Origin of the sequence: Streptomyces griseoruber (assembly GCF_001514205.1) — a bacterium.
Classification (GTDB): Bacteria; Actinomycetota; Actinomycetes; order Streptomycetales; family Streptomycetaceae; genus Streptomyces; species Streptomyces griseoruber.
In genome coordinates this window covers 1-55,723 of record NZ_KQ948782.1, presented here as the reverse complement: position 1 = coordinate 55,723, position 55,723 = coordinate 1, and the positions used below count along the sequence as shown (strand labels likewise).

Annotated in this window: 54 protein-coding genes and 3 pseudogenes; 33 read left to right on the top strand and 24 right to left on the bottom strand. The window is 72.5% G+C overall.

The features are described 5' to 3' along the window. Window positions 1-36: 36 nt before the first annotated feature. Window positions 37-309: a hypothetical protein gene (locus AQJ64_RS37900; protein ID WP_055637264.1), complete on the bottom strand. Its 273-nt coding sequence runs from the start codon at window positions 307-309 to the stop codon at window positions 37-39. A gap of 239 nt (window positions 310-548) precedes the next feature. On the opposite strand from AQJ64_RS37900, the gene AQJ64_RS37895 reads away from it, so the two are divergent. Beyond that, complete coding sequence (locus tag AQJ64_RS37895) at window positions 549-1,247, top strand: hypothetical protein (RefSeq protein WP_240512870.1); 699 nt, start codon at window positions 549-551, stop codon at window positions 1,245-1,247. Window positions 1,248-1,357: 110 nt separating this feature from the next. On the opposite strand, the gene AQJ64_RS37890 is transcribed toward AQJ64_RS37895, so the two are convergent. Then, entirely contained in the window at window positions 1,358-3,625 is a 2,268-nt protein-coding gene (locus AQJ64_RS37890; RefSeq protein WP_059203370.1) for a M4 family metallopeptidase, read from the bottom strand. A gap of 424 nt (window positions 3,626-4,049) precedes the next feature. Between AQJ64_RS37890 and AQJ64_RS37885 the strand changes: the two genes are divergently transcribed. Next, window positions 4,050-4,502: a hypothetical protein gene (locus AQJ64_RS37885; RefSeq protein WP_055633291.1), complete on the top strand. Its 453-nt coding sequence runs from the start codon at window positions 4,050-4,052 to the stop codon at window positions 4,500-4,502. 7 nt (window positions 4,503-4,509) lie between these two features. Here the strand turns inward: AQJ64_RS37885 and AQJ64_RS37880 are convergent, their stop codons facing one another. Beyond that, window positions 4,510-4,962, bottom strand: coding sequence for a flavodoxin family protein (locus AQJ64_RS37880; RefSeq protein ID WP_055633292.1), 453 nt, complete (start codon window positions 4,960-4,962; stop codon window positions 4,510-4,512). 219 nt (window positions 4,963-5,181) lie between these two features. Here AQJ64_RS37880 and AQJ64_RS37875 point away from each other — a divergent pair, with 219 nt between their 5' ends. The 10 genes from AQJ64_RS37875 to AQJ64_RS37830 all read left to right on the top strand — a co-directional run bounded on the left by AQJ64_RS37875 (window position 5,182) and on the right by AQJ64_RS37830 (window position 13,686). Further along, entirely contained in the window at window positions 5,182-5,556 is a 375-nt protein-coding gene (locus tag AQJ64_RS37875; protein WP_055633293.1) for a roadblock/LC7 domain-containing protein, read from the top strand. Window positions 5,557-5,770: 214 nt separating this feature from the next. Then, on the top strand, window positions 5,771-6,139 hold the full coding sequence (locus AQJ64_RS37870; protein WP_055633309.1) for an ArsR/SmtB family transcription factor: 369 nt from the start codon (window positions 5,771-5,773) through the stop codon (window positions 6,137-6,139). A gap of 107 nt (window positions 6,140-6,246) precedes the next feature. Further along, complete coding sequence (locus AQJ64_RS37865) at window positions 6,247-7,551, top strand: DUF3500 domain-containing protein (protein WP_063788697.1); 1,305 nt, start codon at window positions 6,247-6,249, stop codon at window positions 7,549-7,551. 200 nt (window positions 7,552-7,751) lie between these two features. Continuing rightward, complete coding sequence (locus AQJ64_RS37860; protein ID WP_055633294.1) at window positions 7,752-8,219, top strand: hypothetical protein; 468 nt, start codon at window positions 7,752-7,754, stop codon at window positions 8,217-8,219. 196 nt (window positions 8,220-8,415) lie between these two features. Continuing rightward, complete coding sequence (locus AQJ64_RS37855) at window positions 8,416-9,810, top strand: ATP-binding protein (RefSeq protein ID WP_055633295.1); 1,395 nt, start codon at window positions 8,416-8,418, stop codon at window positions 9,808-9,810. Then, a complete protein-coding gene (locus AQJ64_RS37850; RefSeq protein WP_055633296.1) occupies window positions 9,807-10,229 on the top strand; it encodes a roadblock/LC7 domain-containing protein in 423 nt (140 codons plus the stop codon). The genes AQJ64_RS37855 and AQJ64_RS37850 overlap by 4 nt, the downstream gene beginning before the upstream one ends. Continuing rightward, window positions 10,226-10,612: a DUF742 domain-containing protein gene (locus AQJ64_RS37845; RefSeq protein ID WP_055633297.1), complete on the top strand. Its 387-nt coding sequence runs from the start codon at window positions 10,226-10,228 to the stop codon at window positions 10,610-10,612. The genes AQJ64_RS37850 and AQJ64_RS37845 overlap by 4 nt, the downstream gene beginning before the upstream one ends. Beyond that, window positions 10,584-11,231 carry a GTP-binding protein gene (locus AQJ64_RS37840; RefSeq protein ID WP_055633298.1) on the top strand — a complete coding sequence of 216 codons (648 nt, stop codon included), beginning with the start codon at window positions 10,584-10,586 and terminating at the stop codon, window positions 11,229-11,231. The genes AQJ64_RS37845 and AQJ64_RS37840 overlap by 29 nt, the downstream gene beginning before the upstream one ends. Further along, entirely contained in the window at window positions 11,228-12,472 is a 1,245-nt protein-coding gene (locus AQJ64_RS37835) for a cytochrome P450 family protein (protein ID WP_055633299.1), read from the top strand. Before AQJ64_RS37840 ends, AQJ64_RS37835 begins: the two co-directional genes overlap by 4 nt. After that, window positions 12,469-13,686 carry a cytochrome P450 family protein gene (locus tag AQJ64_RS37830; RefSeq protein WP_055633300.1) on the top strand — a complete coding sequence of 406 codons (1,218 nt, stop codon included), beginning with the start codon at window positions 12,469-12,471 and terminating at the stop codon, window positions 13,684-13,686. The genes AQJ64_RS37835 and AQJ64_RS37830 overlap by 4 nt, the downstream gene beginning before the upstream one ends. 200 nt (window positions 13,687-13,886) lie before the next feature. On the opposite strand, the gene AQJ64_RS37825 is transcribed toward AQJ64_RS37830, so the two are convergent. Together AQJ64_RS37825 and AQJ64_RS37820 are read right to left on the bottom strand one after the other, a co-directional pair. After that, complete coding sequence (locus AQJ64_RS37825) at window positions 13,887-15,380, bottom strand: helix-turn-helix domain-containing protein (protein ID WP_055633301.1); 1,494 nt, start codon at window positions 15,378-15,380, stop codon at window positions 13,887-13,889. Between the two features lie 593 nt (window positions 15,381-15,973). Beyond that, on the bottom strand, window positions 15,974-16,447 hold the full coding sequence (locus tag AQJ64_RS37820; protein WP_055633303.1) for a MarR family winged helix-turn-helix transcriptional regulator: 474 nt from the start codon (window positions 16,445-16,447) through the stop codon (window positions 15,974-15,976). Window positions 16,448-16,533: 86 nt separating this feature from the next. Between AQJ64_RS37820 and AQJ64_RS37815 the strand changes: the two genes are divergently transcribed. Further along, window positions 16,534-17,127: a TetR/AcrR family transcriptional regulator gene (locus AQJ64_RS37815; protein WP_055633304.1), complete on the top strand. Its 594-nt coding sequence runs from the start codon at window positions 16,534-16,536 to the stop codon at window positions 17,125-17,127. 9 nt (window positions 17,128-17,136) lie between these two features. Beyond that, window positions 17,137-17,757 (top strand): L-threonylcarbamoyladenylate synthase, encoded by a 621-nt coding sequence (locus tag AQJ64_RS37810; RefSeq protein WP_055633305.1) that lies wholly within the window; start codon window positions 17,137-17,139, stop codon window positions 17,755-17,757. 73 nt (window positions 17,758-17,830) lie between these two features. Here the strand turns inward: AQJ64_RS37810 and AQJ64_RS37805 are convergent, their stop codons facing one another. Next, window positions 17,831-21,205, bottom strand: a complete 3,375-nt coding sequence (locus tag AQJ64_RS37805; RefSeq protein ID WP_079062188.1) for a S8 family serine peptidase — start codon at window positions 21,203-21,205, stop codon at window positions 17,831-17,833. Window positions 21,206-21,412: 207 nt separating this feature from the next. Here AQJ64_RS37805 and AQJ64_RS37800 point away from each other — a divergent pair, with 207 nt between their 5' ends. Together AQJ64_RS37800 and AQJ64_RS37795 are read left to right on the top strand one after the other, a co-directional pair. Further along, window positions 21,413-22,168 (top strand): dienelactone hydrolase family protein, encoded by a 756-nt coding sequence (locus AQJ64_RS37800; protein ID WP_055633306.1) that lies wholly within the window; start codon window positions 21,413-21,415, stop codon window positions 22,166-22,168. A 156-nt stretch (window positions 22,169-22,324) separates the two neighbouring features. Then, the gene (locus tag AQJ64_RS37795; protein WP_055633307.1) at window positions 22,325-23,509 is read left to right on the top strand and encodes a glycoside hydrolase family 64 protein; all 1,185 of its coding nucleotides are present in this window, start codon (window positions 22,325-22,327) and stop codon (window positions 23,507-23,509) included. Between the two features lie 61 nt (window positions 23,510-23,570). On the opposite strand, the gene AQJ64_RS37790 is transcribed toward AQJ64_RS37795, so the two are convergent. Then, a complete protein-coding gene (locus AQJ64_RS37790; protein ID WP_059203369.1) occupies window positions 23,571-25,970 on the bottom strand; it encodes a M4 family metallopeptidase in 2,400 nt (799 codons plus the stop codon). Window positions 25,971-26,332: 362 nt separating this feature from the next. Between AQJ64_RS37790 and AQJ64_RS37785 the strand changes: the two genes are divergently transcribed. Continuing rightward, window positions 26,333-27,145, top strand: coding sequence for an MHYT domain-containing protein (locus AQJ64_RS37785; RefSeq protein WP_055632636.1), 813 nt, complete (start codon window positions 26,333-26,335; stop codon window positions 27,143-27,145). Here AQJ64_RS37785 and AQJ64_RS51405 read toward each other — a convergent pair. Then, a complete protein-coding gene (locus AQJ64_RS51405; RefSeq protein ID WP_055632637.1) occupies window positions 27,120-27,344 on the bottom strand; it encodes a hypothetical protein in 225 nt (74 codons plus the stop codon). The genes AQJ64_RS37785 and AQJ64_RS51405 overlap by 26 nt on opposite strands. Before the next feature lie 162 nt (window positions 27,345-27,506). Here AQJ64_RS51405 and AQJ64_RS37775 point away from each other — a divergent pair, with 162 nt between their 5' ends. The 3 genes from AQJ64_RS37775 to AQJ64_RS37765 all read left to right on the top strand — a co-directional run bounded on the left by AQJ64_RS37775 (window position 27,507) and on the right by AQJ64_RS37765 (window position 30,677). Beyond that, window positions 27,507-29,036: a metallophosphoesterase family protein gene (locus tag AQJ64_RS37775; RefSeq protein ID WP_055632638.1), complete on the top strand. Its 1,530-nt coding sequence runs from the start codon at window positions 27,507-27,509 to the stop codon at window positions 29,034-29,036. Between the two features lie 67 nt (window positions 29,037-29,103). Continuing rightward, window positions 29,104-30,138: an LLM class flavin-dependent oxidoreductase gene (locus tag AQJ64_RS37770; RefSeq protein ID WP_055632643.1), complete on the top strand. Its 1,035-nt coding sequence runs from the start codon at window positions 29,104-29,106 to the stop codon at window positions 30,136-30,138. Window positions 30,139-30,143: 5 nt separating this feature from the next. Further along, window positions 30,144-30,677, top strand: coding sequence for a hypothetical protein (locus AQJ64_RS37765; RefSeq protein WP_157880866.1), 534 nt, complete (start codon window positions 30,144-30,146; stop codon window positions 30,675-30,677). 3 nt (window positions 30,678-30,680) lie between these two features. Here AQJ64_RS37765 and AQJ64_RS37760 read toward each other — a convergent pair whose 3' ends face one another. After that, window positions 30,681-31,649 (bottom strand): TauD/TfdA dioxygenase family protein, encoded by a 969-nt coding sequence (locus tag AQJ64_RS37760; protein ID WP_055632644.1) that lies wholly within the window; start codon window positions 31,647-31,649, stop codon window positions 30,681-30,683. Between the two features lie 152 nt (window positions 31,650-31,801). Here AQJ64_RS37760 and AQJ64_RS37755 point away from each other — a divergent pair, with 152 nt between their 5' ends. Continuing rightward, window positions 31,802-32,632 (top strand): aldo/keto reductase, encoded by an 831-nt coding sequence (locus AQJ64_RS37755; RefSeq protein ID WP_055632640.1) that lies wholly within the window; start codon window positions 31,802-31,804, stop codon window positions 32,630-32,632. 65 nt (window positions 32,633-32,697) lie between these two features. Here the strand turns inward: AQJ64_RS37755 and AQJ64_RS37750 are convergent, their stop codons facing one another. From AQJ64_RS37750 to AQJ64_RS47020, 4 genes and pseudogenes are all read right to left on the bottom strand, one after another. Further along, complete coding sequence (locus AQJ64_RS37750) at window positions 32,698-35,037, bottom strand: SpoIIE family protein phosphatase (RefSeq protein ID WP_055632645.1); 2,340 nt, start codon at window positions 35,035-35,037, stop codon at window positions 32,698-32,700. A gap of 82 nt (window positions 35,038-35,119) precedes the next feature. Further along, on the bottom strand, window positions 35,120-35,587 hold the full coding sequence (locus tag AQJ64_RS37745) for a peroxiredoxin (protein ID WP_055632641.1): 468 nt from the start codon (window positions 35,585-35,587) through the stop codon (window positions 35,120-35,122). Continuing rightward, complete coding sequence (locus AQJ64_RS37740) at window positions 35,584-35,964, bottom strand: DoxX family protein (protein ID WP_055632642.1); 381 nt, start codon at window positions 35,962-35,964, stop codon at window positions 35,584-35,586. The genes AQJ64_RS37745 and AQJ64_RS37740 overlap by 4 nt, the downstream gene beginning before the upstream one ends. 31 nt (window positions 35,965-35,995) lie before the next feature. Further along, window positions 35,996-36,631 (bottom strand): annotated as a pseudogene (locus AQJ64_RS47020) (AraC family transcriptional regulator); the annotation flags it as partial. A gap of 5 nt (window positions 36,632-36,636) precedes the next feature. Between AQJ64_RS47020 and AQJ64_RS37730 the strand changes: the two are divergent. Then, on the top strand, window positions 36,637-36,834 hold the full coding sequence (locus AQJ64_RS37730; RefSeq protein WP_055638508.1) for a hypothetical protein: 198 nt from the start codon (window positions 36,637-36,639) through the stop codon (window positions 36,832-36,834). On the opposite strand, the gene AQJ64_RS37725 is transcribed toward AQJ64_RS37730, so the two are convergent. The 4 genes and pseudogenes from AQJ64_RS37725 to AQJ64_RS49340 all read right to left on the bottom strand — a co-directional run. After that, window positions 36,824-37,336 carry a MarR family winged helix-turn-helix transcriptional regulator gene (locus tag AQJ64_RS37725; protein WP_055638509.1) on the bottom strand — a complete coding sequence of 171 codons (513 nt, stop codon included), beginning with the start codon at window positions 37,334-37,336 and terminating at the stop codon, window positions 36,824-36,826. The genes AQJ64_RS37730 and AQJ64_RS37725 overlap by 11 nt on opposite strands. A 214-nt stretch (window positions 37,337-37,550) precedes the next feature. Next, a pseudogene (locus AQJ64_RS37720) lies at window positions 37,551-37,799 on the bottom strand (cytochrome P450); the annotation flags it as partial. 157 nt (window positions 37,800-37,956) lie between these two features. After that, entirely contained in the window at window positions 37,957-38,682 is a 726-nt protein-coding gene (locus AQJ64_RS37715; RefSeq protein WP_055638511.1) for a response regulator transcription factor, read from the bottom strand. Between the two features lie 833 nt (window positions 38,683-39,515). Further along, a pseudogene (locus AQJ64_RS49340) lies at window positions 39,516-40,013 on the bottom strand (MarR family winged helix-turn-helix transcriptional regulator); the annotation flags it as partial. 430 nt (window positions 40,014-40,443) lie between these two features. On the opposite strand from AQJ64_RS49340, the gene AQJ64_RS37705 reads away from it, so the two are divergent. The 7 genes from AQJ64_RS37705 (at window position 40,444) to hemC (ending at window position 46,637) form a co-directional block, all read left to right on the top strand. Next, complete coding sequence (locus AQJ64_RS37705; protein WP_055639128.1) at window positions 40,444-41,487, top strand: zinc-dependent alcohol dehydrogenase; 1,044 nt, start codon at window positions 40,444-40,446, stop codon at window positions 41,485-41,487. 95 nt (window positions 41,488-41,582) lie between these two features. Then, window positions 41,583-42,734: a sensor histidine kinase gene (locus tag AQJ64_RS37700; protein WP_059203367.1), complete on the top strand. Its 1,152-nt coding sequence runs from the start codon at window positions 41,583-41,585 to the stop codon at window positions 42,732-42,734. 121 nt (window positions 42,735-42,855) lie between these two features. Continuing rightward, window positions 42,856-42,984 (top strand): ATP-binding protein, encoded by a 129-nt coding sequence (locus AQJ64_RS48630; protein ID WP_420876563.1) that lies wholly within the window; start codon window positions 42,856-42,858, stop codon window positions 42,982-42,984. Between the two features lie 175 nt (window positions 42,985-43,159). Next, complete coding sequence (locus AQJ64_RS37695; protein ID WP_055636719.1) at window positions 43,160-43,603, top strand: hypothetical protein; 444 nt, start codon at window positions 43,160-43,162, stop codon at window positions 43,601-43,603. A gap of 67 nt (window positions 43,604-43,670) precedes the next feature. Continuing rightward, window positions 43,671-44,654, top strand: coding sequence for an ATP-dependent DNA ligase (locus AQJ64_RS37690; RefSeq protein WP_478078903.1), 984 nt, complete (start codon window positions 43,671-43,673; stop codon window positions 44,652-44,654). 155 nt (window positions 44,655-44,809) lie between these two features. Then, the gene (locus tag AQJ64_RS37685; protein ID WP_055636721.1) at window positions 44,810-45,586 is read left to right on the top strand and encodes an NPP1 family protein; all 777 of its coding nucleotides are present in this window, start codon (window positions 44,810-44,812) and stop codon (window positions 45,584-45,586) included. A gap of 115 nt (window positions 45,587-45,701) precedes the next feature. Next, the gene (hemC, locus tag AQJ64_RS37680; RefSeq protein WP_055636722.1) at window positions 45,702-46,637 is read left to right on the top strand and encodes a hydroxymethylbilane synthase; all 936 of its coding nucleotides are present in this window, start codon (window positions 45,702-45,704) and stop codon (window positions 46,635-46,637) included. Between the two features lie 13 nt (window positions 46,638-46,650). Here hemC and AQJ64_RS37675 read toward each other — a convergent pair whose 3' ends face one another. The 4 genes from AQJ64_RS37675 to AQJ64_RS37660 form a co-directional block, all read right to left on the bottom strand. Further along, window positions 46,651-47,169, bottom strand: coding sequence for a hypothetical protein (locus tag AQJ64_RS37675; protein ID WP_055636723.1), 519 nt, complete (start codon window positions 47,167-47,169; stop codon window positions 46,651-46,653). A gap of 216 nt (window positions 47,170-47,385) precedes the next feature. Beyond that, complete coding sequence (locus tag AQJ64_RS37670) at window positions 47,386-48,246, bottom strand: ABC transporter permease (protein ID WP_055636724.1); 861 nt, start codon at window positions 48,244-48,246, stop codon at window positions 47,386-47,388. Beyond that, window positions 48,206-49,033, bottom strand: a complete 828-nt coding sequence (locus AQJ64_RS37665; protein WP_055636725.1) for an ABC transporter ATP-binding protein — start codon at window positions 49,031-49,033, stop codon at window positions 48,206-48,208. The genes AQJ64_RS37670 and AQJ64_RS37665 overlap by 41 nt, the downstream gene beginning before the upstream one ends. Before the next feature lie 31 nt (window positions 49,034-49,064). Beyond that, entirely contained in the window at window positions 49,065-49,520 is a 456-nt protein-coding gene (locus AQJ64_RS37660; protein ID WP_055636726.1) for a MarR family winged helix-turn-helix transcriptional regulator, read from the bottom strand. Between the two features lie 247 nt (window positions 49,521-49,767). Between AQJ64_RS37660 and AQJ64_RS37655 the strand changes: the two genes are divergently transcribed. Continuing rightward, complete coding sequence (locus AQJ64_RS37655; protein ID WP_055636727.1) at window positions 49,768-50,559, top strand: RNA polymerase sigma factor SigF; 792 nt, start codon at window positions 49,768-49,770, stop codon at window positions 50,557-50,559. A 4-nt stretch (window positions 50,560-50,563) separates the two neighbouring features. Here AQJ64_RS37655 and AQJ64_RS37650 read toward each other — a convergent pair whose 3' ends face one another. Further along, window positions 50,564-50,899, bottom strand: a complete 336-nt coding sequence (locus AQJ64_RS37650) for an ANTAR domain-containing protein (RefSeq protein ID WP_055636733.1) — start codon at window positions 50,897-50,899, stop codon at window positions 50,564-50,566. Window positions 50,900-51,005: 106 nt separating this feature from the next. Here AQJ64_RS37650 and AQJ64_RS37645 point away from each other — a divergent pair, with 106 nt between their 5' ends. After that, window positions 51,006-51,809, top strand: coding sequence for a VOC family protein (locus AQJ64_RS37645; protein WP_055636728.1), 804 nt, complete (start codon window positions 51,006-51,008; stop codon window positions 51,807-51,809). Between the two features lie 95 nt (window positions 51,810-51,904). On the opposite strand, the gene glgX is transcribed toward AQJ64_RS37645, so the two are convergent. Next, on the bottom strand, window positions 51,905-54,022 hold the full coding sequence (glgX, locus tag AQJ64_RS37640; RefSeq protein WP_055636734.1) for a glycogen debranching protein GlgX: 2,118 nt from the start codon (window positions 54,020-54,022) through the stop codon (window positions 51,905-51,907). 26 nt (window positions 54,023-54,048) lie between these two features. Then, on the bottom strand, window positions 54,049-54,561 hold the full coding sequence (locus AQJ64_RS37635; protein WP_055636729.1) for a hypothetical protein: 513 nt from the start codon (window positions 54,559-54,561) through the stop codon (window positions 54,049-54,051). Between the two features lie 226 nt (window positions 54,562-54,787). Here AQJ64_RS37635 and AQJ64_RS37630 point away from each other — a divergent pair, with 226 nt between their 5' ends. Beyond that, entirely contained in the window at window positions 54,788-55,087 is a 300-nt protein-coding gene (locus AQJ64_RS37630; RefSeq protein ID WP_055636730.1) for a DUF5133 domain-containing protein, read from the top strand. 158 nt (window positions 55,088-55,245) lie between these two features. Next, window positions 55,246-55,723 (top strand): maltotransferase domain-containing protein (locus AQJ64_RS37625; RefSeq protein WP_159060332.1); only part of this gene is annotated, 478 nt, incomplete at its 3' end.

Sequence of the window (55,723 nt, the reverse complement as noted above, 5' to 3'; positions counted from 1 at the left end):
GGGGGTGCGCGGCATACGACGGGACGGGGTCTCCCCTCAGGGGGTGCCGGGAGCGTCGCCGCGCCAGTCGAAGCGCGCGGCGTCGGTGGGGCGCCGCACGTACAGGGTCCGGCCGCCGGGGCCGTAGCGGCCTATCTCCGTGGGGAGTTCCACCTCGCCGGACTCGTGGTCGATGCGGTCCGTGACGTCGAGCAGCAGGCCGTCGAGCGGGCCGCCCACCAGCTCGGCGTACGCACGGTCCGGGCGGGGGCCCGCGTCGTCGTGGTCGGCGCCGTACACCCGGCCCCGCAAGAACTCAGCCTCGTCCATGACCAGCAGCTTGGCACGCGCCACTGACAACGCCCCACCGACGACGCCCCCGACCGGCACCCGGGCCGGCGTCCAGGTCCGTCCGGGCCGGGGCCGGAGCGGTGGGAGCCGTGAGAGCGGTCCTCGGCCAGGAACGCGGGGCGCACAGGGGCGCACGGAAGCGTTTTCCGCATCGGCGGCGTGTCGACGGGTAGCCCGCTCTCACTCGCACATCGGGGCGTACGGGCTGGGGGGCGACCGTGACGGCAGGCGGGCTGGAGCGATTACCGGAGGACGAGTCGGGGCGGGCCCGGCGGCGCCGCGCGGTGCGGGAGCTGCGTGCGGCGGGCCGTGACGGGCCCCGGTTACGGGAGGTCCTGCCCGCGCTGGCCCTGCTGATCGTGGCCGTGTGCGCGCTGGTCGTGGGGCTGGCGCTGGTCTTCCGATGGTGCGGCCCCTGGGCCTGTGTCCCGGTCCTGGTGGTGCCGGCGGTCGCCGGTGCGGCCCTGCGGCGCCGCTCACGGCCGTACGCCCGGCGGCGCGGGGGTCGCTACACCCCGGAGGAGCTGGCGGAGCTGGACATGCCGGCGCTGGTGGTGGCGGTGGCCCGGATGCTGCGGCGGGACGGCTGGCGGGTGCTGCCGCCGCCGCGCCACGACGCGCTGCATCTCGCCGCCCGGGACGACCGGGGGCGAGTGCTCGACGTGGCGTTCCGTCCGGTGGCGGAACCGCTGCCCGACGAGGACGAGGCCTGTTCCTGCCGGACGCGGGCGGCGGCACGCGGCTGGGCCGCTCCGGCGCTGCGGCTCGTGGTGCACCGGGGCACGTTCACCCACCGCGACGAGGTGTGGGCCGCGCGCCGGGGCCACACGTATCTGATCGACGGCCCCCGGTTGCTGCTGTGGGCCGGCGGCACTCCCCTGGCGCAGCTCGCGGCGGACGCCGCTCCCCAGCGGTGAGGGGCCCGACCCGGGCCGCCGCCCGGACCCTCGAGGGGCCGGGCGGCGGTGGTGGAGCGTTCCCCTGGCCTCAGGTCGGGTAACCCCTCGAGGTCAGGGGGGTATCGGGGTCAGGGCGTCAGCTGCCAGTTCTGGATGTAGCCCACGTCGATCGAGGCGCGGTCCTGGACGCGGAGCTTCCAGGTGCCGTTGAGCGGCTGGGCGGAGGCGTCGACGGTGAAGGTCTGGTCGACGTTGTCGGCGGAGCCGCCGCTGCGGTTGAGCAGCGAGTAGACCGTGCCGTTCGGGCCGACGAGGTCGACCGTCAGGTCACCGCGGTAGGTGTGGACGATGTTGACGTAGACCGAGGTGGTGGCGGAGGCGTTGCCGTCGCGGCCGGTGATGGTGACCGGGGACTCGACGGCGGCGCCGTTGTCGGGGATGTCGACCCGGGTGGCGTTGGCGTAGATGTACGCGATCCGCCAGCTGAAGGTGTCCGTGACGGACGCCCCCGTGCTGTCGGTGACCTTGAGGGTCACGTCACCGGTGCCCAGGGTGGTCGGCGTGCCCGAGATCAGACCGCTCGCGCTGATGCTCAGCCCGTCCGGCAGTCCGGTCGCCTCGTAGGTCAGGCCGGCGCCCGAGTTGGTGGTGTAGGCGTCCACCTGGAGGCTGACCGCCTGGCCGATGCCGCTGGTCTGGTCGGCGATCGGGGCGACGTTGACGCCGAGGGCGATCCGGCTGCCGACGTTGATGGCCGCCCAGGCGTCCGCGACGGCGAGGTAGGTCGGGCTGTAGGCGCCGAAGAGGTCGGCGGCGGCCGAGAGGGTGGCGGTGCGGGCACCGGCGTAGTTCGTCGACGAGGTCATGTATGTCGTCAGCGCCCGGTACCAGATGGCGGCGGCGTTGGTGATGCCGATGCCGGTCACGGCCTGGCCGTCGTAGGTCGGGCTGTCGTAGGAGACGCCGTTGATCGTCTTGGCGCCGCTGCCCTCGGAGAGCAGGTAGAAGAAGTGGTTCGCGGGGCCCGAGGAGTAGTGGACGTCGACGCTGCCCAGGGTGGAGCTCCAGCTGTCGCGGGAGGAGCCGTCCTTGGAGGGCTTGTCCATGTAGCGGAGCGGGGTGCCGTTGCCGTTGATGTCGATCTTCTCGCCGACGAGGTAGTCACCGGGGTCGGCCGGGAGGTTCTCGTAGAACTCGACGGCCGCGGCGAAGATGTCCGAGGTCGCCTCGTTCAGGCCGCCGGACTCCCCGGAGTAGGTGAGGTTGGCGGTGGCGGCGGTGACGCCGTGGCTCATCTCGTGGGCGGCCACGTCGAGGGCGGTCAGCGGGTGGGTGTTGCCCGAGCCGTCGCCGTACGTCATGCAGAAGCAGCTGTCCTGCCAGAAGGCGTTGACATAGCTGCTGCCGTAGTGGGCGCGGCTGTAGGCGGCGACCCCGTCGTTACGGATGCCGTTGCGGCCGTAAACCTCTTTGTAGTAGTCCCAGGTGGCGGCGGCACCGAAGGCCACGTCGACACCGGCGGTCTGGCGGTTGGACGGCAGACCGTTGCCCCAGACATCGTTGTCGTCCGTGAACAGTGTCCCGGTGCCCGAGGTGCCCTGGTTGAGGTCGTACGTCTTGTGCCCGGCGCGGTCGGGGTCGGTGAGCTGGTACGTCGATCCGGACAGGGTGGTGCCGAGCGGGACCGTGCCGACGTACTGGCCGGTGCCGGTGCCGGTGTGCACCTTCTCCGCGGCCTGGATCTGCTTGCCCGTGGTGGCGTCGGTGACGACCTGGAGTTCGCTCGGGGTGCCGTCCTCCTGGACGCCCTCGACGACGGTCTCCCAGGCCAGGACGGGCTTGCCGGTGCCGGCCCAGACGACCAGTCGGGGCGCGTTCTCGGTCTTCGAGCCCTTGACGTCGGCCTTCTTCGAGGCGGCGAGGGCTTTGCCGGTGGCGTTCGAGGCGGAGAGCTTCGGGGTGAGCGAGGACACCTTGAGGGTGGCACCGCTCGCCTTCGTCACGGTGGTGCGGCCGCTCCTGTCGTGCACGACCAGGTCACCGCCGCGGACGGGCAGCCCGGCGTAGGTGCGCTCGTAGCGGGTGTGGGTGGTGCCGTCGGCGTCCTTGATGACGTCCTTGGCGACCAGCTTCTCCTGGCCGCCGAGGCCGATCCGCTGGGCCGTCGTGCCGGCCGCGGTCTGCGCGCTCTTGATCAGCGAGGCGCGGCGGGCGGGAGACAGGGCGGTCGGTTCGGCACCGGCGCGGGGCGTGGCGGTGATCTTGCGGGGGCCCGGGTCGGGTGCCGCCGAGGCGGCGCCGGTCTGCACCCCGAGGGTCAGCAGGGTGCCGGCGGTGGTGAGGGCGATGAGTGAGGCGCGTCTGCGCCGGGGGGTGGCACGGTGTCGCCGGGGCAACGGGTTCTCCTTCGGTGCGACGGTCGGCCTCGGGTGGAGGCCGATGGGGGGCGGACCGACGGGATGGGCCGGTCCGGAGCGCTGCACGGCTGGCGGGTGGAAGGAGGTGGGGGGTGATGGAGTGGGGGGTGGACGGGCATGCACCTCATGAGGTGCATGTGAAGGAACGGTGAATGCCCGCAGCAGAGTGGCACTGGGTGCACAGCTTTGTCATGGGAATGCCAAAACTTCGGCCGGAAATGACCATGCCCGACTGGGGATTCGGCCCGGTGGACGCACATTTTCGGCCGCCCCGCCATCGGCGGGTCACGCCTACGGGTCGGCACTGCTCCGTTCGAGTGGTCGTCCTGCGCACATCGTCGTACCGTCGGTACCGAACTCCCCGGGACGCACCCGGCCCCGGGACGGGCGGGCGGGAGCCGACATGCGACACCTCACGAGGACAGCGGTGATGCTCTGTGCGGCGCTGGGACTGACCGCGGCGATCGGCACCGCCTCGGCCGCGCCGGGCGCGCCGTCGGCCGGGGCACGGCAGGTGGCCGTGCCGGTCCTGGTGGACTGCTTCTGGCACCCGCAGGTCCGGCCGAGCGCCTTCGTGCTGGCCTGCGGCGACGGCAACAGCAGGCTGACCTCGCTGCACTGGAACCACTGGGGCACGCGGTCGGCACGGGCGGGCGGGGTCAACGTCGTCAACGACTGCGTACCGTACTGCGCGGCCGGGCACTTCCACCCGTACGCCGTGAAGGTGAGGCTCGACCATCCCAAGCCGTGGAAGAAGCACCCTCAGGTGCGGCACTACAGCCGGATGACCCTCACCTACACCGGGGCCCGGCCGGACCACTTCCCGCGTGTGGTGACCTACCCGCTCTGGGACTGAGCCCGGCTCACTCCATCAGGCCCGCGGCCATCGTCGCGCCCAGCTCCCAGCAGGCCCGGAGATCGCCCTTGCCGGGTTCCCCGGTGACGGCGACCGGTTCGGCGGCGCGGCGCCAGCCGAGGCCGGTGGTGACGGTCTCGACGGCGCGTACGGCGCCGGTGACGTCGTTGCCGCCGTGGACGTAGTAGCCGAAGGGGCGGCCCCGGGTGGTGTCCAGGCAGGGGTAGTAGACCTGGTCGAAGAAGTGCTTGAGCGCGCCCGACATGTACCCGAGGTTCGCGGGCGTGCCGAGCAGGTAGCCGTCGGCCTCCAGGACGTCCGAGGCGGTGGCGGCGAGGGCGGCCCGCCGGACCACCCGTACGCCCTCGATCTCCGGGTCGGTCGCCCCTGAGACCACCGCCTCGAACATCGCCTGGCAGTGGGGGGACGGGGTGTGATGGACGATCAGCAAGGTGGCCACGCCACGGAAGCCTGCCCGCCGAGCCGACCCACCGCAAGCGAGGGGCACCCGGTCAACTCCCACATCCCGGCGGTCAAAAAGTCGCGTGGATCTTCGTGTTTCGAACGTCCTTGGGCCAGTCCCGGAGCACGCGGCCCTCGAGGCGGACGCGGTCCGTACGTTCGGAGGCACCAGCGGGACCGGAGGAGTGCGGGCCCGTGCAACCGGCAGGAGGACGCCATGGCGAATGTGGAGATCTCTCTCAAGGAGATGATGACCGCGGTGGAGGGCGCGATGGGAGCCGCCGTCGTGGACTACACGAGCGGGATGGCCCTCGGCACGATGGGCGGCGGCAAGGACCTCGACCTGGCCGTCGCCGCCGCGGGCAACACCGATGTGATCCGGGCCAAGGTCCGCACCATGGAACACCTGGGCCTGAAGGGCGAGATCGAGGACATCCTGATCACCCTGGGCAGCCAGTACCACCTGATCCGGCTCGTCAAGGGCCGTACGGGCAGCGGGCTGTTCATCTATCTCGTCCTGGACCGGGAGCGCTCCAACCTGGCGATGGCCCGCCACCAGCTCAAGCGCATCGAGAACGAGATCGAGGTGTAGACACCTCCACGGTCCTCGGCTTCGCACGCCCACGAATTGAAGATTTCTTCATCTCGACACATCCAGATCAGCGCATCACACGGGTGTGCGGAGCCCCCAACCAGGAGGATCGGGAGGGGATCCCGACGCAGGACCACGCGCGGCGGCGTACGACGCCGGGCCGCCGCGCGGGCGGGAACCATCCGGCGAACGCGGCAGGAGCGAGCGATTGACCATGCAGGTCCCCCTCTATCAGGCCAAGGCCGAGTTCTTCCGCATGCTCGGGCACCCGGTGCGCATCCGGGTCCTCGAACTGCTGCAGGGCGGCCCCGTCCCCGTACGGGACCTGCTCACCGAGATCGAGATCGAACCGTCCAGTCTGTCCCAGCAGCTGGCCGTGCTGCGCCGCTCCGGGATCGTGGTGTCGATACGGGAGGGGTCGACGGTGAGCTACGCGCTCGCGGGCGGCGACGTGGCCGAATTGCTGCGGGCGGCCCGCCGGATCCTCACCGAACTCCTCGCGGGCCAGAACGAGCTGCTGGCCGAGCTGCGCCAGGCCGATCCGCCGCTGCCGTTGCCGCAGGGCGGTGGCCGACGGGTGTGACGCCGGACGCGACGAAAGCCGCGACGGAGGGGCGTCGGGGGGAGCGTCACGGACGGTGTGCGGTCGTCTTCAGGTTCGCTTCAGCTGGGCCCTGGAGCCTCGACCGCATGCATGGACACGACCACGGACACCGACCCCGCACCCCCGAAGCCGAGCGCAGCCGCCGCTGGTTCATGAACAAGGCGCTGCTCGCCGGCGGAGTCGCCGCCGTGGCGACGATGACGGGATGCTCCTCGAACTCCTCCGGCACGGCGGCCTCCGCCTCGTACGGCGCCCCGGGCGGCGGGATGCCCTCGGGCATGCCCTCCGGAGGGCCCGGCGGCGGCGCCGGGGGCATGGGTCCCGGGGCGAGCGAGGTCAAGTACGCGGACTTCGTCGGGGTCACCACGGACGGCAAGGTCGTCGACGACCTGTACTCCATCCACTCGACCGACGTCTCCACCGACAAGGTGGTACAGGCCGCGCAGGCGTTCCTGGACGGGCTGACCAGCAAGGAGCGCAAGGCGTCCGTCTTCGACGTGGACGACGACGAGTGGCTGAAGTGGAGCAACGTCGACGGGTACGAGCGTCAGGGCGCCCGGATGGGAGACCTGACCGAGAAGCAGCGGAACCTCGGTTACGCCCTGCTCGGCGCCGCCCTGTCCGCCGACGGGCTCACCCGGTCCCGCAACATCATGAAGCTCAACGGCTACCTGGGCGAGTACAGCGGCGGCGGCAAGGAGACCCTCACCGAGGGCGCGTACTTCTTCACCTTCATGGGGACCCCGTCCACCACCGAGCCCTGGGGCTTCCAGTACGAGGGCCACCACCTGGCCATCAACTACTTCGTCCTCGGCGACCAGGTCGTGATGACACCGACCTTCATGGGCTCGGAGCCGACCTCCGCCACCTACAACGGCGAGAAGATCACCCTCTTCAGGACCGAGACCAGGGCCGGGCTGAAGCTGCTGCGGTCACTGACCGCCGCCCAGCGGAAGAAGGTCGTCTCCTCGGAGACCAAGGCCGGCGACAACTTCAAGGCCGGCGCCGGACAGGACAACGCCCAGATCGCCTACCAGGGGCTGGCGGCCAAGGACTGGACCGAGGCGCAGCGGAACAACCTCCTCGACCTCGTCCGCGTCTATGTCGGCAACCTGGACGACGGCCACGCCGAGGTGAAGATGACGGAGGTCGAGAAGCACCTCGACGACACCTACTTCTCCTGGATCGGCGAGATGGAGGATTCCTCCGCCTTCTACTACCGCGTGCACGGTCCGGTGGTCCTGATCGAGTACGACGCCCAGTCCCCGATCGCCTACGAGACCCAGAACCGCAACCCCAGCCAGCACCACATCCACACCATCATCCGCACCCCCAACGGCGGCGACTACGGCGTGGACCTGCTCAAGCTGCACCTGGAGAACGACCACTAGGGCGCGCCGCCACCCCTTCCCGAACACCGGCGCGAAAGTCGAACGAAACAGACCAAAACGCCACGGTCCGCCACCCCTTCCGCCAGGTAGAAATATCTACCAGCATGCATACGCCGAGTCGGCACAGTGCGGCCGACGGCTTTGCCCGGTGCCGCGCTGGTCCGTTGCCGGGTCCTGGGGACAGCACACGGAGCCGGACGATGAGCGATGTGATGTGGGAACGCGGCGTGGAGTGGCTCTCCGCCGCGGCGACGGACCCTCGGGTCTGCAAACGGGAGTGGGACCAGGGCGACGGGATCGCCCTGCTCCAGGCGGGCCGGTACTGGGACGTGCTGAGCGTCCCGGACCGGCTCGGTCTGCTCACGCTGGATCTGCTGTGGCAGCCGGCGCTGCCGGTGCCCGGGCCGACACTGGTGGACACGGCGGCCCACCGGGTGGGCTTCTTCCTGCCGCCCGACCCCGGCAGCCGGTGGATCGGGGCGGGGCTGCGGCACGCCCGCCGGGGTTCCTGGGTCGCGGTGCCTCCGCCGTACCGGCCGGCCCGGTTCCTGGAGTGGCTCGTGCCACCGGACGGGACCGGCGCCCTGCACGCGCCCGGCACGCTGGAACTGGCGCTGCGCCAGGCCAACGGCACGCTGGCCGTGCTGACCCCGCTCGGCGCGGACTAGCGCGTCGCCCGGAACGGGGCCGCTCCCGGGGTTTTCAACTCAGCGATGGGCAACGGCATTTCAGGCACTCGGCACAGAAGCGAACAGATGCCGGTCGCTTTCGGAGTGAACACTCGTCCAACCGTGCGAGATCGGCCCATGACGGTGTGTACTGTGCTGCGAGTACCCCGATGCGACCCTTCTGGAACCCGAATCGATGATCGAATTACCGGACCTGGTGGCCGGCGGTCTGGCCGTCGGCACACTGTCCGCGCTCGCCCTGGGCGGCGGCCTGCTGCGGGCCCGGCGGCAACGCGCCCGCGCGCACGCCGAGATAGCCGCCCTGCGCACCCGACTCGACGGCACCGTGCGGGCGTTCACGGCCGAGGTCGAACATCTGGCGGCCCAGCGCGTACCCGCCGCCGCCCGCCAGGTGGCTCATCGGCATCTCGACGTCCCGGGCCCGCTCCAGCCGTTGACGGTCGGCACCCCGCTCGGCATCGCCCTGGAGAACGTGCTGCTCGCGCTCCAGTCCGAGGTGCTCTCCCAGCGCACCCGGGTCGACGCCGCCGCGCAGGCCGGGATGCGCGGCGCCACCCGGGAGATCCAGGCGGCGCTGTACCGCCTCCAGGACGCCCTGCGCGTGCTGCAACAGCGCTACGACGACCCGGAGCTGGCCCAGACCCTGTTCCGGCTCGACCACGAGAACGAGCAGTCGCTGCGCCGCGCCCAGGTCACCGCGGTGGTCTGCGGGGCCTGGGTGGGGCTCGCCCGCGAGGAGTCCCACGTCGTGGACGCGGTGACGGGCGGCCAGGCCCGGCTCGCGGGCTATCAGCGGGTGCGGGTCCACAACCATCTGGAGCCCGGCACCGCCCTCGTCTCGCACGCCGTGGAGCCGGTCGCGATCATCGTCGCCGAACTGCTCGACAACGCGCTGCGGCACTCCTCCCCCGACACCGACGTCGTGGTCGGCCTGGAGCACGTCCACCACGGGGTGTGCGTCACCATCGACGACGCGGGCCTCGGCATGACCCACGACGAACGCGAGCGCGCCCAGCGGCTGGTGGCCGGCGACGAGCCGATCCTGCTGACCGCGCTGGGCGATCCGCCGCGCATGGGACTGGCCGCGATCGGCCGCCTCACCCGCCAGTTCGACCTGGGCGTCGACGTCTCCTCGGCCTCCCCCTACGGCGGGGTGCGCGCGGTGCTGCGTGTCGACAGCCATCTGCTCAGCAAGGTCGACCCCGAGGAGCGGCCCCCGGCGGCCAGCACCCCGCGCACCACGCGCAGGCCGGCCCCTGAACGCACGGCCCCCTCCCCCACGTACGGAACGGAGAACCCGGTCGCGGAGCCCGCCGGGCACCACGGCTCCCGGGACGCCGACGGCCTGCCCCAGCGCCGCCGCCGTTCCCGGGTGGCCGTACCCGAGGACTCCGCGGCCGTCCGGCCGGCCCGCCGTCCGGAGGAGGCCGCCGCCGCACTCGGCGCGCTCCAGTCCGGTACCGCGGCGGCCCGCTCCGGCGCGGACGAGCCGGCCACCGGGCAGGTGGCCGGGGACGGCACCGACCAGACCGACCAGACCGACCACGCAGAAGGAGGAGCGGCCCGATGACCAGCCGCGACACGGGCGACACCGCATGGGTGCTGGAGCCGATCCTGCAGGTGCCGCACGTGGTGGCCGCCGTCATGCTCACCCGGGACGGCCTCGTGACGGGGTACACCGACGCGCTGTCGCAGCCGTCGGCCGAACGGGTGGCCGCCATCACCAGCACCGTACAGGGGGCCTGCCGCACCGCCGCGGCCGCCTTCGCCGACCGGGAACGGGCGGAGGTCCGGCAGATCGTCATCGAGTCCGACCACGGGTACGTCCTCATCGTGCCGACGGACCACGGCACCTGTGTCGCCGCGTACGGCGGTGTCGAGGCGCGCCTCGACCTGCTCGCGCACCGGGTGCACTCCCAGGTGGCGCGACTGGGTGAGAAGGCCATGGCGGCCGCGCCCAGAGGAGCCGACGACAACGCGTCGGCATGACCGGCCGCCCGGCCGGCCGCCCCCTGGTCCCCGCGTATCTGTCGACCGGGGGCGTGGCCCGGCCCAGCCGCCCGCACATGGAGCGGCTGACGGTGCTCGCCCTCACCGGCGAACCACTGCGCCAGGGCCCGCCCCAAGGGTCGCCCGAGGGCCTGCCCGCCGCCGGACTCGCCCTGCTGGAGGCCCTGGAGGGCGGCTCGCTGGCCGTGGTGGAGGCGGCGGCGCTGCTGCGGCTCCCGGTGTCCGCGGTGCGGGTGCTGGCGGCCGACCTCGAAGACCGGCGCCTGGTACTCGCCCGGCCGCCCATCCCGCCCGCCGGGCGGTTCGACCCCGACCTGCTGAAGAGAGTGGCCGATGGCCTCCGCGCCCTCAAGCACGACTAGCGCCCCCTCGGGCACCACCGGCGCGCCCGGCGAGAAGGATCGCGTCCATCTTCCCGACACCGCCCGCGACCTGGTGAAGATCCTGGTCGCGGGGCCGTTCGGGGTGGGCAAGACGACGCTGATCGGCTCGGTGTCGGAGATCCGGCCGCTGCACACCGAGGAGCACCTGAGCGAGGCGTCCGCGGAGGTGGACGATCTGGCGGGCGTGCGGGACAAGACGACGACGACCGTCGCCATCGACTTCGGCCGGGTGAGCCTGCCCGGCGGGGTGGTGCTGTATCTGTTCGGCACGCCCGGACAGGAGCGGTTCCGGGCACTGTGGGACGACATCGCCTACGGAGCGCTGGGCGCGCTGGTCCTGGTGGACAGCCGCCGGATCGACGCCTCGTTCGACGTGCTGGGGCTGGTCGAGGAGAGCGGACTGCCGTACGCGGTGGCGCTCAACGAGTTCCCGGACGCGCCCCGGCACCACGGGGTGGAGCGGCTGCGCCGGGCCCTGGACCTGGAGGCGGACACCCCGATGGTGACCTGCGACGCCCGGGACGCGAACTCCTCGATCGACGCGTTACTGGCGCTGGTCGACCATCTGCTCACCCGTGACCCGGTGGAGGCCCGGTGACCACCTATCCCCCGGACCAGCGGGACTTCTCGCGTTCGGCGCCGGTGCGCCTGTGGGAGGAGGGTTTCGCCTCGGACCCGCGCCACTACTACGGCGCGCTGCGCGCCCAGGGGCCGGTGGGCTGGGCGGAGCTGGCGCCCGGGGTGCCGGCGTACGTGGTCACGGACCGGCGGGCCGCGCTGGACGTGCTGCACGACGAGGAGACGTTCTCGCACGACCCGAGGGCCTGGGAGACGACCGTCCCGGTCGACTCACCGGTGCTCGGCATGATGCGCTGGCGGCCCAACGCGCTGTTCTCCGACGGCGCCGCGCACGTCCGCTACCGCACCACGCTGATCGACGTGTTCGACCTGGTGGAGCCGCACGATCTGCGCGGCCGGGTGCACCGGGCGGTACGGCTGCTCGCCGGCCGCATCGGTCCGCGCGGCGAGGCCGATCTGGTCGGGGACTTCGCGCGGCCGCTGCTGGCGCTGGTGCTCAACGACCTGTTCGGGCTGCCGGACCACGAGGGCGACCGGCTCAACGACAGCCTGGGCAAGATGATGGAGGGCGGCGCGCAGGCCGCCGAGGGCGAGGCCCAGTACGCCCAGTACGTCCTGGAACTGATCGACGCCAAGGCCCGGACGCCGGGGGACGATCTGCCGAGCCGGCTGCTGGACCATCCGGCCCGGCTCACCCGCGAGGAGGTCACCTGGCAGGTGTTCCTCACCCTCGGCGCCGGCTACGAGCCGACCGCGAACCTGCTGTCCAACACGCTGTCCCGGATCCTCGGCAACCCGGCCTACTACTCCACCCTCACCAGCGGTGCCCGCCCGGTGCTGGACGCGGTGGTGGAGGTGCTGCACCACGAGACCCCGCTGGCCAACTACGGCATCTACTACGCGCGCAGACCCGTCTCCTTCCACGGCGTGTGGCTGCGGGACGCGGTGCCGGTGGTGGTGTCGTACGGGGCGCTCGGGCACTTCTCGGAGCAGGAGGTCACCGACGGCCGGCATCCGAACGACGCCTCGCACCTGTCCTGGGGCGCGGGCGCGCACGCCTGTCCGGTCAAGCAGCACACGCTGCTGCTCGTCACGGAGGCCATCGAGCAGCTCACCCAGTGGCTGCCGGACCTGGACCCGGTGCTGCCCCGTGCCCGGCTGTCCTGGCGGCCCGGGCCGTTCCACCGCTCGCTGACCGCCCTGCCCGTCCGTTTCAGCCCCCGCTCGCCCTCTTCCGACCAGCCAGGAGTGCCTTCGTGACCGTGACCGACCGCATTGCCCTCGACCCGCTCGGCGCCGACATCGCCGCCGAGAGCGCCCGGCTGCGTGCCCTCGGCCCCGTCGTGCCCGTCGAGCTGCCCGGCGGCATCCCCGCCTGGGCGCCCACCCGGTACGACACGCTGAAACAGCTGATCCTCGACCCCGAGGTCAGCAAGGACCCCCGTACACACTGGCGGCTGTGGCCGGAGCTCGGCGAGCACCCGTCCTGGGGCTGGATCCTCGGCTGGGTCGGCGTGGTCAACATGCTGTCCACGTACGGCGCCGACCACACCCGGCTGCGCAAGCTGGTGGCGCCTAGCTTCACGCACCGGCGCACCGAGGCCCTGCGGGAGCGGGTGGAGGCGGTCACCGCCGAGCTGCTGGACGAGCTGGAGCGGGGCGGTGAGGTGGTGGACCTGAAGGCGGGGTTCGCGCACCCGCTGCCGTTGCGGATCATCTGCGAACTGTTCGGTGTGCCGGAGGAGATGCGGCCCGCCACCGCCCGGCTGATCGCCGCGATCATGGACACCTCGGACCCCACCCCGGAGCACGCCGCGTTCGTGCAGGAACAGATCGGCACCGTCCTCGGCGGGCTCATCGCCCACAAGGCGGAGCATCCCGGCGACGACATGACGACCGAGCTGATCCGGGTGCGCGACGAGGACGGGGACCGCCTCAGCGACGAGGAGCTGCTGTACACGCTGCTGCTGGTCATCGGGGCCGGGTTCGAGACGACCGTGAACCTCGTCGGGAACGCGGTGGTGGCGCTGTTGGGCCGGCCCGAGCAGCTGGCCGCGGTGCGCGCCGGGGAGATCTCCTGGGACGCGGTGATCGACGAGACGCTGCGGGCGCACCCGTCGATCGCCTCGCTGCCGCTGCGGTTCGCGGTGAGTGATCTGAAGGTCGGCGAGGTGACGATACCGGCCGGGGACGCGATCATCACGACGTACGCCGCGGCGAATCTGGACCCCGCGCACTACGGTCCGGACGCGGACGTGTTCGACGCGACGCGGGCGGCGGAGGACCATCTGTCGTTCGGGATCGGGGTGCACCGCTGCATCGGGGCGCCGCTGGCCCGGATGGAGGCGTCGATCGCGCTGAGCACCCTGTTCGAGCGGTTCCCGGACCTTCGGGCAGCGGACGGGGAACTGGAGCAGGTGCCGTCGTTCATCGCGTTCGGCTGGCAGGGGATCCCCGTCCGGCTGCGCGGCTGAGCAGACCCGCGGGGTGCGACCAGACCCCCGTGCCGGTCGCACCCCCGCGGTACCCCGAACCTACGTGCCTGATCACGGGGATGTGAATCGTGGCGATGCCCGTTCGCGGGCGCCGAGGACTCACTTGTGCACAGATGAGTCCGGATGGCCCGATTCCATGACCGATCCATGACCGACCCGATGACCGATCCGATGGCCCGTCAGCGGTCCCCGCGCAGGTCGGGCTGGTCGAGTTCGCGGGTCGCGAGATGGGCGAGGACGACCTCGTAGAGGTCGCTGCCGGAGGCCAGGAGCTGGCGTTCGAGGACGGGTTCGGCACTGCGGACGTGCTCGCGCACGGTCTGGGCGTGCACGCCGAGCAGTTGCGCGGCGCGTTCGGCGTTGCCGCCGGCGGCGATCCAGGCGCGCAGGGTGCGGCGCAGATCGCGGGCGTCGGTGTCCAGGCGGGCCAGCAGGTCCCGGGCCCAGGTGCCTAGGGCGGGTTCGGTGAGCAGGTCGCCGAGCCCGGCCGGGGCGGCCGGGTGGCCCGCGGTGTCCTCGGTGAGGGCGACCTCGGTGTTGAGGGCCAGATGGACGGTGGCCCGGACCGTGAGGTCGGAGAAATCGGTGCCGAGCAGGTTCTCCACGCGTTCCATACGGGCGCGGACGGTGTTGCGGCTGACGCCGAGCACCTTCGCGGCGCTGACGGCGGTGAACTCCAGACCGAGCCGGGTGGTGGCGAGGAGTTCGGCGCGGGTGTGGTGCGGAAGGGTGTCGAGGGGGCGCAGCAGACGGGTGGTCCAGGAGCGCAGGACGTCCGGGTCCATCAGGCGTTCGGGGTGGGTGCGCTCGGCGTAGACGGCGGTCTGGTCGGGGCGGAAGCGGGCGACGGCGAGGGCGCTGACGGCCTGTCCGTAGGCGGTGGCGGTGCCGGCGAGGCTCTGCCGGGCGCTGCCGCCGAGCAGGGCGTCGGGGGTGCCGTCGCACACGGTGCGCAGGGCGGCGGCCGTGGTGTCGTCGGGGACGACGACGATGACATGGCCGTCCATGGCCGGACAGCGGACGACGAGGGCCTCGTCGCGGGTGGCCTCGACGCAGGCCTCGGCGAGGCGGTCGCGGTCGGCGGGGCTGGTCTCCACGACGTAGACGCAGGCGGTGTCGGTGTCGAGCAGGCCGGGCCAGAGTCCGGCGGCGACCCGGCGGGCGGAGACGATGTCCTCGACCATGAGCAGTTGCAGGATCGCCAGGCGCAGGTCGGCGGTGGCGCGGGCGAGACGGTCTCCGGTGGCCACGGTCTGCTGGGCGCGCAGCAGCAGTTCCAGGACGCTCGCGGCGCGCCGGAGGATGTCGGCGGCGCGCCGGTCGTAGGGGGCGGTCCGGCTGACGGCGAGGACACCGGCCGTGCTGGGCCCGGGGAGTTCGACCCTGACGAGCCGCAGATGGCGGCCGTCGCCCTCCCAGGCGGCGGAGGCGAGGCGGCCGCAGACGAGGTCGCCGAACAGGTCCTCGTCCAGGGGTATCCGCTCCCCGGCGAGCGGCTCGCCGCCGCGGTCCAGCAGGGACACCGTCGCGTCGAGGGTGGTGGCCAGCCAGCCGACGATCCGCCGTACGCCGGACCCGGCGGGGCGCAGGTGGTCGAGCAGCTCCTGCGCCCATGAGGAGTCCGCGCCGCCCGTCGCCTCGGTGTGGCGGTTCCCGTCGTCCCGGCCGGCCATGCGCGCGCTCTCCTCGTCCCACCCGGCCCGCTCGGGGCCAGGACCAGTCATTTCGGTCGGGGACGTTACCTCACACCACCAGCGGGTCCGAGCCCAGCGGCCCGGCACCGGATCTCACACCACCGGCGGGCGGAGCTCATTCGGCCGGGGCCGCACCTCGGGCAACCACCGGGACCAGGCTCAACCGGCCGGGGCCGGACGTCGGGCGAGTGGGGGAGGCGGACCCCATCCCCCGCAGACGGCGTGCCGGCCCTGGGACAGGTGGTGCGCCTCCTCGCCCGGCCGACGGGACCGGCCTCCGATGCCTGACATGAAACCCGACGCGAGCGCCGGCTCCGGCCTCAAGTGAGCGGCACGGCCGGCCCCCGGGCGGTCGGCAGCGGGCCTCACGCGAGCGGGCCCGGCCAGCCCCGAAGGCCCACCCCCGGCGCACACCGGAACCGGCCTCGGGCAGGCGGCAGGACCGGCTGTTCGGCCGGGGCGCGACGGCGGGTTCCGGTGGCGGACAGGAGGGCTCCCGCGACGCAGAGCAGGCCGGTGACCGTGACGGCCGTGTGCACGCCGTTCATGGAAGACCCGCGCGAAGGCGGCGCTCAGTGCGCGGCGGAGTGCAGGTGCCGGGTGAGTGAGGTGAGCGCGCCCAGCGCGGAGCCGAGGGCGTCCAGCTCGTCGTCGGTGAGGGCCGGCAGGGCCTCGGCGAGACAGGCCGTCTCGAGGTCGCGGACCTCGGCGAGCCGGGTGCGCGAGGTCGCCGTCAGATACAGATGGGCGACCCGCTTGTCGGCGCTGTCCGGCCGGCGCTCCAGCTCACCGGCCCCGGTGAGCTGGGAGACGAGGGCGCTGACGTTGTTGGGCTTCATCAGCAGGGCCTCGGCGGCCTCGCGCACGGTGGCGCCTTCCTGCTGGGCGACGAACTTCAGCAGCAGAAGCTGCCCCTCGGGGGGCTTGGGGTGCGGGTAGATGGACGCGACACGGCGCTCCAGCGTCCGGTGCAGCGCCGGGAGGCAGGCCGCGAGCCCTGAAGCCACACGGTCGATGCCCCCGGAGGCTGCGCTGGCGTCGGACATGGGGGGAGAATAAGTATCCCGTCATATGTATGTCAACGGAGGTGTGGTAGCGCCGGCCCGGGCCGTCCGCCGCGTACGATGGGACCGTGGCCCGTCTGCGTGCCGCTCAGAAGCAGATGACCCGTCGGCTGCTGCTGTCGACGGCCCTGGAGCTGTTCGGGAAGCACGGCTACGCGGGGACGACCGTCGACGACATCGCGAGGGCCGCGGGCACCACCCGGGTGACCTTCTACGCGTACTTCCCCTCCCGCACGGCCCTGATGACGGCGCTCTGCGCCGAGCTGGCGGAGCTGACCGCCGAGGACACCGAGGCTCTGGTCGGCGTCGTCCGCGAGGGCGGGCGGGACGGCATCGGCGCCTGGCTCGCCGCCACGGCGGAGCGCTGGCCCGGGATCCGGCCGTACGTGCTGGCCGCGGAGGAGGCGGCGGCCGTGGACGCGGAGGTGCGCGAGCTGGTCGAAGGCCGGTTCGAGGGGCTGGTCGCGGACGTCCGGGCCGCCCTCGACGGGGCCGCCCGGTTCGATCCGGGCTCCCGGCGCATGCGCGGCTTCCTCGCGCTCGCCCAGCTCGACCGGCTGGCCCGGCACTGGATGCGGCACGGCTGGCAGAGCGAGCCGGAGACCGCGCTGGGCCTCCTCACGGACAGCTGGGTGCAGCTGCTCGGCCGGCCCACGGAATAAGCTCGGCCAATGGCCAAGTACTACGACGTGCACCCCGACAACCCCCAGCCGCGCACCATCGCACAGGTCGCGCAGGCCATCCGGGAGGACGCGCTGATCGCGTACCCGACGGACTCCTGCTACGCGCTGGGCTGCCGGCTGGGCAGCAAGGACGGCATCGACCGGATCCGGGCCATCCGCAAACTGGACGACCGGCACCACTTCACGCTCGTCTGCCAGGACTTCGCCCAGCTCGGGCAGTTCGTGCGGGTGGACAACGACGTGTTCCGGGCGATCAAGGCGACGACGCCGGGCAGCTACACCTTCATCCTCCCGGCGACGAGGGAGGTGCCGCGCATGCTCCAGCACCCCAAGAAGAAGACCGTGGGCGTACGCATCCCCGACCACGTCGTCACCCAGGCACTGCTCACCGAGCTGGGCGAGCCCCTGCTGTCGAGCACACTGCTGCTGCCCGGCGAGGAGGAGCCGATGACCCAGGGCTGGGAGATCAAGGACCAGCTCGACCATGTGGTGGACGGGGTGGTCGACTCCGGGGACTGCGGCACCGAGCCGACCACGGTCATCGACTTCTCCGAGGGCGAGGCGGTGATCGTGCGGCACGGGGCCGGGGACACCACGCGGTTCGAGTGAGCCCGCGGCCGACGACGCGGACGGCGTGTCCGGGACGGGGAACGGTCCCGGACACGCCGTGCGGTCGTCCGCCCTACCGGACCGTGAGGTAGGCCCGGTCCACCGTCTGGACCAGGGTGGTGCCGTCACGGTCGGTCAGCCTGGCCCGCAGGGAGACGGAGCCCGGCTCCGCCGGGTGCTCGAGCGAGAGACGGTTGCCGTGCACGGTCCGCGCCGGCGTCCAGGTCCCGCCCTCGTCGTACGACACCTCGAACGTCAGCTTCTTGACGGTCCGCCCGCCGGCCGCGCCCTCCACGGTGAACGGCACGTCGAACCTCTCGCCCGCCCTGGCGGTGCTGGTGGGTGACAGCTCGGGGGAGAACCGGACCACGGACAGCGGCAGCCGCGTCCAGCTGTCCTCGGCCACCTCCGCCGAGCGGAACGTCCACCGCGCCCGCACCCGGGTGCTGACGGGGTACAGCTCGGGGTCCCGGGCCGCGTCGAGGCTCAGCTCGTACCGGTGGTCCCCCGCGGGGACGGTGTAGCCGGCCCGGTACAGCGGATCGCCGTCGGCGGGGATCTCCTCGCCGTCGGCGCGGAGCGACGCGTCCAGCGTGTACATGCTGGAGCCCACGTTCCCCTCGCCGTCGCCGAACAGGGGCAGGACCGCCTTGATCGTGTTCCCGCGCCGCGCCAGCCCGGGATACAGGTCCACCGGTTCACCCTGGGCCGGGGGCAGGGACGGACCGAAGACACCGATGTTGAGCCTCTTGGTGTAGCTCCTGCCCGGCTCGTACGCCCTGAACTGCCCCTGGAGCGAGGACAGCGCATTCCACTGTTCCGCGGCGTACGCCCACTTCACGCCGTTGCCGAGGACGTACTCGGTGGTCCGCAGCGGCAGGTCCCGCCAGACGGGGGTGCTGAAGTCGGCCGCGATCCGCTCGTCGGGCGAGTAGGGCATCGCGAAGACCACCCCGGTGTCCTGGAGGGGCGCGCCGAAGGTCATGTCGATCCTGGCGAGGTCCTCGCGCCGGACGTCGGCGGTGAAGGCACCGAGCGCACCCGTACGGTTCCACGCCATGCGGTAGTTCACGGCGCGCCCGTCGGCGTCGTCGCGCGTCCAGAAGCCGCTGTACTGGGCGTACGCCACGTCCTTCGGCGTCTCCTCGCCGATCTGGTCGACCTTGAAGCCCTGGAAGTCGGGGAAGGCGAAGACGGACACGGTGTCGAGAGGCTTCCCGTCCGTGCTCGTGTACCCCGGGAGGAGCTGGGCGTGGGTGTTCCGCGCCTCGGCGTCGGGCAGCGTGATCCGCGCGGACTCGGCCTCGCGGGCGTCCATGACGATCGTGGTGTCCTTGTCCAGCTCCACGGCGGGAGCCAGGAAGTACGCGTTCGCGGCGGACTCGTCACCCCCGCCGAGAACCCCGGTGAGGGCGTAGCTGCCCTTGGGCAGGCGCACGGTGAGCTCACCGTCCCGGTCGGCGAGGTCGGCGGTGTAGGCGCGGTCCCGGCCGTCGATCGTCGTGTGGCCGTTGCCGGACGGCTTGCCCTGGTCGTCGAGCTGCCTGACGGTCAGGTTGTACGACTCGGCCTCGCGCTCCACGCCGAAGGCGGTGCGCACCGAGGTCCGGCCGTCGGCCGAGGCGGCGGTCACCGAGCCGCCGTAGGAACCGTAGGTGTCGCCGCCGACACGGGTGTCGGCGGTCACCGTGACACCCGCCGTACCGCCGGCGGGGACGGTCACCTGCCGCGTCGAGAGGTCGAACATGCCCTCGGGGCTGGGCTTGCCGTCCACCCCGAGCGCCTCCATGGCCAGATCCAGGACGACCGGCTCGGTGCCGAGGTTGCGGTAGGTGATCTCCTTGGTCACCGGCTGGTCGTCGGTGTGCGGCCACGCGGGCCGGCCGAAGCTGATCGGGCCGCTCTCGGCGACGACGGTCTGCCCGATCGCCCGCGCCACGTCGGTGCGTCCGGTGCCCTGCTGGTACGCGCTGTAGGGGCCCGGCTTCGTGGAGCCGGTCAGCGCCGCCTTGATCCGCTCACCGGTCCAGTCCGGGTGCTCCTGCGCCAGGAGGGCGGCGGCGCCCGCGACATGCGGGGTGGCCATCGAGGTGCCGCTCAGCGTGGCGTAGCCGGGCGTCCCCGAGGGGTACCAGTCCTCCAGTTGGCTCGCGGTGGAGGCCGCGGCCGTGATGTCGACCCCCGGCGCGGTCAGGTCCGGCTTGACCCCGCCGTCGCCCACGCGCGGGCCGCGGCTGGAGAAGTCGGCGAGCTGGTCGTCCTTGTCCACCGCGCCGACCGTCAGCGCGGACTCGGCGCTGCCGGGCGACCCGACGGTGCTCTCGCCGTCGTTGCCCTCGTTGCCCGCGGCGATGACGAACAGGGTGTCCGACGTGGCGGAGAGACGGTTCACCGTCTCCTCCAGGGGGTCGATGCCCATGGTGTCGGTGCCGCCCAGGCTCATGCTGACGACATCGGCGCCTTCGGCGACCGCCCACTCCATGCCCGCGATGATGTCGGAGTCCCAGCCGTAACCCCGGTCGTCGAGGATCTTGCCGTCCAGGATGCGCGCGCCCGGCGCGACGCCCCTGTACCTGCCCTGCGACTCGGCGCCCGTGCCGGCGACGGTGGAGGCCACGTGGGTGCCGTGGCCGTTGCGGTCGACGTTGTCCTCGGAGCCGGGCTCGGAGAAGTTCCGGTGGGCGATCACCTGACCCGCCAGGTCGGGGTGGTTCCGGTCCACACCGGTGTCCAGTACGGCGACCTTGACGCCCGTGCCGTCGAACCCGGCGTCCCAGGCGGTCGGCGCGCCGATCTGGGGCACGCTCCGGTCCAGGCTGACCTCACGCCTGCCGTCCAGCCAGACCTTCTCCACCTTCTTCACCGCGGGTGAGCCGGTCAGCCGCGCGGTGCCCTCGCCGCGGCCGCCGCCGTCGGTGAAGGTGTCCCAGAACGCGGCACCCCCGCGCCGGTCGGCGCGCAGCGCCACGCCGTTGACCTCGTCGAGGGTCCTGCTCACCCGGGCCCGTGCGGGGCGGAAGGCGCTCGCGGCGGGCGTCTCGTCCCCGGTGTAGGTGACGATGAGCGGCAGGTCGGACCCGTTCTTGTCGTCGTAGCCGTCCGCCAGCAACTGCGTCACGTCGAACAGCCGCCGGTCGAGCGTGCCCCGGGCGGTCGGCACCGCCGCGTCACCGGGAACGACGTAGGTGTGTCCGTCGATCCTGCGGACCTGGAACGAGGCCTTCTCACGCCCCTTGGCCCGCTGGATCCCGGCGACGGAACCGTCCGGGGCGACCGACACCTTGTCACCGGTGATCAGCGTCACCGTTCGTGCGCTCCTCGCACCCGTCGACGCGTCCGCGGAGGTCGCGAAGGTCTGGCTCATGACCGGTGTGCCGGTCGCGGCCAGGACCACGGCCATGGCGATCACCGCCGCCACGCGTAAGCCTCTGCTGGGGGACCCGGACATGCTGATCACCTGTCTCAACTCGGAAAGGGCGGTGGGGAGGCCGTGCATGATCACGGTCCACGAGGGTGCAGTCGCCTTGTGACCGGGCCTGGACCGAGCGATAACGGAACGGCAACAGCGGTCGGGTGGGGGGCCTCGCCGGGAGGCGGGCGGTGCGTGCAACGATGAGTCCCGCCGCACCGTGAACCGCGCAGAGAGGCACCCCCCATGACCTCCGTAGAGGGAACAGCCGTGGACATCCCCACCGAGGACGGCGTCGCGGACGCCTACCTCGCCCATCCCGGCGACGGGACGCCCCGGCCGGGCGTGCTGCTGTACCAGGACGCGTTCGGACTGCGCCCGCATCTGAAGGCGATGGCCGACCGGCTCGCCTCGCACGGCTACACGGTCCTGGTGCCGAACGTGTTCTACCGTCACGGGCGCGCCCCGGTGGTGGAGATGCCGGAGTTCATCGACCCCGCCGCGCGGCCGGAGATCTTCGGCAGCCTGATGCCCCTCATGCAGTCCCTGACGAACGACCTCACGGAGCGGGACGCCGACGCGTATCTGCGCTGGCTGGAGGAGAGCCCGCTGGTCGCGGACGGCCCGGTCGCGCTCACCGGGTACTGCATGGGCGCCCGGCTCTCCCTGCTGACCGCCGGCACGCACCCCGAGCGGGTCGCGGCGGCGGCGGGCTTCCACGGCGGACGGCTCGCCACCGACGCCCCGGACAGCCCGCACCTGGGGGCCGGGCGGATCACCGCCGAGCTCTACTTCGGGCACGCCGACAACGACCACTCCCTGCCGCCCGAGCAGATCCAGCGGCTGGAGGACGCCCTGACCGCGGCCGGTGTACGGCACACCTGCGAGGTCTACGAGGGCGCGCAGCACGGCTACACCCAGGCCGACACCGCGTCGTACGACGAGGAGGCGGCGGAGCGGCACTGGGCGGCGCTGCTGGACCTGCTGAAGCGGACCTTCTGACGGCGGGGCGCCCGGGGGCCGCACGCCTCCCGGGCGCCTCTCTTCACCCCCACCCGACCCGATCCGTTGACATGAGCACACCCCGGTGCGACGGTGAGAGCGCTCTCAGAAGAGGTCTGGACCAACCCCACAGGTCTCCCCGCACGGAGGTGGAGAGTGCTCACCAGGATCACCACGGCACTGCTGGGGGCGGTCGCGCTCGTCGGCGCGCTGCTCACCCTGGGACCACCGGCCGGGGCCGCCGTCCCCGACACGATCCCGCTCACGATCACCAACAACTCGGGCCGCGGCGAGGCCCTCTACGTCTACAACCTGGGCACCCTCCTGACGACCGGTCAGCAGGGCTGGGCGGACGCGAACGGCGCCTTCCACGCCTGGCCCGCCGGAGGCAACCCGCCCACCCCGGCGCCGGACGCCTCGATCCCCGGCCCGGCGGCCGGGCGGTCGACCACCGTACGGATCCCGAAGTTCTCCGGCCGGATCTACTTCTCGTACGGCCAGAAGCTCATGTTCGGGCTGACCGCCGGCGGACTGGTGCAACCGGCCGTGCAGAACCCGGGCGACGCCAACCGGAACATCCTGTTCAACTGGTCCGAGTACACGCTCAACGACTCCGGGCTCTGGCTGAACAGCACCCAGGTCGACATGTTCTCCGCGCCGTACGCGGTCGGTGTGCAGCGCGCCGACGGCAGCACCGTCAGCACCGGGCATCTCAAGGCGGGCGGCTACAGCGGGGTCTTCACCGCCCTGCGCGGTCAGCCCGGCGGCTGGGCGAACCTGATCCAGAGCCGCTCCGACGGCACGGTCCTGCGCGCTCTCTCACCGCTGTACGGGGTGGAGACCGGGGCCCTTCCGTCGACCGTCCTGGACGACTACGTCAACCGTGTCTGGCAGAAGTACACGACCACGACACTGACGGTGACACCGTTCGCCGACCAGCCCGGCACCACGTACCGCGGCCGGGTCTCGGGCGGGGTGCTGAACTTCACCGACGCGTCCGGCGCGGTGGTCGCCGGCTTCCAGAAGCCGGACGCGGCCAGTGTCTTCGGCTGCCACAAGCTGCTGGACGCCCCCAACGACGCCGTGCGCGGGCCGATCTCCCGCACCCTGTGCGCGGGATTCAACCGGTCGACGCTCCTGGTCGACCCCAGTCAGCCGGACACCACCACGGCGAACTTCTACCAGGACGCGGTGACCAACCACTACGCCCGCGCGATCCACGCCCGGATGGCCGACGGGAAGGCGTACGCGTTCGCCTTCGACGACGTGGGACAGCAGGAGTCCCTCGTCCACGACGGCTCCCCGCGCCAGGCGTATCTGACGCTGGATCCGCTCAGCTGAACGCGACGACGTCCCGCACGCGGGGGAGCCTGCGTGCGGGACGTCGGTCAGGTGGTGCGGATCAGCCGGTCGTCACGGCGGTGTCGTCGATGACGAAGCTGGTCTGGAGCGAGGAGTCCTCGACGCCGGTGAACTTCAGCGCCACCGTCGAGCCCGCGTAGGAGCCGAGGCTGAAGGACTTCTGGACGTACCCGGAGGCCGCGTTGAGGTTCGAGTACGTGGCCAGGGTGGTCGAACCGGCGGTGACCGTCAGCTTGTCGTACTGGGTGCTGGTGGTGGTCTCGGCCGTGTCGATGTGGAGGTAGAAGGTGAACGTGGTGTTGGTGCAGCCGCTCGGGATCGTCACCGACTGGGACAGCGTGTCGGTGTGGGTCGAGCCGTAGCCGTCGAGCCACGCCTTGTAGGAGCCGGTACGGGCCGCCTGGCTGCTCGAGTTGGTGATGACACCGCTGGACGCCGTCCAGGTGGTGTTGCCGGACTCGAAGCCGTTGTTGCCCAGCAGCTGGGCCGAGGTGCAGGAGCCGCTGCCCGAGGAGCTGACCGTCCAGGTGAAGGACGCGGTGCCGGTGGCGCCGGTGGAGTCGGTCACCGTGACGGTGGTGCTGTAGGAGCCGGCCGTGGTCGGCGTACCCGAGATCAGACCGGTCGAGCTGATCGACAGGCCGGTGGGCAGACCGCTCGCGGCGTAGGTCAGCGTGCCGCTGTTGGTGCTGCTGGCCGAGATCTGCAGGCTCACCGCGGTACCGACGGTGGTGGACTGGCTGCCGGGGTTGGTGACCGTGACGCCGGTCGACGGGACCGTGATGTGGCTGCCGACGTTGATACCGGCGAAGGCGTTGCCGACCCCCGCGTACTGGGTGGAGCTGGAGCCGTAGAGCGCCGTGGCGGCGTTCAGGGCGGCGGTGCGGGCGCCCGCGTAGTTGGTGCTGGACGTCATGTACGTCGTCAGCGCCTTGTACCAGATCTGGAGCGCCGCGGCCCGGCCGATACCGGCGACGGCGACGCCGTCGGAGGTCGGGCTGTTGTAGGTGACGCCGTTGATCGTCTTGCTGCCGCTGCCCTCGGACAGCAGGTAGAACATGTGGTTCGCCGGACCCGAGGAGTAGTGGACGTCGAGGTTGCCGACGCCGGAGTACCAGCTGTCGGCGGAGCTGCCGTCCTTGTCGGGCTCGTCCATGTAGCGCAGCGGGGTGCCGTCGCCGTTGATGTCGATCTTCTCGCCGATGAGGTAGTCACCGACGTCGGTGGAGTTCGCCGCGTAGAACTCGACACCCGTGCCGAAGATGTCCGAGGTGGCCTCGTTCAGACCACCCGGCTCGCCGGAGTAGTTCAGGCCCGCGGTGTTGGAGGTGACACCGTGGCTCATCTCGTGGCCGGCCACGTCCAGCGAGGTCAGCGCGTGCGTGCCGCCGGAGCCGTCGCCGTAGGTCATGCAGAAGCAGTCGTCGTCCCAGAAGGCGTTGACGTACGACGAGCTGTAGTGCACGCGGGAGTAGGCGGCGACGCCGTCGTTCTTGATGCCGCTGCGCCCGAAGGTGTTCTTGTAGAAGTCCCAGGTGACCTGGGCGCCGAAGTGGGCGTCGACACCGGCGGTCTGGGTGTTGGAGCCGGAGCCGGTGCCCCAGGTGTCGTCGGTGTCGGTCATCAGGGTGCCGGTGCCCGACGTGGCGTTGTTGAGGTTGTACGTCTTGTGGCCGCCGCGGGTGGTGTCGTACAGCTGGTACGTCGACCCGGACAGCGTGGTGCCGATGGTGACGGTGCCGCTGTACTGGCTGTTGCCGGTACCGGTCTTGATGTCCTGGAACTCGGAGAGCTTCGCCCCGGTCAGCGCGTCGGTGATGACGTGCAGCCGGCTCGGCGTGCCGTCGTCCTGGAAACCGCTGACCACCGTCTCCCAGGCGAGCTTCGGCGTGCCCTCGCCGGCCCAGATCACCTTGCGGGCGCTCTGCGTGGCGGGGTCCGTCGCGTCGAGCGCCGCGGCCCGCTTCAGGGCCTTGGTCTCGGCGGAGGCCTTGCTGTACGTCGCCTTGGTCGACTTGACCGAGATGGCGCGGCGGTTGTTGTTGAAGGTCGTGCTCACGGTGCCGGCGGCCAGCGAGGCCGGGGGCGTGTGCACGACGAAGTCACCGCCGAGGACGGGCAGTCCGGCATAGGTGCGCTCGTAGCGCGTGTGCACGGTGCCGTCGTTGTCCTTGACGACGTCCTTGACGATGAGCTTCGTCTGGGCGGGCAGGCCCAGGGACTCCGTCGTCTGCTCCGTCTTCGCCTGGGCGCCCTTGATGAGCGCGGAGCGCTGGGCGGGCGTGACGTCGGCGGCGAGGCCGCCGCTGCGCAGGGGGGTGGGGTGGGGGGCTGCGGGCTTCGCGGCTGCCGGGACCGACTGGACGCCGAGGGCCAGAAGGGCGGCGGTGGAGAGCAGGGCCGCTCCGACCGCGGTCCGCTTGCGGGGGTTGGGTCTCACTCGTTCTCCTACTGCGGCGGCCGCGGGGTACGGCCGGTGACAGACCGGGCAGACGGGTGTGCTGTCCGGGACGAGCTGAGTTGTGCGGGACCGTGCAACTGCGTGGGGGTGACGTGCCGCTGGTTGCGGTAGTTGGGAGGGAGAATGGCAGGCTTGACGGTTACATGTCAGCCCGACCCGGGTGCTTCGAGGGTTATCCCTCGGTGCCGGGCCCGACGCGCACCGTCACCCCCCGGCGCGTCTGTGAGCGGACTGTGCGTTCCCTGTCCACTCGCGCGACACGCGGGAACCGCTTGCCCTCACCCCACTCTTACACGTAGACAATCCTCCACGAACATCTGCGACTCTGGGGGCAGTTGGCGATGGAAGGCACGATTGACGGCTTCCGGTACGGGATCGTGACACCGGTGGCGGCCTATCTGATGGCGTGCCTGGGAGGGGCCCTGGGGCTGCGCTGCATCGTGCGGTCGCTGATGGACAAGGACTCCTTCAGGGCGGGCTGGCTGGCGCTGGGAGCCACGTCGATCGGCTGCGGCATCTGGACGATGCACTTCATCGCGATGATCGGCTTCCGGGTGAAGGAGACCCGGATCGGCTACGACGTCCGGCTGACCCTGCTCAGTCTCGCGGTCGCGATCGGTGTGGTCGGTGTCGGCGTGTTCCTCGTCGGCCGCCGGGACGCGGGCCGCCGCGCGCTGCCCCTCGCGGGCGCCGTCACCGGTCTCGGGGTCGCCGCGATGCACTACCTGGGCATGGGGGCGATGCGGCTCAACGGCGCCCTCGTGTACGACCCGCTCCTGGTCGCCCTCTCGGTGCTGATCGCGGTCGTCGCGGCCACCGCCGCGCTGTGGGCGGCCGTCACGGTCCGCGGCTTCCTGACGAGCCTCGGCGCCAGCCTGGTGATGGGCCTCGCCGTGTCCGGGATGCACTACACGGCGATGGCCGCGGTCGGCGTCCATGTGCACGGCACGACGTCGTCCTGGGCCGGCGACTCCCCCACCTCGCTGCTGCTGCCGATGCTGATCGGACCGGTGATGTTCCTGCTCCTCGCGGGTGTGGTGGTGATGTTCGACCCGCTGCTGGTGCTCGGTGACGGCGAGTGGAACCGGCCCGCCCCGAACGAGCGGGCCGAGACCCCGAAGCGGCAGGTCAGCCGGTCGTGGAGCGGTGGGTGAGCGGTGCGCGCAGGCCGCACGGGACTGGACGGACTCCCGTACGGCACCCCGGGCGCGCGACCACCACCGGGTTCCGCAGGGGCAGGGGGCCGTCGGCGTCCCGGTCGGAGAAGTCGCCGTTCCACGGCAGCCCCGCGATGCCCAGCGCCGCTGCCGGGGTGCCCTGTCGCGGGCGGATCCAGCGCTTCTTCCCCAGCACCTCCCGCTCCGTCGCCCCGATGATGATCTCCCTGGGCGCTGCGCGGCGGGGTGGGCGCGAGGTCGACGTCGAACTGCGGTCCCCGGTGCAGCACTTGACGCACGGCGCCGGGTTCCGCCCCGGAGGGGAACCCGGAGCAGCCCGATTGCTACGGTGCACCCCGTGTCTGACTCCTCACGTGATACCGCCGCGGGCGCCGGCTGGGGCGAGGCGGAACCCGGCGCCTACCGCGAGCTGATGCCCGGCCGGGCCGAGAAGATCTCCTGGCTCGATCCACGGATGCTGTGGGCCGCCCGCAACGGGGTGCTGGCCTCCTGGTTCGGGGACCCCACGGGCCGCACCCGGGACCGGTGGGTGGCCCAGCGTGCGGCGGCCGGGGCGCCCGCCGACAAGGTGATCCGGCGCTCCGACCCGGACCGCTTCTCGTTCATGGTCATCGGCGACACGGGCGAGGGCGACGACTCCCAGTACGCCGTCGTACCGGGCTTTCTGAAGGTGAGTCAGGGCACCGCCTTCACCGTCCTCGCCAGCGACGTCATCTACCCGGTCGGCAGCGCGGACGACTACGGCAGCAAGTTCTTCCGCCCGTACCGGGACTACCGCGCGCCCGTCTACGCGATACCGGGGAACCACGACTGGTACGAGGATCTCGGCGGGTTCATGCGCGTCTTCTGCGACGACGCCCCGCCGCTGCCCGCCGAGCCCGCGCCGCGCCCGCTCACCGGTGCCTGGCTGCGCTCCCTGCTGTGGCACCGGCCGCGCCCGCACGACGGCCGGCACCTCGACGAGGCACGGAAGTCGCGGTCGGCGGCGGACCAACAGGCCGTGCAGCCGGGGCCGTACTGGGCGATCGACGCCGGGCCGGTGCGGATCATCGGCATAGACACCGGTCTGCTGGGCACCCTGGACGCCGCGCAGGGCGCGTGGCTGCGCGAGGTGTCCCGGGGGCCCCGGCCGAAGATACTCGTCACCGGCTCGCCGCTGTACGTCGACGGAGAGCACCACCCGTGCCCCATCGAGGGCGGCGGGACGGTGGACGACATCGTGCGCGCGCCGGAGCACCGCTATGTGGCCGCGATAGGCGGCGACATCCACAACTACCAGCGCTATCCAGTGCCGTTGGCGGACGGCCGCACCCTGCAGTACGTCGTGTCGGGCGGCGGCGGGGCCTTCATGCACGCCACGCACACCATCCCCCGGGTCTCGATCGCCGGGGTCCGCGAGCGGGACTTCCGCTGCTATCCGCTGCGCGGCGACTCCCTCGCCTTCTACAGCAGGCTCTACGGCCGCCGGCTGCGGCTGCGGCGCCTCTTCGCCCTCAGTGAGGCCGAGGCCCAGGCGGTCGTCGCCGAACGGCTCGGATTCCCGGCCACCCGCACCCCGGGGCCGGAGGTCCGTGTCACCCGCCGGATCCGGCTGATCGCCGGTCTGCTGGGCACCGGCGGCCGTCCGGAACGCCGGCGGCGCCTCCGCCTCCCGGTGCGCAAGATCTACACGCAGCTGTTCTCGCCGAGTTCCGCGACGTACAGCCCGCCCTTCTTCAAGAGCTTCCTGCGCCTGGACGTCACCCCGGAGTCGATCCGCCTGCGCTGCCACGCGGCCACCGGCCACCGCGCCCAGGAACTGAACCCCCCGGTCGAGGACGAGGTGGTCATCCCGCTGGTCCGACCGGGGGCCACCGCCGCACTCTGATCACACGCCCGCAATGTTCGCCTGCCACAATCGGGGCAGCACCGCCGTACGACAGCTGGAGGATCCCGTGCCACCCACCTCACGCCCGTTGCGCAAGCTGGGATTCCTCACCATCGGGCTGTTCGACGGGGACGACCCGCGCCAGGGACACGAGACCACGCTGGAGATCATCGAGCTGGGCGAGCGGCTCGGCTTCGACAGCGCGTGGGTACGCCACCGCCATCTGCAGTACGGCATCTCCTCCCCCGTCGCCGTCCTGGCGGCCGCCTCGCAGCGCACCCGCCGCATCGAACTCGGCACCGCGGTGATCCCGCTGGGCTGGGAGAACCCGCTGCGGCTGGCCGAGGACCTGGCGACGGTCGACGTCCTGTCGGGCGGCCGGCTGAACCCGGGGGTGAGCGTCGGCCCGCCGATGCACTACGACCAGGTCAAGGACGCCCTGTACCCGGACACGGCCGACGCCGAGGAGTTCGGCTACGAGCGGGTGCGGCGGCTGCTGGACCTGGTGCGGGGCAAGTCCGCGAGCGACTTCAGCGGGGTGGAGGGCTTCGAGGTGTTCTCCGACCGGGTGCAGCCGCACTCCCCCGGCCTCGGGCGGCGCCTGTGGTACGGCGGCGGCAGCGTGAGCTCGGCCGCGTGGGCCGGGGAGCACGGCATGAACTTCCTCACGAGCAGCGTCGTCAAGGCCGAAGGCCCGGACGACACACGGGACTTCGCAGAGATCCAGCTCTCCCATGTGCGCGCCTTCCGTGCCGCGCACCCCGACGGCGAGGCCGCCCGCGTCTCGCAGGGGCTCGTGGTCATCCCCACCGACTCCGCCTCGCCCGAACAGCGCGCCAAGTACGAGGAGTTCGCCGCGAAGCGGCTGCCCCGCACCCGGTCCCCGCAGGGTCCGGCGCGGCTGCTGTTCGCACCGGACCTGGTCGGCACCTCCGAGGAGATCGCCGAGCGGCTGCACGCGCACGCCGCGTTCCGCGAGGTCGACGAGGTCGCCTTCGCGCTGCCCTTCACCTTCGAGCACGAGGACTACGTGCAGATCCTCACCGACACGGCGACGAAGCTGGGCCCGGCGCTCGGGTGGCGGCCGGCGGTGGCCGGCTGACCGCCGTGGGGGACCCGGAACGGGACGGGTGGCGTCTCGGGCCCGGGCGTCGGCCGTTCTTCGCCCTCTGCGAGGAGACCGACGTACCGGGCACCGGCCACGGGCTGTCGAAGGGCGCGTCCCTGTGCGGGATTCCCGGCGACCGGCTCACGGTGTACCGCGGCCCGTTCGACCCGACCCGGGACACGGCCTGCCCGGGCTGCCGGGCGCAGGTGCTCGGAGATCCCGAACCCACGCTCCAGGATCTCCTGCGCCACCGGGTCCGGGGCGCGGTGCCGGGACCCCTGCGTGCGGAACTGCTGGCGGCCCTGAAGCAGGGAGCGCAGGTCGGGCTCTGGGTCAGCGGGCGGGCGGCGGAGCTGGTACGGCGGCACGCGCGGCGTGAGCGGATCGTCGAGGGCGGCGCACTCGTCGAGGCCGTGGTGGGCGCGGACGGGCCGCTGGGCCTGGCCCGCGTGGTCCACGGCACCCGTGAGTTCCTCGTGTTCCTCCCGCAGGACGGGCGTCCGTTCGTGGCCCGCGCCGAGCCCGGGCCGTGAGCCTCACCAGCGGCCCGGCTCGGTGCCCGTGATGGGCTCCGAGGGCTTGCCGTCCACCCCGACCGGGATGTCGCCGGTGAGCATCACACGGTGCATGGTGCGGGGGAAGCCGAGGTGGGCGTTGTCGCCGGGGGCGAGGTGGATGGTGGCCCGGTTGTCCCAGAGGGCCACGCTGCCGGGCTCCCAGCGGAAGCGGACGGTGTACTCGGGGCGTACCGCCTGTTCCAGCAGCAGGTCGAGGAGGGCGCGGCTCTCGGCCCGGGAGACGTCGGCGATCTGCTCGACGTAGTAGCCGTTGACGTACAGGATCCGCTCCCCGGTCTCCGGGTGGACCCGGACCAGCGGGTGCAGTGCGGCGACCTGGTGGCCGAGCAGATGGCGGACGTAGGCGTCCTCGCCGGGCCGCGGCTGGTAGCCGACGCCGAGGCGGTGCTCGGCCCTGAGCCCGTCCACGAACTCCCTTACGGGCGCGGACAGTCCGGCGTACGCGGCGGCCAGGTTGGACCAGGTGGTGTCACCGCCGTAGGGCGGGACCGTCTCGGCGCGCAGGATCGTGGCGGCCGGCGGGTCGATCCGGGCGCCGTGGTCGCAGTGCCAACCGCGCAGCAGGGTGTGCCGCCGGCGCTGGAGCCATTCGTCGTGCTCCATGCCGAACCTGCCGCCCAGCTCCAGCCGGTCGGCGGTGGTCTCGATCTCCGGGAAGTCCGCCGGCGAGGCGCTCCCGCGTTTGCGCAGGACGACCGGCTCACCGAACCGCCGGGCGAAGGCCACGTGCCCGGCGTGGTCGAGGTGCTGTCCGCGGAAGAACACCACCTTCCAGCGCAGCACGGCCGCCCGGATCGCGGCGACCTGGGCGTCGTCGAGGCCGGCGGCCAGGTCCACGCCCTCGATCTCGGCGCCGATGTGCCCCGCGACCGGTTTCACCTCGACCCCGGCCGCGCCCGTCGCCTGGCCGTCGAAGTCCGTCGTCATGCCCGCTCCGATCGTCGTGAACACCCCTCGCCGAAGATCGTGACAGCGAATCGCCGCCGTGGCGACAGTGCCTGCGACCCGGTCCGGTTGATCGTGCCCTGTTCATCCGTGAGGCTGGAGTGACGCATCCCGTTCCAGGGGAAGGGCAGACGGTGATCGACATCCCGGTGCACACGCTCAACGACGGTACGAAGCTCCCGGCCCTCGGTCTGGGTACCTGGCCGATGGACGACGCGCAGGCGGAGGAGGCGGTGGCCGGTGCGCTCGGGCTGGGCTACCGGCTGATCGACACGGCGACGAACTACCGCAACGAGAGCGGGGTCGGGCGCGGGGTGGCACGAGGCGGAGTCCCGCGCGAGGAACTCGTGGTCACCACCAAGCTCCCGGGCCGCCATCACGGCTACGAGGAGACGCTCGCCTCCTTCGAGGAGTCCCGCCGTCGTCTCGGCCTCGACCACGTCGACCTCTATCTGATCCACTGGCCGCTCCCCCGGGTCGGCAGGTACGTCGACTCGTGGCGGGCGATGATCAAGCTCCGTGCGGAGGGGCTGGTCCGTTCGATCGGCGTCTCGAACTTCACGCCCGAGCACATCGAGCGCCTGGAGAAGGAGACGGGCGTCCTGCCGTCGGTGAACCAGATCGAGCTGCACCCCCTCTTCCCGCAGGACGAGCTGCGGGCCTTCCACGCGGCGAAGGGCATCGTCACCGAGAGCTGGAGCCCGCTGGGGCGGGGCTCGGCCCTGCTCCAGGACCCCGCGGTGGTCCAGGTCTCGGAGGCGCTCGGGGTCACCCCCGCCCAGGTCGTGCTGCGCTGGCACGTCCAGCTCGGCGCGGTCCCCGTCCCGAAGTCCGCCGACCCGGGGCGTCAGGGCGCCAACCTGGACGTCTTCGGCTTCGACCTCGGTCCGGCGCAGATGGGTGTGATCGCGGACCGGGCCCACGAGCGGCTGGGCGGCGATCCGGAGACCCACGAGGAGTTCTGAGCGCCGGGCGGCGGCATCCGGGATCCGGCCTGGCCGGGAATGTTCCGGGCTTCGCCCCGGTGTGATCACTGCGGTTCGAGGCTCTGTTCCGCCCAGATCGTCTTGCCCCGGTCCGTCTGCCGGCTGCCCCAGCGCTGGGTGAGCTGGGCGACCAGCAGCAGACCGCGCCCGCCCTCGTCGAAGGCGTGGGCGCGGCGCAGGTGCGGTGAGGTGGAACTGCCGTCGGAGACCTCGCAGATGAGGCTGCGGTCGCGGATCAGCCGGAGCCGGATCGGGGGTTCGCCGTAGCGGATGGCGTTGGTGACCAGTTCGCTGACGACGAGTTCGGTGACGAAGGCGGTCTCCTCCAGCCCCCAGGCGGCGAGTTGCTCGGTGGCGGCCTGCCGGGCGGCGGCGACCCGGGCGGGGTCGGGCTCCACGTCCCAGGCGGCGACCTGGTCGGTGCCGAGGGCGCGGGTGCGGGCCAGCAGCAGGGCCACGTCGTCGCCGGGCTCCTCCGGCAGGACCGCCTTGAGCACGGAGTCGCACAGGGCGTCGAGGGTGGCGGCCGGTGCGGTGAGGGCGCTGCACAGTTCGCCGGTGGCGCGGTCGACGTCCCGGTCGCGGCCCTCGATCAGGCCGTCGGTGTAGAGGGCGACGACCGCGCCCTCGGGCAGTTCCAGCTCGACCGCCTCGAAGGGCAGCCCGCCGACGCCGAGCGGGGGGCCGGGGGTCATCCGGACCAGTTCAGCGCGGCCGTCGGGCAGCAGCAGGGCCGGCGCGGGATGGCCGGCGGCGGCGAGGGCGAGGCGTCGGCTGACGGGGTCGTAGACGGCGTACAGGCAGGTGGCGCCCAGCTCCGCGACGTCGCCGCCGCCTTCCTGGTAGCCCGCCAGGTGGGTGACGAGGTCGTCGAGGTGGGTGAGCAGCTCGTCGGGCGGCAGGTCCACGTCGGCGAGGGTGCGCACGGCCATGCAGAGCCGGCCCATGGTGGCCGAGGACGCGATGCCGTGCCCGACGACGTCCCCGACGACCAGGGCGACCCGGCTGCCGGAGAGCGGGATCACATCGAACCAGTCGCCGCCGATGCCGGCCGTGGAGCCGCTGGGCAGATAGCGGTGGGCGACCTCGACGGCGGCCTGCCCGGGCAGTCCGCGTGGCAGGAGGCTGTGCTGGAGGGCGAGCGCGGTGGTGCGTTCACGGGCGAAGCGGCGGGCGTTGTCGATACAGACGGCGGCCCGGCTGGCGAGCTCCTCGGCGAAGACGGCGTCGTCGGCCTCGTAGGCCTCGGGGTGGGCGATCCGGATGCCGACCAGGACACCGAGGGTGGTGCCGCGGGCGCGCAGCGGCACCGAGATCATGGAGTGCACGCCGCGCCGGTAGGGGAGCCCCTCGGGGGAGCGCGTGTTGCGCTCGGTGAGCCAGCGCATGAAGTCGGGCTCGCCGGCCTGGCTGCGGATCGCGTGCCCCTCCCGCAGGGCGCGGGCGGGCGGGCTGAACGGCGGATGGCTGTCGGTGTCGCCGAGGCGGACCGCGGCCTCGGGGGTGCCCTCCCGGTGGGAGCCGTGGGCGACCCGGCGCAGCACGATCTCGCCCTCGGGCACGGGCGGCGGCTCGTCGGCGCCGAGGACCCAGTCGAGGAGGTCGACGCTGGCGAAGTCGGCGAAGTGGGGGACGAGGAGTTCGACGACCTCCTCGGCGGTGCGTACGACGTCGAGGGTGGTGCCGATGGAGGCGGCGGCCTCGTTCAGCATGGCGAGGCGACGGCGGGCCCAGTACTGGTCGCTGCTGTCGAAGGCCGCCAGGGCGACCCCGGTGACCTCGCCGGAGGCGTCCCGCACCGGCCACATCTCGGTGGTCCAGGCGTGTTCCCGGTTGAGGGAGGGGGCGCCGGTGTAGCTCTCGTAGCGCAGCGGGCGGCCGGTCTCGGCGACCTGGCGCAGGTGCCAGTTGAAGCCCTTGCTGTGCTCGGCCTCCTCCACGGTGTCCGGGAAATGGCGGCCGAGCAGGGCGTCCTCGGAGACGCCCATCACCTTGCAGGCGACCTCGTTCAGCCGCAGATAGCGCTGCCCCGGGTCGAAGACGGACATCGACATGGACGCCTGCTGGAAGGCGCGCCCGGCGAGGGTGGGTTCCGGGGCGGCGGCGCGTTCCGCGGTGAGGGTCCAGCCCAGGGCCTCCCCTCCGGTGCCGAGCAGGGGGCAGACGGTGACGGCGAGGGTGACGGGGTGCCCGTCGCGGTGGCGTACGACGACCGGCCGGCTCCAGGCCCCGGCGGCGGCCGGGAGGTCCTCGGCGAGCAGTGCGGTCGCCGCCCGCCCCACGGCCTCCTCGGCCGGGTGCCCCGTCAGCAGTCGGGCACCCTCGCTCCAGCCCGTCACGATGCCCCGGGCATCGATGACCGCCGCAGCGACGACATGCTCCATGTCGTCCAGAATGGTCCCTTTGCCCGGGTGCATCAACCGCGCGGGGCCGGTCGTGGAGCGGGGGGTTCCGTCGGGGGGCCGGTCAGGCGCGGTGGGCGCGCAGGGCGTCCAGGGCGCGGTCGGCGTGGGTGTTCATGCGCAGTTCGCTGCGGACGACCTCCAGGACGGTGCGGTCCTGGGCGATGACGAAGGTGGCCCGCTTGGTGGGCATGAGGGAGACACCCCGCTTCACCCCGAACCGTTCCCGCACGTCGCCGTCGCTGTCGGACAGCAGGGTCATACCGAGGGTGTGGCGGCCAGCGAACTCCTGCTGGCGGTCGACGGAGTCCCCGCTGATGCCGATCGGCCGGGCGCCCACGGCGGCGAACTCGGCGGCGAGGTCGCGGAAGTGGCAGGCCTCGGCGGTGCAGCCGGGGCTGAGGGCGGCCGGGTAGAAGAAGAGGACGACGGGGCCGTCGGCGAGCAGCTCCGTGAGGCTGCGCACCGTGCCGGTCTCGTCCGGGAGCGAGAAGTCCTCGACCTTGTCGCCGGTCTCCAGCGTCTTCGTCATGACCGTCCTTCCGTGCCGTTCGCGACGCTGCGGGCCCACAGCACGAGGGGCACCTGCAGGGGCAGCCGACCGAACGCGGCGGCCTTGAGGGGGGTGGGACGGTCGCGCCAGTCCAGCGCCATCTTGACGTTGGCGGGGAAGACGCCGACGAAGAACGCGGCGCTGGCCAGGGCGGCCGCCTTGCGGGTCCGGGGCAGGGCCAGTCCGGCCGCCAGCGCCAGCTCGGCGACACCGCTGCCGTACGTCCAGGCCCTGGGCGAACCCGGCAGGGCGCGCGGGATCGTCGCGTCGAAGGAGCGGGGGGCGGCGAAATGGGCCACGCCCGCGGTGGCCAGCAGGCCGGCCAGCAGCAGGGGTGAGCGTCCGGACCGGGACAAGGTTCCTCCTCTGAAGTCCTGGCGCCCGACATTACTGGACGGTAGTCGAGGCCCCGGAGGCGGGGGTACGTCCGTGCGGGCGCCCCCAACTCCGTTGCCCGCCGGTGCCGATGGCGCCCCGGTCCGGTCTCGCGGCCGTAGCGGCCCGGGGGGGGTGGCCGAAGGACCGGCGGAGGACGTCGATGAAGGCGCCGACGGAGGACCAGCCGCCGCCCAGGGCGACCGTGGTGACGGGGGTGCCGTCGGCGAGCAGCCGCAGGGCGTGGTACGGCCGGGACCGGGTGCGCCACTGCGGGAAGGTCATGCCGAACTCGCGGCGGAGGAGACGGCTGAGCATGCGTTCCCCGGCGCCGGTGGCGGCGCCGAGCGCGACGAGGGTGCGCCCGCCGGCCGGGTCGGCGGAGACGAGGGCGCGGACCCCGGCGAGCCGGGGTCGGCGGGGGCGGGCAGACGCATCGGCCGGCCAGGACGGTGGGGTGGCGAGGCCGGGCGGGTTGTCCTCGGCGGGGAGTCCGACCAGGTGGAGGTCGAGAGGGCCGTGGGCCCGGTGGGCGTGCGTGGTGCCCGCCGGCCCCCACGGGGCGCGGATACCGGGCGCGAACCAGGTGCCGGCGTCGGTGGTGACGGCCAGGACGCCGGAACCGGCGTAGACGATCTGGTGGTCGTCGCCGATTGACGGTGAGCGTCGGCGGGCTCACCGCTCCGGTCCCAGGGGCGCTCGCGGACGCCACGACCCTGCGCACGGGGCTGCTCCCGCCGCTGCTCCCGCCGCTGCTCCCGCCGGTGGTGGCCCGGCTGCTGCCGCGCGGGCCGCGGGAGCCGGGCGGGGCCGGCGTCGTGGCGGCCGGCCGGGAGCGGGTCAGGCGCTGACGGCCGGCTGCTCGGTGTCCTCGTCGACGGCGTAGGAGAGGAAGTCGTCGACCATGCGGTGGAAGAGCGTGGCGAGCTGGCCCAGCTCGTCGGGGGACCAGCCGGACAGGGCGAGCTGCATCCCGCGGGCGCCCGCGTCCCGGACCCGGTCGATGGCCTCGCGGCCGGCGTCGGTGAGCTGGATCCGCTGGGCCCGGCCGTCGTCGGGGTCGGGGACCCGGGTGACATAGCCGGACTTCTGGAGCTGCTGCACCGTGCGGGTCACATGGGAGGCCTCCACGCCCAGGCGCTGGGCCAGCTCCCCCGGCCGCAGCGGCTCGGAGTCGGCGACCTGGCGCAGCAGCGCCACGGCGGCCCGGTCCAGGGGGACGCCGGCCATCGCCATCAGCCGGTCGTGCTGGCGGGCACGGGTGCTCAGATAGGTGATCCGGGTGAGCGCGCGCTCGATCTCGATCACTTCCGGGGTGGCCACGGCGGGCAGGGGGAGCGGTTCGGTGGACATGCGACCCACTTTACCATCTTGTTGCGTAACTCAAGTAAGTTACTGCGTGCGGTGAGCCACATCCCCTCCCGGGGGACGACGCCGAGGCAAGCGTAAGGGCCCCGGCAGGCTCGCACCGCCTGCCGGGGCCCCACTTCTCACGACCTTCAGGCCGGGACGCGGACGCTCTCGCCCCAGGCCGCTCCCGAGTTTGCCCTCAGGCCCTCGGGGATGGCGGGTAGCCGGGGCTGTCGGTGTCCGCGCCGACCCGGGGGTCACCCAGCAGCGCCCGCTGGTCGGCGTGCCGGGTGACGAGCCAGGGCTCGGTGCCGTCCCAGAGCCGCACCCTGGTCGGCGGCGCCCGCTCCTGGAGCTCCCGGAGGGCGGGCGGCGGGTCGAAGGGACAGCCGGCCGCCCTCGGCATCGGGAACTCGGGGACCGCGTCCGGGGCTTCGGGCACCGGACCGGTCAGGGTGTCGGCCATGGCTCTCCTCAGTGGGGGGAGCGAAGGGGGGTCGAGTCCTCGATGGGCCCAGGCAAACAGAGGGGGCCGACGGCTTCCGGTCAGTTCCCTGACAGAAACCTGACGTGACCTGGATCACCTTGTGCGGTGAGGGCGCCCCCACCTGCCCGACGGTCCGTCAGTCCTCGCCGTCCGCCCTCCCGAGCCAGTAGCCGAAACCCCTACGGGTGTGGATCAGCGGCGGCCCGTCCCGGTCCGCCTTGCGCCGCAGCCGGGAGACGAGCTGCTCGATCGCGTTGCCGCCGCGGAAGTCGCCCCAGACGTACCGGCCGATCTGTTCCTTCGAGAGCACCCGGTGCGCGTTGAGCACGAGGTGGCGGAGCAGGCGGTACTCGGCGGGGGTGAGGTCGAGGGCGCGGGGGCCGCGCCAGGCCCGGCAGAGGGTGTCGTCCAGGACGAGGTCGTCGTAGCACGGGGAGTGGCCGGGCCGGCCGGGGGCGGCGGGGCCGCGCAGCAGGACCTGCATCCGGGCCAGCACCTCGGCCACCCGGAACGGCTTGGTGACGTAGTCCTTCTCCCCCAGGCCGAGTTCGGGCAGCAGGCTGCCGAGGGAGTCGTACGGGGTGAGGTAGAGGACCGGCGGCCGGTGGGCGATCACCGGGCGGCCCGCGCGGGCGATGCCGGGCAGATCGGGCAGGGCGGTGTCGACGACCAGCAGATCGAAGCGGTGTGTGTCGAGCCGCGCCAGCACCTTGGCGGCGGTGTCCGTGAGGCCGATCCGGTAGCCGGCCAACTCCAGGGTGGTGGCGAGCAGTTCGGCGGTGTCCGGTTCACCGGCCAGGATCAGCACATGCTGCCCGGCACCCCGGGCGAGCGAGGGTTTCGCGGTCGGGTCGGCGGACACGGGCGAGACCGTACGCGAGAGACCGGGGCCGGATAACGGTCCGGGGAGGTCGGCCGGGCCGGAGGAGTACCGGAGGCCACCGGCCCGGCGGTCGTCACGCCGGGACGGTCGGGGTGCGCGCATCAGAAACCGAACCTTTCCCCCGGCGAAGTGACGGAGCCGATGGGGCTGATGGGGCTGATGGGGCTGGCAGGGTCTGTGGGACCAGCAGGGCCTGCGGGGCTGACAGGGCTGGCAGGGCCTGCGGGGCTGACAGGGCTGGCAGGGCCTGTGGGGCTGGCGGGGCTGGCAGGGCCTGTAGGACCAGCAGGGCCTGCGGGGTCGGCGGGGCTGGCAGGGCCTGTAGGGCTGGCAGGGCCTGTGGGCCCAACAGGGCCTGCGGGGTCGGCGGGGCTGGCAGGGCCTGTAGGGCTGGCAGGGCCTGTGGGCCCAACAGGGCCTGCGGGGTCGGCGGGGCTGGCAGGGCCTGTAGGGCTGGCAGGGCCTGTGGGCCCAACAGGGCCTGCGGGGTCGGCGGGGCTGGCAGGGTCGGCCGGGCCTGTCAGGTCGGCAGGGCTGGCAGGGCTGGCGAGGAGACTGGTGGAGCCTGTGGGGTCGGCGAGGCCTGCGGGGCCGGTGAGGCCCGTAGCGCCGGTGCCGAGACCGATGAGGCCTGTGAGGCCGGCAGGGTCGGCCGGGCCTGTCAGGTCGGCAGGGCTGGCAGGGCCTGTGGGGCCTGTGCGGGCGGCAGGGGCGGCGGGGCCTGTGGGGCCTGTGGGGCCTGTGCGGGCGGCGGGGTCGGCAGGGGCGGCGGGGCCGGTGGGGGCGGCGGGGCCGGTGGGGGCGGTCGGGTCGGTGGGGGCGGTCGGGTCGGTCTTCTCCGACAGCGACAGGAGGACATCCGCCATCCGGCGCACCAGCCGGGCGAACAGCCGCAGTTCGGCCGGGGACCAGTCGGCGAGGGCCATCTGCATGCCGCGTGCGCCCGCCTCCCCGAGCCGGGCCACGGCGTCCTCACCGAGCGCGGTGAGGCGGATCCGCCGGGCACGGGGGTCCTCGGGATCGGGGACCCGGGTGACGTATCCGGCCTGCTGGAGCCGCTGCACCTGGCGGGTGACGTGCGAGGCCCGGACGGCGAGCACCTGGGCCAGCTCCCCCGGGCGCAGCGGGTCGCGCTCGGCGATCCGGCGCAGCATCGCGACGGCGGCCCGGTCCAGCGGTACGCCCGCCATGGCGACCAGCCGGTCGTGCTGACGGGCGCGGACGCTCAGATAGGCGACGCGGGTGAGGGACCGTTCGATCTCGACCACTGCGGGCGAGGCGGCCGCCACGGCGGGCGGTGAGGGGGACATGGATCTCACCTTACCTTTCTACTTGCCTAACTCAAGTAAATCTCTCCGTTTGCTTGACTCAAGTAATCCACATGTGCTTGCCTAACTCAAGCAACCCGGACCGGAGCCGCCTTGAGCGGAGGCGGCTCCCCCGGCGCCGCACCCGTGGGGACGGGGAGCGGCCCGGTCCCCGGGCCCGGCCGCCGACGCACTCCCCCCTGGTCGGCCCGGGCCCGGGGACACCACCACCGGCGTGGATCCGCCCGACCGGCGAGTGCGCCGGGTCGAACCGCGTGCCGCCGGCCCCGGCCGCCTCCGTCCACCCCGACGAGCGCGCGAACAGGGCATGGCGGACGCCGTCCTGAAGCGCCTCGGCGTGTGACCACCGTTGTGCGCCACCGATGACCGATAACCGATGAGCGACAAGCGACACCTGAGAGAGGTTCTCCCCATGAGCACGATGAAGTCCGTCCGGACCGGTGGCGTCGACAAGATCGAGGTCGTCGACGTCGAGCGGCCCGTGCCCGGCCCCAAGGACGCCCTGGTGCGGATCCGTGCCTGTGGCATCTGCGGCACCGATGTCACGTTCCTCCACATGGGCGGTATGCCCGCCCGCGCCCATCTGGGCGGCGAGATGGTCCCGGTGGCGCTCGGCCATGAGCCGGCCGGTGAGATCGTGGAGCTCGGATCCGACGTGGAGGGCCTGAACATCGGCGACCGGGTGGTCGTCAACCCGCAGGACGCGCCCACCGGCATCATCGGCTGCGGCGGGAAGTACGGCGGGATGAGCGAGTTCCTGCTGATCGAGAACGCCGAGGTCGGCAGGAGCGTCGCCGTCTTCCCCGACACCGTGCCCTTCGACGTGGCCTCGCTCAACGAGCCGATGGCCGTGGCGCGGCACGCCGTCAACCGTTCCGAGGCGGGGCCCGGTGACAAGGTGGTCGTGTTCGGCGCCGGCCCGATCGGCCTCGGCGCGGCGATCTGGCTGAAGCTGCGCGGCGTGGAGCACGTGGTGGTCGTCGACGTCATCCCCTCCCGGCTGGAGAAGGCACTGGCCGTGGGTGCGGACGCCGTCGTCAACTCGGCGGAGGAGGACCTGGCGGCGCGGCTGACCGAGCTGCACGGCCAGAGCGCCAACGCCCTGGGCCAGCCCCGGCCGGGCACGGACGTCTTCCTCGACGCGGCGGGTGTGGCCGCGGTGTTCAACACCGTGGTGAACTCCGCCAAGTGGGGTGCCAAGCTGGTGATGGTGGCGGTCCACAAGAAGGGCTCCGAGATCGACCTGGGCGGCATGCTCCGCAGCGAGCTGACCCTGATCGCCTCCCAGGGCTACCCGACCGAGATCTTCGAGGTGACGCCCGAGCTGGTCGAGCACCGGGAGCGGTTCGCCCGGCTGATCAGCCACCGTGTCCCGTTCTCGGAGGCCGACCGGGCCTTCGAGCTGACGCTGACGCCGGGCGCGGCGGAGAAGGTCGTCGTCACGCTGGACGACTGAGCCTCACGGCCGTGGCCGCCGGACCTCCCCGGCCCGGCGGCCACGGCCCCGTCGCCCCTCCTCCCCGCCCCTCCCCACGACAGGAACGGCACTTCATGCGCGCGACCCTGCGACAGGCGGCGCGGGCCTCGGTCCACCTGCTTCTGACCGCCGCCGTGGCCTTCGGGTCGTACATCTTCGTCACGGTCCTGCTGATCACCGCGACCGGCGCGCTGTCCGTGGTCGGGATCTGGCTGCTGCCCGAGACCGTGCTGCTGGTCCGCCGGATCGCCGGGGCCAAGCGACGGCTCACGGCCTCCTGGACCGGCCGGGAGATCCCCGAGGCGTACACACCGCTCACCGGTCCGGTGCGGCAGCGGGTGCGCACCGCCGTGCGCGACCCCGGCACCCTCACCGACGCGCGCTGGATGGCCGCGCACTACGCCTATCCCTGGCTGACCGTGCTGATGCTGCCGCTGTGGGCGCTCGGACTGGTCGTCGACGGGGTGTGGAGCGGGCTGCTGGGCCGCCCGGCGCTCGTCCTGCCGCTGATCGTCCGGCTGGCCGACGTCGAGGCGGCCTGGTCGGCGGCGCTGCTGCGGCCCTCGCCCAAGGCAATGCTGGCCCGGCGGGTCGAGCACCTCACCACGACCCGGGCGGACGCGGTGGCCGCGCACGGCGCCGAGCTGCGGCGCATCGAACGGGACCTGCACGACGGCGCCCAGGCCCGCCTGGTCGCCCTGTCGATGCGGATCGGGCTGGCCCAGCGGGCGTACGGCGCCGACCCCGACGCCGCGCGCAGGCTGCTCGCCGACGCGCAGGACCAGGCCGAGGAGGCGCTGACCGAACTGCGGCACGTGGTGCGCGCCATCCATCCGCCGATCCTCACCGACCGGGGGCTGGTGGGGGCCGTACGGGCCCTCGCGGCGGCGAGCGGGCTGCGGGTGGACGTCCGCGCCGACGGGCTCCCGGAGGAGGTACGGGCGCCCGCCGCGGTGGAGGCGGCCGCGTACTTCGTGATCGCGGAGGCGCTCACCAACGCGGCCAAGTACAGCGGGTCCGAGCAGGCCGAGGTGGTGCTGACCCGCTCCCGGACCGGGCTGAACGTGCGGGTGCGGGACGAGGGGTGCGGGGGCGCCGACGAGAGCGCGGGCTCGGGCCTGCTGGGGATGCGGCGCCGGGTGGCCGCGCTCGACGGGACGGTACGGGTCGCCAGCCCGGTGGGCGGGCCGACGGTGGTGGACGTGGAGCTGCCGTGCGTGTGGTGAGCGGCCCCACGGTGGGGAGGCGGCCCCTGTCCGACCGCTCCCCCGCCCGTCGGCCGCGACGGGCACCGCCCACCCTGGGACCAGCCCGACCGGAGAACCCGATGCTCACCTGCTGGCCGGCATGCGCGAGCGGGCCCGTTCGGTGGGCGGCGCGCTCCAGGCCGGGCACCGCCCCGAGGGCGGTTTCCAGGTCACCACCCGGCTCCCCCTGTACCCCGACACCCCGGTACCCCGAGAACGGACCCCATGACTGGCCTGGTCCAGGCCCCGCCCCCGGCGGGCGCGGAGAGCTGACGGCCGGGGCCCGTTGGACGTCAGTCAGTGCCCGAGCCACGGCCACCGGGACCTGAGTATCAGCATCAATGTCAGTGCCCTGCCCTACCTTGGCGATCACGGGACGGTTCACGGATCGCGAGGGGGGCGCCATGGGCGCGAGTTGCTGGGACTACGTCACTCCGTACACAGGCGGCGTCGAGGAAACCCTGAGGGCACTGCACACCGAGGAGTTCGCACGGGAGTACGGCGCCGACGGCACCTACGCGAGCCTGGAGGAGCTCTGGGCGGACGCGGAGTTCATGAGCGAGGAGGGGACGCACTCGATCCTCGACATCCTGCATGTCGTCGCCACCTGCGCACCGCCGGACGAAGACGCCGTCGAGGACTGCAACACCCTGCGGCCGCTCGCCGCGGACCGGGTGAGACACCACTTCGGCAGCCACAGACCCACGCCGGAGCTGTTCCGGGAGGTGTACGACTCCGGGCCCGCGCTGAGCGCGGAGTCCGCGGTGCGCTGGACCGGCCGGTACGTCCTGCTCTACACCGGCGACCGGCCGAGCCACCTCGGCGTCTTCGGCTGTTCGGGCGACTGAGCCGCCGTTGGGGGGAAACCGCCGCCCCGGGCGCGTGCCGCGGGGCGCGGGGGTCGACACCTCACCCGTGACGCTCCCTCTCATCCCACCCATGCTCGCCACGCCCGGCGGGCTGCCGCCGGTCGCCCAGGACGCACGCTGGGCCTACGAGACCAAACAGGACGGGCAGCGGGCCGTGCTGTACCTCCCCGGGGACGGGACGCTCCGGCTGCGGGCCCGGTCGGGCGAGGACATCACCGGGGCCTATCCGGAGCTGCGGCCGCTGGGCGCGGCGCTGGGGGCGACGGCCGCCGTGCTGGACGGGGAGGTGCTGGCGCCGGACGCACAGGGCCGGGCCGACTTCCAGCTGCTCCAGTCCCGGATGGGGCTGGTGCGGGCGCCGGGCAGGGCGGCGCGGATGGCGGCCGCGGTTCCGGTGCACCTGGTGCTGTTCGACGTGATGCACCTCGGCGGGGACCCGCTGCTGCGGATGCCCTACGCGCGGCGCAGGGCGCGGCTGGAGGCGCTCGGCCTGGAGGGGCCGTTCTGGTCGACGCCGAGCGCGCTCGTCGGGCACGGGCGCGAGGCCCTGGAGGCGACCCGCGTCCACGGTCTGGAGGGTCTCGTCTGCAAGCGGCTGGACTCGGTGTACGAGCCCGGGGTGCGCTCCCGGGCCTGGATCAAGATCCGCAACATGCGTACCGCCGATGTGCTGGTCGGCGGCTGGTCGCCGGGGAAGGGACGGCTGACCGGGCTGCCCGGGGCGGTCCTCGTCGGACAGCGGAGCGGCACGGGTGCCCTGCGGTACGTCGGCAGTGTGGGCACCGGCTGGAGCGAGGCCGAGCGCACCGAACTCGCCGCGCTGCTGCGGGCCGAGGTCGCCGAGGTGTGCCCCTTCGACCCCGTTCCCCCGGCTCCCGGCGCTCATTGGGTGGCGCCCCGGCTGGTGGGCGAGGTCCGCTACAGCACCCGGACGAGGGCCGGGCTGCTGCGCCAGCCCTCCTGGCTGCGGCTGCGCACCGACCTCACCCCCGAGGAGTCGGCGGCCGACCTTCCGGACAACTCCGCCTGACACGGCACCGAATGGCCAACTGTTGGGCTGTGCTTCACCACTGATACGCCTGCGACCCCTTGGCTTGGGAGGGAAAACCGTGGAAGCTGAGCTTCCTTCAACTCCCCCCTTCCCCACAGCCGTTCGGCTGCGCCCGGATCCCCGAGGAGGACGCAGTGTCGTCATCTACGTTCAAGGCCCACGGCAGGAGGTGGCTCACCGGACTCACCGGTGCCGCCGCACTGGTGCTCGCCGTCCCCTCGGTCGCCTTCGCGGCTCCCCCCGCGGCGCTGCCGCAGAACGCCGAGGCGGCCGAACTGACGTACCAGCCCGCGTTCGACTACGACACGGACGGCTGCTACTCCACCCCGGCCATCGGCCCGGACGGCACCATCAACGGCGGGCTGAAGCCGACCGGTTCGCTCAGCGGCGACTGCCATGACGCGTCCGACCTGGACAACACCAACAGCTACTCGCGCTACAAGTGCAACAACGGCTGGTGCGCGTACATGTACGGCCTGTACTTCGAGAAGGACCAGGCCCTCGCGGGCAGCAGCATCGGCGGACACCGGCACGACTGGGAGCACGTCGTGGTCTGGGTGCAGAACGGCGCCATCCAGTACGTGTCGACGTCCAACCACGGCTCGTTCACCGTGCACCCGGTGTCCGAGGTGCGCTTCGAGGGCACGCACGCGAAGATCGTCTACCACAAGGACGGCATCAGCACGCACTGCTTCCGGCTGGGCAACTCCAACGACGAGCCGCCGGAGAACGACAAGCACACCTGGCAGTACCCGCCGCTGGTCGGCTGGAACGGCTACCCGTCGGGCCTGCGCGACAAGCTGAGCGCGTACGACTTCGGCAGCGCCAACTTCGGCCTCAAGGACGCCAACTTCACGGCCCATCTGACGTCGGCGAAGCCGTCGGGGATCACCTTCGACCCCAACGCGTAGCGGCGGTGGAGGACGATCCCTCCTACCCCGTCGGGCCACGGTTCACACCGTGACGCGTGGCCGGAAACCGGGAAGCGGTGCGGAGTGCGGGACGCGAGGGTCTATCGTGTCCCGCATGTCCGTTCCGGAGCTGATCCGCATCGTGTCCCGAGACTCCCCCATGGCGCTGGCCCAGGTGGAGCGAGTCCGCGCCGAGTTGGCCGTCCTGCATCCCGGGGTGCGCACCGAGGTCGTCCCCGTGAAGACGACCGGCGACAAGTGGATGGGGGATCTGTCCCAGGTCGAGGGCAAGGGCGCGTTCACCAAGGAGGTGGACGCGGCGCTGCTGGCCGGTGAGGCGGATCTGGCGGTGCACTGCGTCAAGGACGTGCCGGCGGACCGGCCGCTGCCCGCGGGCACGGTGTTCGCCGCGTTCCTCAGGCGCGACGACATCCGCGACGCCCTGATCCACCCGGGCGGGCTCACCCTCGACGAACTGCCGGAGGGGACCCGGATCGGCACCTCCTCGGTGCGCCGGATCGCCCAGCTGGCCGCCACCCACCCGCAGCTGGAGTGCGTGCCGTTCCGCGGCAACGCCAACCGGCGGCTGGAGAAGCTGGCGGCGGGCGAGGCGGACGCGCTGCTGCTGGCGGTGTCCGGCCTGGAGCGCATCGGCCGTACGGACGTGATCAGCGAGGTGCTGTCGCCGGAGACGATGATGCCGCCGATCGGCGCGGGCATCCTCGCGCTCCAGTGCCGCGAGGGCGACACCGGGCTGATCGACGCCGTCAGCGGGCTCGGCGATCCGGCCACCCACCGGGAGGCCACGGCGGAGCGCATGTTCCTGCATGTGCTCCAGGGGCACTGCAACAGCCCGATCGCCGGGTTCGCCCGGGTGGACCGCAGCGGTGAACTGTCCCTGCGGGCCTGTGTCTTCACGCCCGACGGCAAGGTGCGGCTCAACGCCCACGAGTGGGCGGGCCCGCTCGACCCGGCGACCCTCGGTACGTCGGTGGCGGTGGCGCTGCTGCGTCAGGGCGCCCGCGAGATCATCGACGGCATCCCGCACTGATCCCGGGGCACCCTCAGGCGGTGCCCTCCTCGGCGGCCTGGTCCCGCAGGAAGTTGCTCACCTGGCGGGCCAGGCTGTCCCGGCACGTCCCCGTCGGCGGCGCCCCGTCCTGGAGGCCGATACCGCCGGTCCACAGCCGGCGGTCGGCCCACTCGTCGTCGACCCGCAACTGGATCTGCACATCCACCTGGCCGAGCGCGGCCTCGGGCCCTGCGGCGTAGAGGACGGCGGTGGCGCGCCGCAGCGGGTAGACGTCGAAGCCCTCGATGAACTGCGAGTTGCGCCAGTCGATGAACGCGCTGTCGCCGTCGGGCCCGATCCGTACGTCGATCTGGCCGTCCTCGAGGTGGATCGTGGAGTGACCCGTGCCGCGGTTCTCGACGGTCACCCGCAGCCGGAAATAGGTCAGCCCCTCGGCCGCGTCGTCGCGGCCCCTCGGCGGCTCCGACTCCTCCAGCTGGTGGACACGGACCCGCAGACCGGCATGCTCGTCGTACTCCTGCCAGTCCCCGACCACGTTCGGCTCGTCCACAGTCCACCTCTCGACTTCTACCGGCTGCTTCCTATCCGTGTGCTCAGCGCACTGTCAAATGAGCGGAATGCGCTGTGGCCAGGGGGTTCACCCCTTTTGATCGTCGATCAAGCCGTGCGCAGGAAGAATCCGCCGACGGCCGCCACGGGACGGTCCGCGGGCGTGCCGCACATCACGTCGCGGACAAGATCAGCGAGCGGGGTCGGCAGGGGGGCATCAGCGGGCCAGCCGGCCGAGCAGTGCGGAGGCCGCGGTGATGCCGAGCGCGGCGGCCAGGACGAGCACTCCGAAGTCGAGCGCGAGGTGCGCGGGCGTGCCGAGGAGGAGACCGCGCAGGGCGTCCACCTCGTAGCTGAGCGGGTTGACCTTGCTGATCGCCTGGAGCCAGCCCGGCATGATCGCGACCGGGTAGAGGGCGTTGGAGCCGAAGAACAGCGGCATGGTGATGGCCTGGCCGATGCCCATCAGCCGGTCGCGGCTGAGGACGATGCCCGCGATGGACATGGACAGACAGGAGAAGAACGCCGAGCCGAGCACGACGATCCCGGCGACCCCGAGCAGCTTCAGCGGGTTCCAGGTCAGGGCGACCCCGAGCAGGGCGGCGATGAGGATCACCACGACGGCCTGGATCAGTGACTTCACCCCGGCCGCGAACGCCTTGCCGGTGATCAGCGCCGAGCGCGGGGTGGGGGTGACGAGGAGTTTGTTGAGGACCCCGGCGTCCCGCTCCCAGATGATCATGATGCCGTAGAAGATGGCGATGAACATCGCGGACTGGGCGATGATGCCGGGCGCGAGATAGTCGATGTAGGGGATGCCGCCGGTGGGTATCGCCCGGATGCGGCTGAAGGTCTGGCCGAAGATCAGCAGCCAGAGGGCGGGCTGCACGGCCCGGGTGTAGAGCTCGGTGCGGTCGTGGCTCAGCTTCTGGAGTTCGACGGCGCACAGGGCGGCGACCCGGGCCGGGAGCACCCGCCAGCCGGCCCGCGGTACGGGCGGCCGCAGCAGCAGGTCGATGCCCCGCTCGTGGGCCCGGTCAGCCGACGCGCTGCGCGGTGCGGCGGGTGCTTCGGACATCACGGAAGTCTCCTGAGGTGTCGTCGAGGCCGCTGCCGGCGACGTCCCGGAAGACGTCCTCCAGGCTCGGCAGCGGGTCCGTGGGCGCGAGGCCGCGGCGCTCGCCGAGCCCGCGGCGCAGCTCGGCGGGCGTGCCGAGGGCGCGGATGCGGCCGCGGTGCATCAGCCCGACCCGGTCGCAGTACTGGTCGGCCTCGTCCATGTGGTGAGTGGTCACCAGGACGGTCATGCCGGTGGCCTCGCGTACGGCGGTGATGTGCTCCCAGACACCCGTGCGGGCGATCGGGTCGAGGCCGATGGTCGGCTCGTCGAGGATCAGCAGCCGGGGTGCGCTGACCAGGGCCTGGGCGAGTTCGAGGCGGCGGACCATGCCGCCGGAGTAGGTTCCGGCCAGCCGGTCGGCGGCGTCCGTGAGGTCGACGGCGGCCAGGGACTGGGCGACGCGTTCGGCGCGTTCACGGCGGGGCACGTCGAAGACCCGGGCGAACAGGACGACGTTCTCCCGGCCGGTGAGGTTCTGGTCGGCGGAGAGCTGCTGGGGGACGTACCCGAGCAGCCGTCGTACGGCCATGCGGTCGCGGGCGGCGTCCCGGCCGAAGACCGCGACCATGCCGGACGGGACGGGCAGCAGGGTGGTGATGCAGCGGATGGCGGTGGTCTTGCCCGCCCCGTTGGGGCCGAGCAGGCCGAAGACCTCGCCCTCGGAGACGGTGAGGTCGAACCCGTCGACGGCCCTGGTGTCCCCGAAGGCGTGGGCGAGCGCGGTACAGGTGACGGCGGCGGTCATAGCTCCTCGGCCTCCTCGGCCTCCTCGGCGGTCATGATTCCTCGGCCTCCTCGTGCAGACTGACGGCGAGCGAGCGCAGCGCCGGGAGGGCGGCGCGCAGGGCCTCCCGGTCGGCGGCGTCGAGCCCGGTCACATGCCGGCGGACGAGCGCGGCACGCCGCGCCTTCCAGGCCCGCAGCCGGGTCTCGGCGGCCTCGGTGAGCAGCAGCCGGGCGGCGCGCCGGTCGGCGGGATCGGTCTCCCGGACCAGGTACCCGTCCCTGACCAGCTGGTTGGCCAGGGTCGAGACGGAGTTCCCCGCGAGGTACAGCTCCTTGGCGGCGTCGGAGATCCCGATGCCGGGCCGGGACTCGACGAGCCGCAGCAGTTCGACCTCCGCGCCGCGCAGCCGGGGCACGGTCAGCCCGGCGCGCAGCCGGCGCCGCAGCAGCCGCTGGATGCCGACGAGCGCGTCGGCGAGCTCCTCCGGGAAGGTCTCCTCGTCCACACCGCCGAGATTACCTCCGAGTCAGAGGTAATCGGCCCCATGGGACGTCAAAATAAAGCCGGACAAAAGCGGGCTGATAGTTTCATAACACTCTGCGGTGGGAATCCGCAGAGGAGTGCTTCGGACAGGAGGCACGTCCGTGGGACCCCGCCGAGCGGGCCGCCCCGGTCGATCGCCCAACCGTTCGCGCGTGTGCATCCCACGGTGCCCTTCCACCCCCACGAACCCCGTCCGGAAGGCGCGCGCGATGCGTTCCACCGTCAGAACCAGGCAGCACCCCCACCACGACGCCCCGGACACCAGCGAGTCGTTCGCGCGGCTGGCCGCCCTGTCCGACGGGCCGGAGCGCCGGGCGCTGCGGGACGAACTGGTCCGGTTGTGGCTGCCGATGGCCGAGCGGATCGCCGTCCGCTTCCGCGGTCGCGGCGAGACGCTGGAGGACCTGTACCAGGTCGCGGCCCTCGGACTGGTGAAGGCCGTCGACCACTACGACCCCGGCCGCGGCCGCGCCTTCGAGGCCTACGCGGTGCCCACGATCACCGGGGAGATCAAGCGCCACTTCCGTGACCACATGTGGACGCTGCACGTGCCCCGCCGGGTCCAGGACCTGCGCAACCGGGTGCGGCACGCCACGAAGGAACTCGCCCAGACGACCCCCGGCCGGGCGCCGACCGTCGCCGAGATCGCCGCGTACGCGCAGCTCAGCGAGGAGGAGGTGCACACCGGCACGGAGGCGCTGGAGTGCTTCTCCGCGCTGTCGCTGGACGCCGAACTGCCCGGCACCGACGGCTACGCCCTCGCGGACGCCCTCGGCGAACCCGACCCCGGCTACGACACCGTCGTCGACCGCGTCGCCGTGGCGCCCTGTCTGCGGGCCCTTCCGGAGCGCGAGCGCACCATCCTCTATCTGCGGTTCTTCCAGGGCATGACCCAGAACACCATCGCCGAGCGGCTCGGCATCTCGCAGATGCACGTCTCGCGGCTGCTGAGCAGCTGCTTCGCACGACTGCGCGAGGAGGTCGTGCCGCAGGCGCACTGAGCGCTCACTCCAACGGCGGCGCGCCGGGGATCTGCGTCGGGCCGTGCTGGTCCAGCAGAGTCTCCAGTTCGGCCCCGATCCGGTCGGGCATCTCTCCGCTGCGCCCCCAGATGAGGATCAGCTCCGCGACGTTGCGCAGCTTGATGTTGGTGTGCTGGGAGACCTCCCGGAGGATCACCCAGCCCTCGTCCGGCGTCACCCGTCCCAGCGCGACGATCACACCGATCGCCTGGTCCACCACGGCATGCGAGGCGACCGCCTCCTTGAGCTGGTCGACCTCCTGCTGGAGCTGGAGGATCCGGGCCGTTTCGTCGCCGGGGTCGCGCGGTACTCGTGCCACCACTCCATCGTGCCACCGCGTCCTCGGCAGGCGCCGTCGCCGAGTAGGGCCGGACACTGGAGGAGAGCCGCCGGCCGTCGGCCGGGAGACAGGAACGCGAGCCCCCATGAACGATCACCCGTCCTCAGCCCGCGGTGCGAGGGAAGTCCTCTCCACCGACTCCGTGTTCGGCGCGCCCTGCTGGGTGAGCCTGACCAGCCGCGATCTGGAGGCGACCCAGGAGTTCTACGGGGCCGTCCTCGGCTGGCGGTGGCGGCGCGGCACACTGGGCAGCCACTTCCGTACGGCACTGGTGGACGACGTCCCGGTCGCCGGGATCGCGGCCGTCGCCGCGATGTGGCAGATGGCGGTGGCGTGGACGCCGTACTTCGCCGTGCCCAGCGCCGACGAGGCCGCCTCCCGGACCCGGGAGCGCGGGGGGACCGTGGCGGTGGGGCCGATCTCGCTGCCGCCGGGCCGGGCGGCACTGCTGGCCGACCGGGAGGGGGCGACCTTCGGGGTCTGGGAGGGCAAGCTGATCGGCAACTGGGAGGCGTGGCGGCAGGACGCCCCCTCCTTCATCCGGCTCCACACCCGCGACGCCTTCGACTCCGCGATCTTCTACGGCGAGATCCTCGACTGGGCCACGGACCGGCCCGGGTGCTGCGAGGTGCGGTACGAGGGCGGCGAGGTCGTGCTGCGCAGCGGGGGCGATGTCGTGGCGCGGATCGAGTCGGGGGCGTTGGAGGCGGCGCCCGATCCCACCATTCGGCCGCACTGGCAGGTGCATTTTGCCGTCGGCGATGTTCCGGGGGCCGTTCGGGCTGCCGAGAAGCACGGGGGGAGTGTGCTGCGGGAGGCGGAGGAGGAGGCGATTCTTCGGGATCCGGACGGGGCGCAGTTCACGGTGACGTCGCGTCGTCAGCGGTGACGCTCCGCGGGCGGGCCGGATTGCGGGTGCGGGTGCGTGGTGGCTTGTCGCGCAGTACCCACGCCGCTCGGAATGAAGGGGCCGCTGCGGCCCCTTCATTCCGAGCGGCGTGGGGGGCGGGACAGGACGATCAGGCTGCGGGGTTCCAGCGTCAGCTCCCCGCCCGCCTTGTGCTCCGTCTCGTCCCGGGGTTCGTCCGGTTCCGCCGTGTCGGCACAGACCGTCCAGCGTTCGCCGTAGGACGCTCCGGGGAGGCGGAAGGGGACCGGTTCCCAGTAGCTGTTGAAGAGCAGGAGGAAGGAGTCGTCCACCACCGGGCGGCCGCGGGGGTCGGGTTCGGCGATGGCGTCGCCGTTGAGGAAGACACCCACGCAGTGGACGTCGGAGCGCAGCCAGTCGCGATCGCGCATCTCGCGGGCGTCCGGCTGGAGCCAGACCAGGTCGGGCAGGGGCTGTCCGGCATGGGTGACGGTCTCACCGAGGAAGAAGCGGCGCCGGCGCAGCACGGGGTGGGCGGCGCGCAGGGCGACCAGGCGGCGGCAGAAGTCGGTGAGCCGGCGCTGCTCCGCGGTGAGCCGCCAGTCGACCCAGGAGACCTTGTTGTCCTGGCAGTAGGCGTTGTTGTTGCCGCGCTGGGTGCGGCCGAGTTCGTCGCCGTGGCCGATCATCGGGATGCCCTGGGAGAGCAGCAGGGTGGCGAGGAGGTTGCGCTGCTGGCGGGCGCGCAGTTCCAGGACGGCCGGGTCGTCGGTCTCGCCCTCCGCCCCGCAGTTCCAGGACCGGTTGTGGCTCTCGCCGTCCCGGTTGTCCTCCCCGTTGGCCTGGTTGTGCTTGTGGTTGTACGAGACGAGGTCGCGCAGGGTGAAACCGTCGTGCGCGGTCACGAAGTTGACGCTGGCGCGCGGCCGGCGCCTGGTGTGGGCGTACAGGTCGGAGGAGCCGGTCAGCCGGGAGGCGAACTCACCGAGGGAGTGCGGCTCGGCCCGCCAGAAGTCGCGTACGGCGTCCCGGTACTTGCCGTTCCACTCCGACCACAGCGGCGGGAAGTTGCCCACCTGGTAGCCGCCCTCGCCCACGTCCCAGGGCTCGGCGATCAGCTTGACGCGGCTGATCACCGGGTCCTGCTGGATCAGGTCGAAGAACGCCGAGAGCCGGTCCACCTCGTGGAACTGCCGGGCCAGGGTGGCCGCGAGGTCGAACCGGAAGCCGTCGACGTGCATCTCGGTCACCCAGTAGCGCAGCGAGTCCATGATGAGCTGGAGCACGTAGGGGTGGCGCATGAGCAGGCTGTTGCCGGTGCCGGTGGTGTCGTAGTAGTGCGACCAGTCGCCGTCCACCAGGCGGTAGTACGAGGCGTTGTCGATGCCCCGGAAGGAGAGCGTGGGGCCCTTCTGGTTGCCCTCGGCGGTGTGGTTGTAGACGACGTCGAGGATCACCTCGAGGCCGGCCGCGTGCAGCGCCTTCACCATCTCCTTGAACTCGGTGACCTGCTGTCCCCGGGTGCCGTGGGCCGCGTAGGCGTGGTGCGGCGCGAAGAAGCCGATCGTGTTGTAGCCCCAGTAGTTGGAGAGGCCGCGGTCGATGAGCACGCCGTCCTGCACGTACTGGTGGACCGGCATCAGCTCGATCGCCGTCACGCCCAGCGAGGTGAGGTGCTCGGTCACGGCCGGGTGGGCGAGACCGGCGTAGGTGCCGCGCAGGGCGCGCGGGACCTCGGGGTGGGTGCGGGTGAGTCCGCGGACATGGGCCTCGTAGATCACCGTGTCGGCGTACGAGCGCCGGGGCGGGGTGTCGTCGCCCCAGTCGAAGGCGGGGTCGGTGACCACGCCGAGCAGGGTGTGCCCGGCGCTGTCGGCGGGGTCGGGGCCGTCCCCGGCGCGTTCGAAGAGGGAGGGGTGGTTGTCGGTCCGGCCGTCGACGGCGCGTGCGTAGGGGTCCAGGAGCAGCTTCGCCGGGTTGCAGCGGTGTCCGCCGGCCGGGTCCCAGGGGCCGTGCACCCGGTAGCCGTAGCGCTGGCCGGGGCCGACGCCGGGCAGGTGGCCGTGCCAGACGAAACCGTCGACCTCGGTCAGCGGGACGGTCCGGTGGCTGTCGTCGTCCTCGACGAGCACCAGGTCGACCCGCTCGGCGACCTCGCTGAACAGCGCGAAGTTGGTGCCCTTCCCGTCGAAGTCGGCACCCAGGGGGTAGGGGTGCCCGCTCCACGCGGGCACCCCTGCCTTCCGGTACGGCGGTGAGGTCACCGAACCGCCTCCAGGACCCTGGGCTCCTCGGCCGCATGGGCGGCCAGCGCCGCCACCGGGAGTGCGCGGGGCACCGGGCGCCCCTCGCGCAGGCTGGGCGACGGCGCGGTCGGCACCAGCGGGACGCGCTCGCCGGAACGGGCGCGCTGCGAGAACCAGATGACCTTGCTGCCGGTGGCGGTGGCGCAGCAGCCCCAGCCGTCGCTCATCGCGGCGATCCGCTCCAGGCAGCTCCGCAGATCCTGGTCCGGACGCAGCTCACGGTCGTTGCCGCCGACGGCCGTGATCAGGTGCTGGCCGTTCCACCACATCTCGATCGAGAGGGACTTGTCCGTCGCGTTCTCGTCGATGGCCGTCAACAGCATCCCGGCGCCCCCGCAGACGGGGGCGACGAGGGTTTCGAGGTCCCAGTACTTCAGATGGGCGGCCAGGATCCGGCCGACCTGTGCGACACGCTCCGGACTGACGTCCACGTCGAGGTGGTAGTAGCAGGGAACTGCGGTCTTCATCGTCGTTGGCTCCTCACCGGCGAGGCTCCCGCTCCGTGGGGCCCCGCGGGCCGAATATACGGAGGGTGAGCGCTGATCGCTTCTGAGTCACCTCCCACAGTGCGGTTGTTAGTCCATTCGTGCAACACGAGCGCACTCCGGGGTGATTGAAGATCCAACAAGACGCTGGGTGTCGGCGCGTGCACCATGAGTGAAACATTCATCGAGCCCGAAAGGTGACTGCGTCATGCTGCTACCGGCCAAGACCGAGGTCGCCAGGCAGTTGCGGCGGTACCGGGCGTGGGAGCGCGTGATGCTCGCCTCCCCGGCCGACCGCGCGGTGCGGGCCACCTTCGAGGACTCGGGTTACACCTTGTGTGTGCTCATGGGAAAGCGCTGCGCGCGCGAGGCCGCGGACGCGGCGGAGCGGTATCTGCGCACCACGCTCGCCGTCTACTTGCAGGAGCAGGACGGCCGGCCGCGGCCGGCCGGCGCCGCGCGGCGCGGGGGCCGGGCGGTGGCCCGGCTCGCTCCGGCGACGCCGTGACGGCGGACCCGTTCCGGTGGTGGAGCGGGAGCCGGGCGGCGGGCCCGGCGGACCACATGACGACAGATTCGGCTGCGGGCCGGACGGATGACCCGGCGCAGAACCGCCCGGCCGCTCCGGCCGTTAGCCCGGCCATGAGCCCAACGAAGGTGAGACGAATGAGCCCGACCCCTGTCATCGGCCGGATCCCGGTCCGCGACGTGCGGCCCGCGGTGGAGGGCGGCAGACGCCCGGCCAAGGCGGTCCCGGGGGAGAGCTTCCAGGTGACGGCGACCGTGTTCCGGGAGGGCCATGACGCGGTGGCCGCCAACGTCGTCCTGCGCGGGCCCAAGGGCCGGCGCGGTCCGTGGACGCCGATGCGTGAACTCGCCCCGGGCAGCGACCTTTGGGGCGCCGAGGTCACCCCGGACGCTCCGGGGCGCTGGACGTACGCCGTCGAGGCCTGGAGCGACCCGGTCACCACCTGGCGCCGGACGGCACGGATCAAGGTCCCGGCCGGCCTCGACGTGGGGCTGGTCCTGGAGGAGGGCACCGGGCTCCACGAGCGTGCGGCGGCCGGGGTGCCGAGGGGCCGGGCCCGTACGACGGTCCTCAGGGCGGCGCGGGCCCTGGGCGACGACTCCCTGCCGGTCGCGG

Excerpts from the sequence above, each read along its gene's own strand:
- AQJ64_RS37900 (WP_055637264.1), bottom strand. The coding sequence starts at position 309 with ATGGACGAGGCTGAGTTCTTGCGGGGCCGGGTGTACGGCGCCGACCAC.
- AQJ64_RS37885 (WP_055633291.1), top strand. The coding sequence starts at position 4,050 with ATGCGACACCTCACGAGGACAGCGGTGATGCTCTGTGCGGCGCTGGGA.
- AQJ64_RS37875 (WP_055633293.1), top strand. The coding sequence starts at position 5,182 with ATGGCGAATGTGGAGATCTCTCTCAAGGAGATGATGACCGCGGTGGAG.
- AQJ64_RS37870 (WP_055633309.1), top strand. The coding sequence starts at position 5,771 with ATGCAGGTCCCCCTCTATCAGGCCAAGGCCGAGTTCTTCCGCATGCTC.
- AQJ64_RS37865 (WP_063788697.1), top strand. The coding sequence starts at position 6,247 with ATGCATGGACACGACCACGGACACCGACCCCGCACCCCCGAAGCCGAG.
- AQJ64_RS37860 (WP_055633294.1), top strand. The coding sequence starts at position 7,752 with ATGAGCGATGTGATGTGGGAACGCGGCGTGGAGTGGCTCTCCGCCGCG.
- AQJ64_RS37855 (WP_055633295.1), top strand. The coding sequence starts at position 8,416 with ATGATCGAATTACCGGACCTGGTGGCCGGCGGTCTGGCCGTCGGCACA.
- AQJ64_RS37850 (WP_055633296.1), top strand. The coding sequence starts at position 9,807 with ATGACCAGCCGCGACACGGGCGACACCGCATGGGTGCTGGAGCCGATC.
- AQJ64_RS37845 (WP_055633297.1), top strand. The coding sequence starts at position 10,226 with ATGACCGGCCGCCCGGCCGGCCGCCCCCTGGTCCCCGCGTATCTGTCG.
- AQJ64_RS37840 (WP_055633298.1), top strand. The coding sequence starts at position 10,584 with ATGGCCTCCGCGCCCTCAAGCACGACTAGCGCCCCCTCGGGCACCACC.
- AQJ64_RS37825 (WP_055633301.1), bottom strand. The coding sequence starts at position 15,380 with ATGGCCGGCCGGGACGACGGGAACCGCCACACCGAGGCGACGGGCGGC.
- AQJ64_RS37820 (WP_055633303.1), bottom strand. The coding sequence starts at position 16,447 with ATGTCCGACGCCAGCGCAGCCTCCGGGGGCATCGACCGTGTGGCTTCA.
- AQJ64_RS37810 (WP_055633305.1), top strand. The coding sequence starts at position 17,137 with ATGGCCAAGTACTACGACGTGCACCCCGACAACCCCCAGCCGCGCACC.
- AQJ64_RS37805 (WP_079062188.1), bottom strand. The coding sequence starts at position 21,205 with ATGTCCGGGTCCCCCAGCAGAGGCTTACGCGTGGCGGCGGTGATCGCC.
- AQJ64_RS37800 (WP_055633306.1), top strand. The coding sequence starts at position 21,413 with ATGACCTCCGTAGAGGGAACAGCCGTGGACATCCCCACCGAGGACGGC.
- AQJ64_RS37785 (WP_055632636.1), top strand. The coding sequence starts at position 26,333 with ATGGAAGGCACGATTGACGGCTTCCGGTACGGGATCGTGACACCGGTG.
- AQJ64_RS37760 (WP_055632644.1), bottom strand. The coding sequence starts at position 31,649 with ATGACGACGGACTTCGACGGCCAGGCGACGGGCGCGGCCGGGGTCGAG.
- AQJ64_RS37750 (WP_055632645.1), bottom strand. The coding sequence starts at position 35,037 with ATGGAGCATGTCGTCGCTGCGGCGGTCATCGATGCCCGGGGCATCGTG.
- AQJ64_RS37745 (WP_055632641.1), bottom strand. The coding sequence starts at position 35,587 with ATGACGAAGACGCTGGAGACCGGCGACAAGGTCGAGGACTTCTCGCTC.
- AQJ64_RS37725 (WP_055638509.1), bottom strand. The coding sequence starts at position 37,336 with ATGTCCACCGAACCGCTCCCCCTGCCCGCCGTGGCCACCCCGGAAGTG.
- AQJ64_RS37705 (WP_055639128.1), top strand. The coding sequence starts at position 40,444 with ATGAGCACGATGAAGTCCGTCCGGACCGGTGGCGTCGACAAGATCGAG.
- AQJ64_RS37700 (WP_059203367.1), top strand. The coding sequence starts at position 41,583 with ATGCGCGCGACCCTGCGACAGGCGGCGCGGGCCTCGGTCCACCTGCTT.
- AQJ64_RS48630 (WP_420876563.1), top strand. The coding sequence starts at position 42,856 with ATGCGCGAGCGGGCCCGTTCGGTGGGCGGCGCGCTCCAGGCCGGGCAC.
- AQJ64_RS37695 (WP_055636719.1), top strand. The coding sequence starts at position 43,160 with ATGGGCGCGAGTTGCTGGGACTACGTCACTCCGTACACAGGCGGCGTC.
- hemC (WP_055636722.1), top strand. The coding sequence starts at position 45,702 with ATGTCCGTTCCGGAGCTGATCCGCATCGTGTCCCGAGACTCCCCCATG.
- AQJ64_RS37670 (WP_055636724.1), bottom strand. The coding sequence starts at position 48,246 with ATGTCCGAAGCACCCGCCGCACCGCGCAGCGCGTCGGCTGACCGGGCC.
- AQJ64_RS37665 (WP_055636725.1), bottom strand. The coding sequence starts at position 49,033 with ATGACCGCCGCCGTCACCTGTACCGCGCTCGCCCACGCCTTCGGGGAC.
- AQJ64_RS37655 (WP_055636727.1), top strand. The coding sequence starts at position 49,768 with ATGCGTTCCACCGTCAGAACCAGGCAGCACCCCCACCACGACGCCCCG.
- AQJ64_RS37645 (WP_055636728.1), top strand. The coding sequence starts at position 51,006 with ATGAACGATCACCCGTCCTCAGCCCGCGGTGCGAGGGAAGTCCTCTCC.
- AQJ64_RS37635 (WP_055636729.1), bottom strand. The coding sequence starts at position 54,561 with ATGAAGACCGCAGTTCCCTGCTACTACCACCTCGACGTGGACGTCAGT.
- AQJ64_RS37630 (WP_055636730.1), top strand. The coding sequence starts at position 54,788 with ATGCTGCTACCGGCCAAGACCGAGGTCGCCAGGCAGTTGCGGCGGTAC.